At 67.8% G+C, this 57,671-nt stretch carries 48 protein-coding genes, 1 tRNA gene and 1 pseudogene; 31 read left to right on the forward strand and 19 right to left on the reverse strand.

The annotated features are described in order from the left end of the window. Both GLS40_RS16375 and GLS40_RS16380 read left to right on the forward strand, forming a co-directional pair. Positions 1-472, forward strand: a pseudogene (locus GLS40_RS16375) (hypothetical protein); the annotation flags it as partial. A gap of 120 nt (positions 473-592) precedes the next feature. Continuing rightward, positions 593-1,273 (forward strand): isochorismatase family protein, encoded by a 681-nt coding sequence (locus GLS40_RS16380; RefSeq protein ID WP_160383739.1) that lies wholly within the window; start codon positions 593-595, stop codon positions 1,271-1,273. A gap of 7 nt (positions 1,274-1,280) precedes the next feature. Here GLS40_RS16380 and GLS40_RS16385 read toward each other — a convergent pair whose 3' ends face one another. Next, positions 1,281-2,213: a hypothetical protein gene (locus GLS40_RS16385; protein WP_160383740.1), complete on the reverse strand. Its 933-nt coding sequence runs from the start codon at positions 2,211-2,213 to the stop codon at positions 1,281-1,283. 363 nt (positions 2,214-2,576) lie between these two features. On the opposite strand from GLS40_RS16385, the gene GLS40_RS16390 reads away from it, so the two are divergent. Together GLS40_RS16390 and GLS40_RS16395 are read left to right on the forward strand one after the other, a co-directional pair. Next, the gene (locus tag GLS40_RS16390; RefSeq protein WP_235905965.1) at positions 2,577-4,325 is read left to right on the forward strand and encodes an autotransporter assembly complex protein TamA; all 1,749 of its coding nucleotides are present in this window, start codon (positions 2,577-2,579) and stop codon (positions 4,323-4,325) included. Continuing rightward, positions 4,322-8,710 (forward strand): translocation/assembly module TamB domain-containing protein, encoded by a 4,389-nt coding sequence (locus GLS40_RS16395; RefSeq protein WP_160383742.1) that lies wholly within the window; start codon positions 4,322-4,324, stop codon positions 8,708-8,710. Before GLS40_RS16390 ends, GLS40_RS16395 begins: the two co-directional genes overlap by 4 nt. Positions 8,711-8,993: 283 nt before the next feature. On the opposite strand, the gene GLS40_RS16400 is transcribed toward GLS40_RS16395, so the two are convergent. Beyond that, positions 8,994-9,767 carry a DUF2189 domain-containing protein gene (locus GLS40_RS16400; RefSeq protein ID WP_160383743.1) on the reverse strand — a complete coding sequence of 258 codons (774 nt, stop codon included), beginning with the start codon at positions 9,765-9,767 and terminating at the stop codon, positions 8,994-8,996. 98 nt (positions 9,768-9,865) lie between these two features. Then, positions 9,866-11,326: an amidase gene (locus tag GLS40_RS16405; protein WP_328598918.1), complete on the reverse strand. Its 1,461-nt coding sequence runs from the start codon at positions 11,324-11,326 to the stop codon at positions 9,866-9,868. A 127-nt stretch (positions 11,327-11,453) separates the two neighbouring features. Here GLS40_RS16405 and GLS40_RS16410 point away from each other — a divergent pair, with 127 nt between their 5' ends. Continuing rightward, the gene (locus GLS40_RS16410) at positions 11,454-12,260 is read left to right on the forward strand and encodes a lytic murein transglycosylase (RefSeq protein WP_160383745.1); all 807 of its coding nucleotides are present in this window, start codon (positions 11,454-11,456) and stop codon (positions 12,258-12,260) included. Continuing rightward, positions 12,250-13,476 (forward strand): MFS transporter, encoded by a 1,227-nt coding sequence (locus tag GLS40_RS16415; RefSeq protein ID WP_160383746.1) that lies wholly within the window; start codon positions 12,250-12,252, stop codon positions 13,474-13,476. The genes GLS40_RS16410 and GLS40_RS16415 overlap by 11 nt, the downstream gene beginning before the upstream one ends. A gap of 341 nt (positions 13,477-13,817) precedes the next feature. On the opposite strand, the gene prfB is transcribed toward GLS40_RS16415, so the two are convergent. From prfB to GLS40_RS16440, 5 genes are all read right to left on the reverse strand, one after another. After that, positions 13,818-14,945, reverse strand: a complete 1,128-nt coding sequence (prfB, locus tag GLS40_RS16420; protein ID WP_160383747.1) for a peptide chain release factor 2 — start codon at positions 14,943-14,945, stop codon at positions 13,818-13,820. A gap of 122 nt (positions 14,946-15,067) precedes the next feature. After that, positions 15,068-17,623 carry a penicillin-binding protein 1A gene (locus tag GLS40_RS16425; RefSeq protein WP_160383748.1) on the reverse strand — a complete coding sequence of 852 codons (2,556 nt, stop codon included), beginning with the start codon at positions 17,621-17,623 and terminating at the stop codon, positions 15,068-15,070. Between the two features lie 101 nt (positions 17,624-17,724). Continuing rightward, complete coding sequence (locus GLS40_RS16430; protein ID WP_160383749.1) at positions 17,725-18,969, reverse strand: N-acetylmuramoyl-L-alanine amidase; 1,245 nt, start codon at positions 18,967-18,969, stop codon at positions 17,725-17,727. Between the two features lie 85 nt (positions 18,970-19,054). Next, a complete protein-coding gene (locus GLS40_RS16435; RefSeq protein WP_160383750.1) occupies positions 19,055-20,095 on the reverse strand; it encodes a cyclase family protein in 1,041 nt (346 codons plus the stop codon). A gap of 69 nt (positions 20,096-20,164) precedes the next feature. Continuing rightward, on the reverse strand, positions 20,165-20,593 hold the full coding sequence (locus GLS40_RS16440; protein ID WP_160383751.1) for an FKBP-type peptidyl-prolyl cis-trans isomerase: 429 nt from the start codon (positions 20,591-20,593) through the stop codon (positions 20,165-20,167). A gap of 167 nt (positions 20,594-20,760) precedes the next feature. Between GLS40_RS16440 and GLS40_RS16445 the strand changes: the two genes are divergently transcribed. From GLS40_RS16445 to GLS40_RS16505, 13 genes are all read left to right on the forward strand, one after another. After that, on the forward strand, positions 20,761-21,447 hold the full coding sequence (locus tag GLS40_RS16445) for a haloacid dehalogenase type II (protein ID WP_160383752.1): 687 nt from the start codon (positions 20,761-20,763) through the stop codon (positions 21,445-21,447). Next, positions 21,447-22,274 (forward strand): alpha/beta fold hydrolase, encoded by an 828-nt coding sequence (locus GLS40_RS16450; RefSeq protein WP_160383753.1) that lies wholly within the window; start codon positions 21,447-21,449, stop codon positions 22,272-22,274. The genes GLS40_RS16445 and GLS40_RS16450 overlap by 1 nt, the downstream gene beginning before the upstream one ends. Then, positions 22,271-23,266: a threonine ammonia-lyase gene (locus GLS40_RS16455; RefSeq protein WP_160383754.1), complete on the forward strand. Its 996-nt coding sequence runs from the start codon at positions 22,271-22,273 to the stop codon at positions 23,264-23,266. The genes GLS40_RS16450 and GLS40_RS16455 overlap by 4 nt, the downstream gene beginning before the upstream one ends. Before the next feature lie 110 nt (positions 23,267-23,376). Beyond that, on the forward strand, positions 23,377-24,543 hold the full coding sequence (pobA, locus tag GLS40_RS16460) for a 4-hydroxybenzoate 3-monooxygenase (protein ID WP_160383755.1): 1,167 nt from the start codon (positions 23,377-23,379) through the stop codon (positions 24,541-24,543). Then, the gene (gene pcaD / locus GLS40_RS16465) at positions 24,543-25,331 is read left to right on the forward strand and encodes a 3-oxoadipate enol-lactonase (protein ID WP_160383756.1); all 789 of its coding nucleotides are present in this window, start codon (positions 24,543-24,545) and stop codon (positions 25,329-25,331) included. Before pobA ends, pcaD begins: the two co-directional genes overlap by 1 nt. After that, on the forward strand, positions 25,324-25,710 hold the full coding sequence (gene pcaC / locus GLS40_RS16470) for a 4-carboxymuconolactone decarboxylase (protein WP_160383757.1): 387 nt from the start codon (positions 25,324-25,326) through the stop codon (positions 25,708-25,710). Before pcaD ends, pcaC begins: the two co-directional genes overlap by 8 nt. After that, positions 25,707-26,435 (forward strand): protocatechuate 3,4-dioxygenase subunit beta, encoded by a 729-nt coding sequence (pcaH, locus tag GLS40_RS16475; protein WP_160383758.1) that lies wholly within the window; start codon positions 25,707-25,709, stop codon positions 26,433-26,435. Before pcaC ends, pcaH begins: the two co-directional genes overlap by 4 nt. A 1-nt stretch (position 26,436) precedes the next feature. Further along, positions 26,437-27,036, forward strand: a complete 600-nt coding sequence (pcaG, locus tag GLS40_RS16480; RefSeq protein WP_160383759.1) for a protocatechuate 3,4-dioxygenase subunit alpha — start codon at positions 26,437-26,439, stop codon at positions 27,034-27,036. Further along, positions 27,036-27,740 (forward strand): alpha/beta fold hydrolase, encoded by a 705-nt coding sequence (locus GLS40_RS16485; RefSeq protein WP_160383760.1) that lies wholly within the window; start codon positions 27,036-27,038, stop codon positions 27,738-27,740. Before pcaG ends, GLS40_RS16485 begins: the two co-directional genes overlap by 1 nt. Next, positions 27,740-29,062, forward strand: coding sequence for a lyase family protein (locus GLS40_RS16490; protein ID WP_160383761.1), 1,323 nt, complete (start codon positions 27,740-27,742; stop codon positions 29,060-29,062). The genes GLS40_RS16485 and GLS40_RS16490 overlap by 1 nt, the downstream gene beginning before the upstream one ends. Positions 29,063-29,507: 445 nt before the next feature. After that, complete coding sequence (locus GLS40_RS16495) at positions 29,508-30,590, forward strand: zinc-binding dehydrogenase (RefSeq protein ID WP_160383762.1); 1,083 nt, start codon at positions 29,508-29,510, stop codon at positions 30,588-30,590. Further along, a complete protein-coding gene (locus GLS40_RS16500) occupies positions 30,587-31,819 on the forward strand; it encodes a mandelate racemase/muconate lactonizing enzyme family protein (RefSeq protein ID WP_160383763.1) in 1,233 nt (410 codons plus the stop codon). Before GLS40_RS16495 ends, GLS40_RS16500 begins: the two co-directional genes overlap by 4 nt. Positions 31,820-31,923: 104 nt before the next feature. Beyond that, the gene (locus GLS40_RS16505) at positions 31,924-32,208 is read left to right on the forward strand and encodes an ArsR/SmtB family transcription factor (protein ID WP_160383805.1); all 285 of its coding nucleotides are present in this window, start codon (positions 31,924-31,926) and stop codon (positions 32,206-32,208) included. A 124-nt stretch (positions 32,209-32,332) separates the two neighbouring features. Here GLS40_RS16505 and GLS40_RS16510 read toward each other — a convergent pair whose 3' ends face one another. Next, entirely contained in the window at positions 32,333-32,644 is a 312-nt protein-coding gene (locus tag GLS40_RS16510; RefSeq protein WP_160383764.1) for an ETC complex I subunit, read from the reverse strand. A gap of 456 nt (positions 32,645-33,100) precedes the next feature. Between GLS40_RS16510 and uvrB the strand changes: the two genes are divergently transcribed. The 7 genes from uvrB to GLS40_RS16545 all read left to right on the forward strand — a co-directional run bounded on the left by uvrB (position 33,101) and on the right by GLS40_RS16545 (position 42,562). Beyond that, positions 33,101-35,278, forward strand: coding sequence for an excinuclease ABC subunit UvrB (gene uvrB, locus GLS40_RS16515; protein ID WP_160383765.1), 2,178 nt, complete (start codon positions 33,101-33,103; stop codon positions 35,276-35,278). Between the two features lie 123 nt (positions 35,279-35,401). Continuing rightward, positions 35,402-35,475 (forward strand) — tRNA-Arg (locus tag GLS40_RS16520). A 714-nt stretch (positions 35,476-36,189) separates the two neighbouring features. Then, positions 36,190-36,960 carry a CPBP family glutamic-type intramembrane protease gene (locus tag GLS40_RS16525; RefSeq protein ID WP_160383766.1) on the forward strand — a complete coding sequence of 257 codons (771 nt, stop codon included), beginning with the start codon at positions 36,190-36,192 and terminating at the stop codon, positions 36,958-36,960. Positions 36,961-36,985: 25 nt separating this feature from the next. Continuing rightward, positions 36,986-37,585: a lysozyme inhibitor LprI family protein gene (locus GLS40_RS16530; RefSeq protein ID WP_160383767.1), complete on the forward strand. Its 600-nt coding sequence runs from the start codon at positions 36,986-36,988 to the stop codon at positions 37,583-37,585. A 40-nt stretch (positions 37,586-37,625) separates the two neighbouring features. Beyond that, a complete protein-coding gene (locus GLS40_RS16535) occupies positions 37,626-38,492 on the forward strand; it encodes an SH3 domain-containing protein (protein ID WP_160383768.1) in 867 nt (288 codons plus the stop codon). A gap of 127 nt (positions 38,493-38,619) precedes the next feature. Further along, on the forward strand, positions 38,620-40,548 hold the full coding sequence (locus GLS40_RS16540; protein WP_160383769.1) for an alpha/beta hydrolase: 1,929 nt from the start codon (positions 38,620-38,622) through the stop codon (positions 40,546-40,548). A 22-nt stretch (positions 40,549-40,570) separates the two neighbouring features. Further along, a complete protein-coding gene (locus tag GLS40_RS16545) occupies positions 40,571-42,562 on the forward strand; it encodes an alpha/beta hydrolase (RefSeq protein ID WP_160383770.1) in 1,992 nt (663 codons plus the stop codon). A 263-nt stretch (positions 42,563-42,825) separates the two neighbouring features. On the opposite strand, the gene GLS40_RS16550 is transcribed toward GLS40_RS16545, so the two are convergent. Next, on the reverse strand, positions 42,826-43,611 hold the full coding sequence (locus GLS40_RS16550) for a LytTR family DNA-binding domain-containing protein (RefSeq protein ID WP_160383771.1): 786 nt from the start codon (positions 43,609-43,611) through the stop codon (positions 42,826-42,828). Positions 43,612-43,710: 99 nt separating this feature from the next. Here GLS40_RS16550 and GLS40_RS16555 point away from each other — a divergent pair, with 99 nt between their 5' ends. Next, the gene (locus tag GLS40_RS16555) at positions 43,711-43,956 is read left to right on the forward strand and encodes a hypothetical protein (protein ID WP_160383772.1); all 246 of its coding nucleotides are present in this window, start codon (positions 43,711-43,713) and stop codon (positions 43,954-43,956) included. After that, positions 43,953-44,489 (forward strand): DUF6622 family protein, encoded by a 537-nt coding sequence (locus GLS40_RS16560; RefSeq protein ID WP_160383773.1) that lies wholly within the window; start codon positions 43,953-43,955, stop codon positions 44,487-44,489. Before GLS40_RS16555 ends, GLS40_RS16560 begins: the two co-directional genes overlap by 4 nt. A gap of 84 nt (positions 44,490-44,573) precedes the next feature. Here the strand turns inward: GLS40_RS16560 and tcuB are convergent, their stop codons facing one another. Genes tcuB through GLS40_RS16575 form a run of 3 tightly spaced genes read right to left on the reverse strand, consistent with a single transcriptional unit; the run spans position 44,574 to position 47,702 of the window. Beyond that, positions 44,574-45,644: a tricarballylate utilization 4Fe-4S protein TcuB gene (tcuB, locus tag GLS40_RS16565; RefSeq protein ID WP_160383806.1), complete on the reverse strand. Its 1,071-nt coding sequence runs from the start codon at positions 45,642-45,644 to the stop codon at positions 44,574-44,576. Beyond that, positions 45,634-47,022: an FAD-dependent tricarballylate dehydrogenase TcuA gene (gene tcuA, locus GLS40_RS16570; RefSeq protein WP_160383774.1), complete on the reverse strand. Its 1,389-nt coding sequence runs from the start codon at positions 47,020-47,022 to the stop codon at positions 45,634-45,636. Before tcuA ends, tcuB begins: the two co-directional genes overlap by 11 nt. Then, complete coding sequence (locus GLS40_RS16575; RefSeq protein ID WP_160383775.1) at positions 47,019-47,702, reverse strand: GntR family transcriptional regulator; 684 nt, start codon at positions 47,700-47,702, stop codon at positions 47,019-47,021. Before GLS40_RS16575 ends, tcuA begins: the two co-directional genes overlap by 4 nt. A 76-nt stretch (positions 47,703-47,778) precedes the next feature. Here GLS40_RS16575 and GLS40_RS16580 point away from each other — a divergent pair, with 76 nt between their 5' ends. Next, positions 47,779-48,846 (forward strand): AbrB family transcriptional regulator, encoded by a 1,068-nt coding sequence (locus tag GLS40_RS16580; protein WP_160383776.1) that lies wholly within the window; start codon positions 47,779-47,781, stop codon positions 48,844-48,846. Here GLS40_RS16580 and GLS40_RS16585 read toward each other — a convergent pair. The 6 genes from GLS40_RS16585 to GLS40_RS16605 form a co-directional block, all read right to left on the reverse strand. After that, positions 48,806-49,795 carry a D-2-hydroxyacid dehydrogenase family protein gene (locus tag GLS40_RS16585; RefSeq protein WP_160383777.1) on the reverse strand — a complete coding sequence of 330 codons (990 nt, stop codon included), beginning with the start codon at positions 49,793-49,795 and terminating at the stop codon, positions 48,806-48,808. The genes GLS40_RS16580 and GLS40_RS16585 overlap by 41 nt on opposite strands. Before the next feature lie 11 nt (positions 49,796-49,806). After that, positions 49,807-49,968: a hypothetical protein gene (locus GLS40_RS17895; protein ID WP_202076258.1), complete on the reverse strand. Its 162-nt coding sequence runs from the start codon at positions 49,966-49,968 to the stop codon at positions 49,807-49,809. A 10-nt stretch (positions 49,969-49,978) separates the two neighbouring features. Further along, complete coding sequence (locus GLS40_RS16590; RefSeq protein ID WP_160383778.1) at positions 49,979-50,794, reverse strand: universal stress protein; 816 nt, start codon at positions 50,792-50,794, stop codon at positions 49,979-49,981. 1 nt (position 50,795) lies between these two features. Continuing rightward, on the reverse strand, positions 50,796-51,884 hold the full coding sequence (locus GLS40_RS16595) for a 4-oxalomesaconate tautomerase (RefSeq protein ID WP_160383779.1): 1,089 nt from the start codon (positions 51,882-51,884) through the stop codon (positions 50,796-50,798). A gap of 18 nt (positions 51,885-51,902) precedes the next feature. Continuing rightward, positions 51,903-53,933, reverse strand: a complete 2,031-nt coding sequence (locus tag GLS40_RS16600) for a tripartite tricarboxylate transporter permease (RefSeq protein WP_160383780.1) — start codon at positions 53,931-53,933, stop codon at positions 51,903-51,905. Between the two features lie 82 nt (positions 53,934-54,015). Beyond that, entirely contained in the window at positions 54,016-55,092 is a 1,077-nt protein-coding gene (locus GLS40_RS16605; protein ID WP_160383781.1) for a type 2 periplasmic-binding domain-containing protein, read from the reverse strand. 148 nt (positions 55,093-55,240) lie between these two features. Here GLS40_RS16605 and GLS40_RS16610 point away from each other — a divergent pair, with 148 nt between their 5' ends. Together GLS40_RS16610 and GLS40_RS16615 are read left to right on the forward strand one after the other, a co-directional pair. Continuing rightward, positions 55,241-55,912 (forward strand): response regulator transcription factor, encoded by a 672-nt coding sequence (locus GLS40_RS16610; protein WP_160383782.1) that lies wholly within the window; start codon positions 55,241-55,243, stop codon positions 55,910-55,912. Beyond that, positions 55,909-57,270 carry a sensor histidine kinase gene (locus tag GLS40_RS16615; RefSeq protein ID WP_160383783.1) on the forward strand — a complete coding sequence of 454 codons (1,362 nt, stop codon included), beginning with the start codon at positions 55,909-55,911 and terminating at the stop codon, positions 57,268-57,270. Before GLS40_RS16610 ends, GLS40_RS16615 begins: the two co-directional genes overlap by 4 nt. Positions 57,271-57,671 lie beyond the last annotated feature (401 nt).

Genomic DNA, 57,671 nt, shown 5'->3' on the forward strand with positions numbered 1-57,671 from the left:
CGGCGTGCTGTCGGCAGCGCGCCCCGCCGATGCGGGCGAGCGCCCGGACCTGACCGAAACCGCGCCCGATCCGTTCGAGACCGGCACGAAATACGCCGTGGCCAGCTCACGCCGCCCGGCCACCCGGCCCAGTGGCTTTGACAAGGTCGTCGCCGCCGCGATGGCCGCGCCGGTCCGCCCCGCGGCCGTGGTCGCCCCGCGCCAGAGCATTGCGCCGACCGCGCCTTCCAGCGCCTCGGTCACGCGGCAGGCGACGGTGCGCAACGCGATCAACCTGAACCGGATCAACCTGATCGGCGTCTATGGCCAGCCCTCCAGCCGCCGCGCGCTGATCCGCCTGTCCGATGGCCGCTACAAGAAGGTCAAGGTCGGCGACAGTATCGACGGCGGGCGCATCTCCTCCATCGGCGATGGCGAGCTGCAATATGTGAAGGGCGGTCGCAGCGTCCGCCTGACCATGCCCAAGGGCTGAGGGCCCGGCCCGCGCGCCCTTTCTGACGCAAAGCCGCAGCCGCGGGTCGCGAACAGAGCGGCCAGTCCCCCCGGTTTCCGGCGAGAAGGATCCCGCCCCTCACCGCAACCCGGGACCGCCATGCACCTGCCGCTGGACCTGCCGCTCGACCGTACCGCCCTGCTGCTGATCGACCTGCAGGAGGAACACCGCCAGGATCCCCGCTACCTGGTCGACGGCTATGACGCGGTCCTCGCGCGTTCGGCCCGGCTGCTCGCCGCCGCCCGCACCGCGGGGCTGCGGGTGCTGCACGCCGCCTATCTGCGCGATTTCGCCAAGGTCCCGCCCCGCCCGTTCGAACCGGTGGATGCCGATGGCGCGCCCGCCTTCTCGGCCCCCGGCACCGCGCTGACGGATATCTGCCCCGAGGTCGCCCCGCGGCCGGGCGAGGAGCAGATCCTCAAGAACGACCTGTCCTGTTTCACCGACAGCGATTTCGTGGCAATGATGCAGCAGCCGCCGGAATGGATGATCGTCTGCGGCGTCTGGTCCGAGGCCTGCGTCGCCGCCACGATCCGCGATTGCGTCGCGCGCGGCATCCGCGTGCTGATGGTCAAGGACGCCTGCGGCAGCGGCACCCGGACCATGCATCAGGTCGCCATGCTGAACCTGGCCAACCGCCTCTACGGCGGCGCGGTGACCGATACCGCCGGGGCCGAGGCGCTGATCGCGGGCGACACGCAGACCGTCTGGCGCCTGCAGGGCGCCGCCCCCCTGCGCTTTGACGCCGATACGATCGCGGCGGAATTCGCCCGGCTCTGAATGCGGATCACTGCAGCGGCGCGATGCCCAGCCAGCGCATCAGCGCGCCCAGCATCCGCCCCTGTTCCGCCGCCGCGCCGTGCTGCACCTCGACGTTGTAATACGGCGTGCGGCGGGTCAGGGCGACGTGGTTGGACAGGGAACAGTCGTTGCGCCCGGGGGTGACCCATTCGTGGATCACGTTGATGCCGTGACGGTGGAAATAGGCGACCGCCCCCTGCGCGGCGCGGTCCTGGTCATAGGGCACCCGGCCCGGGATCAGGATCGCATTGTCCGGATCCGCCAGCCCCCTCGCCGGGCCCGGGGCCGCGAGGCCCCGCCGCCCCGGCGCATTCACCGCAACTGAGAAATCGCCCGCCCCGCCGGTGGCCGCATGACCGTCATGATTGTTGTGCAGCGACAGCACCGGCGCGTCGGGGCCGAAATGCCGCAGGATCTCGGCGGTGAACTCGGGCGAGGGGCCGTCGCGCATCCGGCGGCAGGGGGCGACCAGCGACGCCGCGCCGCCGAAGTTGTGGTTGGGATCCTGCCCTTCGTTGGTGCGCTGCCCGCCGGTGTCCAGCGCCACCAGCGTGCCGCCATAGACCTGCACCGCCTCCAGCCCTGTGTCAAAGGCGGTGTCCTCGTCGTCATGCAGCACCACCAGCGCCAGCCGGTCCGGCGCCAGCAGATTGCGCACGATGCTGAAGCGCCAGGTACGCCCGCCCTCGTAAATCGCGACAAGCGAGACGCAGAGCGCGCGGTCCCCGTCGATGCGCCCGGCATTGCGGCGCAGGTCCTCGTCGCGCAGCCTGATCGCGCGATAGCAGCGCGGCGTGGCGCGGCGCTGGCCGGCGGGGGCCGCGCCTTCGGGCGCGCGGGGGCTGGGCGGGGGCTGCTGCGCCGGGGCCGCCAGCGGCAGCGCCAGGGCCAGCAGGATCAGGGCGGCCCGCACCCTCACCCGGTCAGCCCCGCATCGCGCCCGGCCGCACAGGCAACAATCCGCCGTTCGCGCGGGCCGCGTGCCGCCTTTGGCGGACACAACTGCGTGATGGATCGGCAGGAGGCAGGCCGATGACCCGGGCGGAACCCGCCAAATATATGTACAAAAGGGGAAAATCCGGCCCGCACGGCGCAGTCAACCCGCTGAAGCGCTGCCGCGACAGGTGGTCGCCGGGCCGGTCACCGGGAAATTGGCTTGGTTGGAAATCTGGTATCCTCCGCGTCACATGTTATCCTAACCTGACATGCATACAGCACGGATGACAGGCAGCCAGACCCTATGAACCTCAGCACCAGGGCCACGCTTCTCGCAAGCCTGCTCATGACCCCTATTCCCGTCACGGCGCTTGCCGCCGAGGTGACCGTCGACGCCCCCGCGGCAGACCTCGAACTGCGCGAGGCGCTGCGGGCCGCGTCGCTCTCGGCCACCTCGGTCGACGAGGGCGTGACCGACGGGCAGGAACTGCTGGCCGCGGCCAAGGCCGATTACCGCCGCATGCTGGCCGCGCTTTACGAGGCGGGGCATTTCGGTGGCCAGGTGTCGATCCGGCTGGACGGGCGCGAGGCCTCGGGGATGTCGATCCTGCGCGAGGTTCCGACCATCAACTCCATCGTCCTGTCGGTGGTTCCCGGGCCCGAATTCACCTTTTCCGAGGCCCGCGTGGCCCCCCTGCCCGCCGGGAGCGAACCGCCCGAGGACTTTGCCCCGGGCAAGCCCGCCAGCACCCCGGTGATGCGCGACGCGGCCCAGGGCGGCGTCGAGGCCTGGCGCGAAGACGGCCATGCCCGGGCCGAGATTGCCGGTCAGCAGATCACCGCCAACCACGCCAGCAACACCATCGCCGCGCGCATCGAACTGGCCCCCGGGCCCAAGCTCAGGTTCGGCCGCACGCTGCTGACGCCGGGATCGCGCGAAAGCGGGGTGCGCCCGGAACGCATCACCGCCATTGCCGGCCTGCCGGAGGGAGAGACCTTTTCCCCCAGCGAGGTCAACAAGGCCGAACGCCGCCTGCGCCGCACCGGCGCCTTCCGCTCGGCGGTGATCGAAGAGGCCAAGGATATCGGCCCCGGCGACACGCTGGACATGATCGTCGATGTCGACGACGCGCGCCGCCACCGCTTTGGCGTGGGGGCCGAGGTCAGCTCGACCGAGGGGGTCGGGCTCAGCGCCTACTGGATGCACCGCAACCTGCTGGGCGGGGCCGAGCGGCTGCGTATCGACGGCGAGGTCAACGGCATCGGCGGCAACAGCGGCGGCATCGACTACAAGCTGGGCGCCTCGCTCATCCGCCCGGCGTTCAAGCATCCCGACATGGACCTGCGCTTTGGCGTGAACATCGAAAGCAAGGACGAGCCGTCCTTTACCTCGGACATTGCCGAGGCCACGGTCGGCCTGCGCCGCTTCGTGACCGAGGACCTGACCGCGAGCTTCGACCTGGGGTTCCGCGCCTCCAAGAGCACCGATGCCTTCGGCACCCGCGATTTCCGCCATGTGACGATGGAATTCGGCGTCGAATGGGACAAGCGCAACAACGAGCTGAACCCCAGCAAGGGCTTTTATATCGAGGCCTCGGCCCTGCCCTTCATCGGTGTGTCCGGGTCCGAAAGCGGCGTGCTGCTCAAGGCCGACCTGCGCGGCTATACCGAACTCGGCAGCGACAAGTTCATCCTGGCCGGGCGGGCGCAGCTCGGCTCCGTTCCCGGGGCGTCGCTGGCGGGCACCCCGCCCGACTACCTGTTCTTTTCGGGCGGCGGCGGCACCGTGCGCGGCCAGGAATACCAGTCCCTGGGCGGCGGCACCGTGAACGGCCGCGAGGTCGGCGGGGAAAGCTTTGTCGGCCTGACGACCGAGCTGCGCACCATGGTCACCAAGACCATCGGCGTGGTCGGCTTTGTCGATTACGGCATGGTCAGCCCCGAACCGACCTTCGAGGGCGGCAACTGGCATGCCGGCGCGGGCTTGGGCGCGCGCTACTTCACCCCCATCGGGCCGATCCGGCTGGACGTCGCCGTTCCGGTGTCCGGCGAAAGCGGATTTGGCCTGTACGTCGGAATTGGACAATCGTTTTGAAACGTCTCGCCCTGTGCCTGATCCTCTCGCTGCTTGCCGCCCTGCCGCTCCGGGCGCAGGACGACGACCAGGGCTTCCTGACCCGGCTGATCCAGGACCAGCTGTCCGACACCGGCCGGGCGGTGAACATCACCGGCTTTCGCGGCGCGCTGTCGTCCAATGCCACGATGGACCGGATGACCATCGCGGATGACGATGGCGTCTGGCTGGAACTGACGGGCGCCGTGCTCGACTGGAACCGCACCGCCCTGCTGCGCGGGCGGCTGGTGATCAACGCGCTGACGGCCGAGAGCATCACCCTCTCGCGCCTGCCGGTGTCCGACGCGCCCCCCTCGCCCGAGGCCTCGGGCTTCAAGATCCCCGAACTGCCGGTGTCGGTGCAGATCGGCGAGATCCGGGCCGACAAGGTGACCCTGGGCCAGCCGATCCTTGGCGAAGAGGTCACCCTGCGCCTGACCGGCAGCGCCGCCCTGGCCGATGGCGGCATGGACGTGGCGCTTGACGTCAACCGCACCGACAAGGCCGGGCAGTTCATCGTCGACCTGTCCTACGATCCGTCTGCCGAAACGCTGGCGGTGAACCTCGACCTGACCGAACCCGAGGGCGGGATCGCGGCGCGGCTGATGAACCTGCCGGGCCGCCCCTCGGTCGCGCTCAAGGTCGCGGGCACCGGCCCGCTGGACGACTACCGCGCCGATATCGACCTCAAGACCGATGGCGAGGACCGGCTGAACGGCAATGTCACGCTTGCGGGCATCGAGTCCGGCGGGCGCAGCTTTGCCGCCGAGCTGAGCGGCGATGTCACCGCGCTGATCGCGCCCGATTACCGCGAATTCTTTGGCCCCGACGTGGGGCTGTCGGCCGCCGGGCAGCGGGGCGATGACGGGGCCATCGTGCTGGACCGGTTCAGCCTGGCCAGCGCCGCGATGCAGTTGCAGGGCAAGGCCGACATCGGCCCGGACGGCATGCCGCGCAGCTTTGCCGTGACCGGTGTCGTCAGCCACGAGGACGGATCGCCCGTCACCCTGCCCTTCGGCAATGACATCGCCGTGGCCCGCACCGACCTTGACGTGACTTATGATGCCGCGCAGGGGAACGATGTGACCGGCGCCTTCACCATCGCCGATTTCTCGATGCCCGGCTATGCGGCGGGATCGGTGCAGCTGATCCTGGATGGCACGATCACCCCGACAAGCCCGGTTGCGGTGGGCAATGACATTACCTTTTCGGCCTATGGGCTCAGCGCCGAGGACCCGGCGGTGGCCCGCGCCATCGGCGAAGAGATCACCGGCGCGGCCCGGATCGACTGGACCCAGGGCCAGCCCCTGATGATCCGCGATCTGCGGCTCGACGGCGCGAGCTATGGCGCCACGCTTGACGCCGACCTCTCGACCCAGGAGGGCACCAGCGTGCTGCGCGCCGAAGGCCGGGCCGAGGCACGCGACCTGGCCGCATTTGCCCCGCTGGCAGGGGTCGAGCTGCGCGGCGCGGCGGATATGGCGATCGACGTGAATGCCGACCTGCTGGGCGGCACGTTCAAGCTGGTCGCCGAGGGCGGGACCGACGGGCTGGCGCTTGGCATCGCCCAGGTCGATCCGCTGCTCTCGCCGCCCGCGACGCTGAAGCTGGACGTCGAACGCGGCACCGGCGGGCTGACGCTGAACACCTTCGATCTGACCAATGCCGAGCTTGCGGCCAATGCCTCGGGCACCCTGGCCAGCGACAGCGGCACCATCAGCTATTCGGCCCGGCTGGCCAATGCCGGCATCTTCACCGGTACCGAAAGCGGCCCGCTGGCCATTGCCGGCGCGCTGGAACAGCGGCCCGACGGTCTACATGTCACCGCCATCGGCGGCGGCGAGGACCTGCGCCTGGGGATCGACCCGGTGGACCGGCTGCTGGCCGGGGGCGCCTCGCTGGATGTGTCGCTGACAGCGGGCGACCGCATCCTGCTGGACAAGGCCAACATCATCACAGACCAGGCCGAGATCCGCGCCGAGGGCGAGCTGACCGAAGGCGCGCGCGGCGTGAACGTCGCCTTGCTGCTGAAGAACTCGGCCCTGTTCACCGGGGGCGAGGCCGGGCCGGTCTCGGTCGACATGCGGGCCGAGGAACAGGGCGATTACTGGCAGGTCACGGCCAAGGGCGGCGGGCGCGATATCGGCATCGGCAACGCCTTGGTCGATCCGCTCTTTGCCGGGGCGACCGAACTGGACATCGCGGTGCTGGTGGGCGAACGCCTGCTGGTGCAAAAGGCCGATATCTCCAACCCGCAGCTGAACGTCTCGGCCAAGGGCGAGGTGACGGACGGCGTGCCGGATATCGAGGTGACGGGCCGGCTGGACAACACCGCCATCTTCACCGGCGGGCGGGCCGGGCCGCTGGACCTGGATGCCCAGGTGACGCAGGAGGGCGGCGATTACGTGGTCAACCTGACCGGCACCGGGCAGGATATCGGCATCGGCAATGACATGGTCGACCCGCTGTTCCGGGGCGTCACCCAGCTGCGCCTGGCCCTGTCGGCGGGGGAACGCATCCTGCTGCGCGAGGCGCGGATCACCAATGACCAGGCCGATCTGGGCGTCAGCGGCGAGCTGACCGAGGGCGCGCGCAAGCTGGACGCCACCGGGCGGCTGAACAACAGCGCCATCTTCACCGGCGGCCGCGCCGGGCCGCTGGAGCTGACCGCCAGCGCAACCCAGCAGGGCAATGGCTATGTCATCGCGCTGGATGGCACCGGCACCAATCTGGGGATCGGCACTCCGGCGGTGGACGATCTGCTGGGCGGGCGCACGGCGATCCTGCTGCGCGCCACCGTCGACGGCCCAAAGATCGCCATCGCGCAATTCGCCATCGACGGGGTGGCGCTGGATGCCTCAGGCTCGGGGCTGATCGCGCCCGAGGCGACCTCGCTGCTGCTGTCGGCCCGGCTGGACGACGTGGCCCGGCTGACCGGCAGCCTGTCCGGCCAGTTGAGCGCCGAGGCCAAGATCAACCAGACCGCCAGTGCCACCGACCTGGATGTCAGCCTTGTCGGCCCGGGCAATGCGACCGTGCAGGCCAAGGGCCAGGTCGGTCTGCCCGGCGGCCGGGTCGCGCTGAAGATCGACGGCCAGGCGCCGCTGGCTCTGGCCAATGCCTTCATCACGCCGCAGTCGGCCAGCGGCATGGCGGCATTCGACCTGTCGATGAACGGCCAGCCCGGGCTGGGCGCCCTGACCGGCAGGCTCGACCTCGTCGGCGGGCGCATCGTCCTGCCCGAGCTGCAGCAGATCGTCGAGGACATCAACGGCTCGATCAACCTGTCCGGCGGGCGGGGCGAGGTGAACGTCAGCGCCGGGCTGGGCGAGGGCACGATCCGCGTCACCGGCCCGGTGCAGCTGTCCGCCCCCTTTGACGCCAACCTGCGCGCCGCCATCGCCAATGTGCGCGTGGAACGTTCGGGCCTGGCCTCGACCGTGCTGAACGGCGAGGCGGTGGCCTCGGGCCCGCTGCTTGGCAACGGCCGGATCACCGCCGATATCGGCCTGTCAAAGACCGAGATCCGGATCCCCTCGGGCTCGCTCGGCGGGCTGGAACCGATCCCCGAGATCACCCATATCGCCGAACCCGCCGCCAGCCGCCTCACCCGCGAACGCGCCGGGCTGATTTCCGACGGAACAGAGGCCAGCGGCCCCTCGCCCGCCAGCAATCTCGGGCTGGACGTGGTGGTGCGCTCGGACGATCCGATCTTCGTCCGGGGCCGCGGGCTGGATGCCGAGCTGCGCGGCTTCATCCGTATCCGGGGCACGGTTGGCGATCCGCAGCCCACCGGAACCTTCGACCTGGTGCGCGGGCGGCTGAACCTGCTGACCAAGCGGCTGGACCTGACCGAGGGGCGGATCAGCCTGGCGGGCTCCTTCGAGCCGACGATCCGGTTGGTGGCCCAGAACCGGGGGGACCAGTACACCGTGCAGGTGGTGATCGAGGGCCCCGCCTCGGAACCCCAGGTCACCTTCGAATCGCAACCCGAACTGCCCGAAGACGAAGTCCTGTCGCAGCTCTTCTTCTCGCGCGACCTTGCGTCGCTGTCGGTTCTGCAAGCGGCCAAGCTGGCCGCCGCCGTGGCCGAGCTGACGGGCCGCAGCAGCGGCGGTGTGCTGGGCAAGCTGCGCGAGAACACGGGACTCGACGATCTGGACATCAGCCAGACCGAGGATGGCGACACCTCGCTGCGCGCGGGCAAGTACCTGTCGGAAAACGTCTATACCGATGTCGAGGTGCAGAGCACTGGCGAAACCAACCTGTCGATCAACCTGGACCTGACCGAACACCTGACCGGCAAGGGAAAGGTGTCGAATTCGGGCGAAACCAGCCTGGGGCTGTTTTACGAAAAGGATTATTAGTCTCTTCATGACAGGAGCCGCAGTCACCATGCGGAACGGTATGCGCCTGAGGGTCGAAATAGGAGATTCTTTGCCGACCCTCCATCCACCAAGGGTTGTGTTCTTGGGAAATTGACCCGATACTTAACGCAGGGTCAGATCGTCCAAAAGTTAATGAGTTTAGGGGTCACGAGCGGATCTTACCCGGGGTTCCTTGGGGTTGCTGCGCATGGCCCGTGCACTCGGCTCATGTGATCACGCAAGCATTTGCTCCCATCAGTGGCGCCGGGGAACCCCTCCCTCGTCAGGCGGGCCGGGCGGCCAGTCCGGCGTAGAGATGCCAGGTGGCGTGACCCAGCCAGGGCAGCACCACGAAAAGGCCCAGGAACGCGGGCAGCATCGCCACCGCCGTCACCGCCGCAACAAAGACACCCCATGCCAGCATCGCCACCGGGCTGCCCGTGACCGTCCCGAAAGAGGCGATCATGGCGGTCACGAAATCGACCTCGCGGTCCAGCAGCAGCGGCAGGGCGATCACCGTGATCATGTAAAGGAGCAAGGCAAAGCCCGCGCCGACCAGCCCGCCGACCGCCAGCATGGCCAGCCCCTCGGGCGAGACGAAGACCTCCATCGAGGTCGAGACATTGGTCATCGCCGACAGCCCCAGGAACAGGGCGAATATCATGTGGCCGAGGAAGAACCAGAACAGGAACAGGATCAGGATCACCGCGCAGAGCGAGGGCAATTGCCGCCTGCCCTGCCGCACGATCACCAGCAGCACCGGGCCCAGATCCAGATGCAGCCCCCGGTGCAACCGGCGCGACACCTCGTATAGCCCGACCGCCGCGAAGGGGCCGATCAGCGGAAAGGAAATCGCGGCGAAGATCAGCCAGTAGACCTGCCCGCTGAGCCAGGTGACAGCCACCATCCCCCATCCGGCCAGCACATAGGGCAGGCTGAAGAGGAAACCGTATCCCGGCGCCGCGATCATGTCGCGCAGGCCAAGGCGCAGCGCCCGCGACAGGTCGGCAAAGCTGGCCCGCGCCAGCGGCGGCACCCCGGGCAGCGGATCGGTCATCGGGGCCTCCTGTCCCTGTCTTCGCGGCAAGAGAGCCGCTCGCCCCCGCGAAATCAAATGCATTCGCCGGGCACCTTTGGGGGCCGGGCGCGCCGCGCTCAGGCCAGCGGCGGGCGCTTGTCCGGCCAGCCCGTGGCCTCGTGCCAGGCCTGACCCAGTTGCAGCACCTCCAGATCGCCGCCGCGCGGGCCGACGATCTGCAACCCGATGGGCAGCCCGCCCGGCCCGAACCCGGCCGGCACGCCAAAGGCCGGGAGGCCCAGCAGGCTGGCCGGGATCACGACCTCCATCCAGCGATGATAGGTGTCCATCGCCTGCCCGCCCAGCTCGGTCGGGTGCGGCCAGTCCACCGGGAAGGGAAAGCATTGCGCCGTCGGCAGCACCAGGGCGTCATAGCGATCGAAGACCCGCACCGCCTGTGCGAACCAGTCTGACCGGATGGCGCTGGCGCGCTGCACCTCCATCGCGCTCATCGCCAGCCCGCGCTCGATCTCCCAGACCGAGGAGGCCTTGAGTTTCGCGCGCTTCAGCGGATCGGCATAGAGAACCTCCTGGCGCGCCGCGACCGAGAAGCTGCGCAGCGTGGTCCAGCTGTCCCACAGCTTGTCGGCCGGAAACGGCGGATCCACCGCCTCGACCTCGCAGCCCATGTCGGCAAAGGCCGACAACGCGGCCTCGCAGGTCTCCAGTACGCCCGGTTCCATCGGGTAGGCGCCGCCCCAGTTGCCCGCCCAGGCGATGCGGCGCCCCTTGACCGGCGCCTCGATCCGCGCGGCAAAGGAGGGCTGCTGCGGCAGGGCCAGCGGCAGGCGCGGGTCGGGCCCCGCCATGATGTCGAGCAGATGCGCCACGTCCTTTGGCGCGCGGCCCATCGGCCCCAGGGTCGACAGCAGGTGCAGGTAGACGTCGCCCCCCGGCTCCTGCGGGACCAGCCCCCAGCTGGGGCGGAAGCCGTAGACATTGTTCCAGCCCGCCGGGTTGCGCAGGCTGCCCATCGCATCGGACCCGTCGCAGACCCATTGCATGCCCAGCGACAGGGCCGCCCCCGCCCCGCCCGAAGACCCGCCCGCGGTGCGGCTGTCGTCATAGGGGTTGCGGGTGGGCCCGAAGACCGGGTTCGTGGTATGCGAGCCCAGGCCGAATTCCGGCACGTTGGTCTTGCCGATGAAGATCGCCCCCGCCGCCCGCATCCGTCCGATGGACAGGTCGTCCGCCGCCGGCATGGTCCCGGCAAAGAGCGGCGATCCCATCGAGGTCGGCAGCCCCCTGGCATTGGCCAGGTCCTTGACCGCGACGGGGATGCCATGCAGCCAGCCCCGGGGGGCCTCGGCGTCGGCGGCGCGGGCCTCTGCCAGCAACGCGTCCCGGTCACGCAGGGCCACGATGGCGTTGAAGCGCGGATTGACCGCCTCGAACCGCTCCAGCGCGGCCTCCATCACCTCGACCGCCGACACCTCGCGCGTGGCGATCCGGTGCGACAGGTCATCCGCGGTCATCCGGGTCAGTTCCATGCGCCTTGCCTTTCTGCTTCGTCCCTGGGCCGAGCGTAATCCCGTCACCGGCAGGGTCCATCCCCATTCAGACCGCCTTTTGCCGATTTCGCTATGCAGCGGGCCGGACCACTGGTCGCAAGGCCCTCTGTGCACTACTCTTTCAGGCAGCCATTTCGATCCGGGGAAATTTCCAATGATCAAGACGCTTCGCCTGTCCGCCCTGTCGCTCTGCCTGTCGGGCGCGCTCGCCGCGCCGGGCCTTGCCGCGCAATGCGGCAACACCTCGGCCGGGTTCAACAGCTGGAAGGCCGCCTTTGCACAAGAGGCCCAGGCCGCCGGGATCGGCGCGCGCGGGCTGCAGGCCCTGGCCGCGACCAGCTATTCACAAGGCACGATCAACGCCGACCGCAAACAGACCGGCGTGCGCTATTCGCTGAAGGATTTCATGCGCATCCGCGGCACGGCGGCCATCGCCAGCGGCGGAAAGCAACGCAAGGCGCGCAACCCTGACTTCTACGCCTCGCTGGAACGGACCTACGGCGTGCCAGCCGGCGTGCTGCTGGCGATCCACGGGATGGAAACCGGGTTCGGGCGGAACTTCGGCAAGTACTCGGTGCTCTCGTCTGTGGCCACGGTGGCCTATGACTGCCGCCGGACGGAGTTCTTCTCGCGCCACCTGATGGCCGCGCTGGAACTGGTGGACCGGGGGTGGCTCGCCGCCAATGCCATCGGCGCCGCCCACGGCGAGATCGGGCATACCCAGTTCCTGGCCGGCAATGTGCTGGGCTATGGGCAGGATGCCAATGGCGACGGGCGTATCGATCTGTTCAACGAGGCCGACGCCATGGCCTCCACCGCCAATTTCCTGGCCGCGAAGGGCTGGAAACGCGGCCAGCCCTATGCCGAAGGCACGGCGAATTTCCGGGTGCTGAACGAATGGAACGCGGCCACGGTCTATCAGCAGGCCATCGCGATCACCGGGGCGCAGATTGACGGATGAACCCGCGCCGGGCGCCCGCTGGCGGGCGCTCGCGCTGATCTGCCTGGGCGTGGTGGGCGTGCTCACCACCTGGTTCTCGGCCACTGCCGTGGGGCCCGATCTGATCGCGGCCTGGGCGCTGTCTCCGGCGCAGTCGGGCTGGCTGACCAATGCGGTGCAGATCGGATTCGTGCTGGGCGCGGTCGGGTCGAGCCTGGTGAACCTGCCCGATATCGTGCGGATGCACCGGCTGATCACCGCCTCGGCCCTGCTGGCCGCCGCGTCCAACGCCTGGCTGCTGACCGGACCCTCGCCCGGGGTGGCGGTGCTGGCCCGGATCGTGACCGGCGTGGCGCTGGCCGGGGTCTATCCCCCGGCGCTCAAGCTGATGGCGACCTGGTTCCTGCGCGGGCGCGGGCTGGCGCTCGGTTGCCTGATCGGGGCGCTGACGCTGGGCTCGTCGATGCCGCATCTCTTCCGCGCCGTGGCGGGCGGGCTGGCCTGGCAGCAGGTGGTGACCGCGGCCTCGGTCGCCGCGCTGCTCTCGGCCGCGATCTTTGCCTTCGCGGTGCGCGAGGGGCCGCACGGCTTCGGCCGGGCCACCTTCGATCCGGGGCAGAGCCTGCGGGTCCTGACCTCCCGCCCGCTGATGCTCGCCAATATCGGCTACTTCGGCCACATGTGGGAGCTCTATGCCATGTGGGCCTGGCTGCTGGCCTTTGCCACGGCGGCCCAGGCCGGCGGGCTTGCGCCCTTTCCGTTCGGGTCGCCCTCGATGCTGGTGTTCATCGTCGTGGCCTCGGGCGTGGCGGGCAGCATCGCGGGCGGGCTGCTGTCGGACCGGATCGGGCGCTGCCTGACGACGGCGGGGATGATGGTCCTGTCGGGGGCGGCGGCGCTGGCGATCGGCTTTGCCTTCGCCGGCCCGCCCTGGCTGCTGGCGGCTGTCGCGCTGATCTGGGGGATCACGGTGATCGGCGACAGTGCCCAGTTTTCGGCGGCGGTCACCGAACTGGCCGAGCCGCGCTTCGTCGGCACCGCGGTCGCCTTGCAGCTTGGCCTGGGTTTTGCCCTCACCGTCCTGGCCGTCTGGCTGATGCCGCATATCGCGGGCCTGCTTGGCGGCTGGCAATGGGCCTTCCTGGTGCTGGTCCCCGGCCCCGCTGTCGGCACCTGGGCCATGCTTGCCCTGCGCCGCCACCCCGAGGCCGCCAGGCTGGCCAACGGCCGCCGCTAGCGGCCCTGTCCAAAAGGAGCGCCTGCGGCGCACACGACGTTTTGCACCGCGCATCCGCGCGGTGCGTTTGTCGCCTCCGGCGGGCATATTTGGAGCAAGAGGAAGCAGGAGAAGGTCCAGCCCCCCGACCCTGTCGAGGGGCCTTCCCCTTGCACGGTCATCGGCGTGCCCGCCTGTACCGTGACTCCGTTGTGCCGGAGTCCGGTTAAGAGTCCGTTACTTCCTCTTGCTGAAAATATGCCCGCCGGAGGCTTCGGTCGCGCAGGCCCCCCCGGAGGGGTGGAATGCGCGGACGAACCCCCGCGCGACGCCGCAGGCGGCGCAACACCCTGGGGGTGTGATCACGCCTCGGCGTTGGCCTCTGCCCGGCTCTTGCCATGGGCGTCCATGGCGAGGGTCGCGGCCATCAGCCCGTCGAGATCGCCGTCCAGCACGCCGCCGGTGTCCGAGGTCTCGAAGCCGGTGCGCAGGTCCTTCACCATCTGGTAGGGCTGCAGCACATAGGACCGGATCTGGTTGCCCCAGCCCGCATCGCCCTTGGCCTCGTGTGCCTCGTTGATCGCCTGGTTCCGCTTGTCGAGTTCCAGCTGGTAGAGCCGGGACTTCAGCGCCTTCATGGCGATGTCGCGGTTCTGGTGCTGCGATTTCTCGGACGATGTCACCACGATCCCGGTCGGGAAGTGGGTGATCCGCACCGCCGAGTCCGTCTTGTTGACGTGCTGGCCGCCCGCGCCGGACGAGCGGTAGGTGTCGATGCGGATGTCGTTCGGCAGAACCTCGACCTCGATATTGTCATCCACCACCGGGTAGACCCAGACCGAGCTGAACGAGGTATGCCGCCGCGCCGCGCTGTCATAGGGGCTGATCCGCACCAGCCGGTGCACGCCGCTTTCCGATTTCAGCCAGCCATAGGCGTTGTGGCCGGAAATCTTGTAGGTCGCTGACTTGATCCCGGCCTCTTCGCCCGGGCTTTCGGACTGCAGTTCGACCTTGTAGCCCTTCTTCTCGGCCCAGCGGACATACATCCGCGCCAGCATCGAGGCCCAGTCGCAGCTTTCCGTGCCGCCGGCGCCGGAATGCACTTCGAGGAAGGTGTCGTTGCTGTCGGCCTCGCCGTCCAGCAGCGCCTCCAGCTCCTTCTCGGCGGCCTTCACCTTGAGCGCCCTGAGCGCATTTTCGGCCTCGGCCACGACATCGTCGTCGCCCTCTTCCTCGCCCATACCGATCAGTTCGACATTGTCGGTCATGTCCTGCGAGATCGACTCGTAGGTCTCCATCGCGTCCATCAGCATCTGGCGTTCGCGCATCAGGGCCTGCGCCTTGGTCGGGTCGTCCCAGAGGTTCGGGTCCTCGATCCGGGCGTTGAACTCTTCCAGCCGATAGGGCGCGGTCTCACGATCCATCCGCTGCGCCAGCAGCTTCAGGGTCTTTTCGATCTCGGCAACGATGTTCTGTGCTTCCGCGCGCATGGCCCGTGTCCGTCCTTCGGTTGAGTGCCGCGTGATACCGTGAAGCCCGCCGACGGGCAAGCCGGTGGCGCCCGGCGGCTGGCAGGCGGGGCGGCGCGAGGCCCCCCGCGCCGCATCCGGTGTCAGTAGAGCCCGCCCGACGACAGTGCACCAAAGCTGGCCTTGGGCCCGACCACGGCCTTCTTGCCGGTGGAGGTGGTGACCTCCTTGGCCTGGCTCTGGCGCACCTCGTCGAACAGCGGCAGGTTCGAGCCCATGGCAAAGCCCCCGTCGAAGGAGATGCCGAACACGGGCTCTTCCCCATCGCGGAAGTATTCCGCCACCACGTTCGGGCCCGAGGCATCGTCGCTCAGACGCGCGCCGGTGAAGCGGTCGATCTTGATGAAATGCCCCCCCGGGGGGATCTTGAACTTGCCGCCACCGTATTTCTTGACCGCTTGGGTCATGAAGCGCTGGAATACCGGCCCGCACATGCCCCCGCCCGAGGCGCCCCGGCCCAGCGGGCGCGGGTCGTCGTAGCCGATGTAGCAGCCCGCCACCACATTCGAGGTGAAGCCGATGAACCACACGTCCTTGGCGTCGTTGGTGGTGCCCGTCTTGCCCGCCGTGGGCACCGGCAGGTTGACCGAGCCGCTGGCCGTGCCGCGCTGCACCACGCCTTCGAGCATCGAGGTCAGCTGGTAGGCGGTGATCGCATCCATTACACGCTGCCGGTCCGACACGATGCGCGGCCCCTTGGCGGGCGGGATCGCCTCGGTGCCGCAATCCTCGCAGACGCGCTGGTCGTGGCGGTAGATGGTCTTGCCGTAGCGGTCCTGCACCCGGTCGACCAGCGTGGGTTCCACCCGCTCGCCGCCATTGGCGAACATGGCGTAGGCGGCAACCATGTTGAACAGCGTGGTTTCCTCGGATCCCAGGGCGTTGGCAAGATACTGGCCCATGTTCTCGTAGACGCCGAAGCGCTCGGCATAGGCGGCGACCACGTCCATGCCGACCTCCTGCGCCAGGCGCACGGTCATCAGGTTCCGCGAGCGTTCGATGCCGGTCCGCAGCGGCGTGGGGCCGTAATACTGGTTCGACGCGTTCTTGGGCCGCCACAGGCCCTGCGGCGTGTTGATCTCGATCGGGGCGTCGATGACGATGGTCGCGGGCGTATAGCCACTGTCCAGCGCCGAGGCATAGACGAAGGGCTTGAAGGAGGAGCCGGGCTGGCGCAGCGCCTGGGTCGCGCGGTTGAACACCGAGTGCTGGTAGCTGAAACCGCCCTGCATCGCGATCACCCGGCCGGTGTTCACATCCATTGCCATGAAGCCGCCTTCGACATCGGGCACCTGGCGCAAGGTCCAGCGGATGAAGCTGCCATCGGCATCGGCGGTCATCTTGCGCACCAGAACCACATCGCCCAGCTCAAGCAGGTCGTCCGCCGTATTGGCGCGGCTGGCCAGCTTGCCGTTGTCCAGCAGTTTGCGGGCCCATTGCACGTCCTTGGGCACGATCCAGTCGCCTTCGGGATCCGCGTCCACGCCCTCGATTCCGATGCGGGCCGCGCCGTTTTCGAACCCGAGGACAACCGCCGGGTGCCAGGGGTTTTCCAGCGTGATGTCGCGCGGGGCCTCGGTCGACGCCAGGGCGGCGCGCCAGGCGTCCTCGGTTCCCAGCTGATCCTCGGGGATGCGGGCGATGCGGCCGTGCCAGATGCCCCGGCCCCGGTCGTAATCCTCTAGCTGGGTGCGCAGGGCCTCGGCGGCCTCGACCTGCATTTCCGGGTCGATGGTGGCGCGCACGGCAAAGCCGCCGGTAAAGAATTCGCCTTCGCCAAAATCCTTGGACAGCTGGCGGCGGATCTCGTCGGTGAAATAGTCGCGCGGCGGCAGGTTGTCCTTGAAGCTTTCGAAATCGCCGTTCTGGACCGAGCGGAGGGGTTCGGCGACCTCCTTCTCATAGGCGGCCTTGGAGATGTAGCCGTTCTCTTCCATCTCGCGCAGCACGAAGTTGCGCCGCGCCAACAGCCGGTCCTTGTTGCGCACCGGGTGGAAATCCGACGGCGCCTTGGGCAGCGAGGCGAGGAAGGCGGCCTCGTGTGGGGCGAGGTCCGACAGCGCCTTGTTGAAATAGGTCTGGGCGGCCGCCGCCACGCCATAGGAGTTCTGGCCCAGGAAAATCTCGTTCAGGTACAGTTCAAGGATTTTTTCCTTGGGAAGCGTCTCTTCCAGCCGGGCGGCGAGGATGATTTCCTTGATCTTCCGCTCGATCCGCCGGTCGCCGGAAAGGAGGAAGTTCTTCATCACCTGCTGGGTGATGGTCGAGGCGCCGCGCACGTTCTTGCCGCGCGATTTCACCGCGTCGACGGCGGCGGCCAGCATGCCGCGCGTGTCATACCCGTGGTGGGTATAGAAATTCTTGTCCTCGGCCGAGATGAAGGCATGTTTCACCAGGTCGGGGATTTCTTCCGCCGGGGCGAACAGGCGGCGTTCGACCGCGAATTCGTCGATGATCCGGCCCTCGCCGGAATAGATCCGGCTGATCGTCTTGGGCTGGTACTGGGCCAGGCTTTCGTGACTGGGCAGATCGCGTCCATAGACCCAGAACACCGCGCCGATCGACAGCGCGATGACCATGGCCCCCAGCGTCACCATCGTGAAGATGGCGCCGAAGATGGAAAGAATGAATCGGATCAAACCCAGAGTCCCCCGTCAGGTGAGGGCATTATATACTAGGCCCCCGGGACAGGGTCAAAACACAAGAACCTGACCCTACGGCGTGTTTCTGCCCGTGCCGCCTATTGTCTGACCAGATGCGAGGCAGCGGTGTCGGCCACGACCCAGGCCTGTATCCCGTCGCGGATCGCCTCGGCCAGCCGGGTGCGGAACGCGGGGTCGGCCAGGTTCTTGCGATCGCGCGGGTTCGACAGGAATCCCAGCTCGATCAGGACCGAGGGGATATCGGGCGCCTTGAGCACCGAAAACCCCGCCGCCCGCACGGGGTGAGAGTTCACCGGCACCTCGGCCTTGCGCATCGCGTCCACCAGGGCATTGGCCACGCGGGTGCTGCGGGGCTGGGTTTCCAGCCGGGCGAGGTCCATCAACACGTCGGCCACCACGTCGTCCTTGCCGGTCAGGTCGACGCCCGACAGCAGGTCGTCGCGGTCGTGCCGCTCGGCCAGCTTGGCCGAGGCCTCGTCGGTCGCGGTCTCGGCCAGCAGGTGCACCACGGCGCCCTTGGCCCCGCCCTCGGGCAGCACATCGGCATGCAGCGACACGAACAGGTCGGCGCCACGTTCGTGCGCGATGGCGACCCGGCGTTCCAGCGACACGAAGCTGTCGTCGTTGCGGGTCAGCACCACGTCGATCCCGGTAGCGCGGATCAGCGCCTCGCGCAGCTCGCGGGCAAAGGTCAGCATCAGGTCCTTTTCGACCAGCCCCTCGCGTTCGGCGCCGGGGTCGATGCCGCCGTGGCCCGGGTCGATCACCACCACCAGCGGCCCGTCGGTGCGCGCCCGGGGCCGGGGCAGCATGTCGCCTTCGGGCAGGGCCCAGAGCGGATCGTCGGGCGGCATGCCCGACACGGCGGCAAAACGTTCGGGCGAGGCCGGGACAAACCGGGCCGACAGCTGCGCCGCACCGCTGCCATCGTCCACCTTCAGCCCCGCGCGGTCCAGCGCCATCGGGCGGGCCAGGTCGATCACCAGCCGCGACCAGCCGGGGCGGAAGGTGCCGTAGCGCAGGTCGGTCACCCCGTCCGAGTTCATCAGCGCCACCTTGTCGACGCCCTGCCAGTCGACCTCGCGGAAATCGAGCACGGCGCGCGGCGGACCGTCGAGGGTGAAGATGCGCCAGGGCACGCCCTGGGTCAGCCCCAGTTCCACCGACAGGGCATCGCCCCTGTCGCGAATCTGGCTGCTGGCCATGTCGACCCGGGCCAGGGCCGAAAACCCCTGCCCCGGCGGTGTCTGCGCCGCCCCCGCCACGGCAATCGCCGCGACCAGGGCCAGCGCCCCGAATGCCCGTGTGATTGTTCCGATCATGCCGCCTGCCTGCCCGGACGCCTTGCCGGCATCCTGTCCCGGCGCAGACTAGCCCAACCGGCGGCGGGTGCGAAGACCCCTCCGCTCACACCGTCGCGACCGGCGTGACCGGGGATCCCACGGCACCCGGCAGGCGCAGCGGCGGGGCGGTCAGCAGGAACCGGGTGCGGCCCTGCTCGCGCAGCCACGCGGCCAGCGGCGTCAGGTGCCACAGCTCTCCCAGCGGCAGGCCCAGCTTGAACAGGCAGTGTTCGTGCAGCGGCAGGGACGAGCAGCAGCCGTCACCCGGGACGGCGGGCAGGGATTCGACCGCGTAATTGTCGGCGATCAGCGCCGCGATGCCGCTGTCGGTGATCCAGTGCCTGAGCTTTGCATCGCGCCCGTTCAGCGAGGCGCAGCTGCCGTGCAGGCGCGCCGGATCGGGCGTGCCGCCCATCGACAGGATCACCTGCGCGAATCCGGTGTGCAGGCAGAGCATGTCGCCCTGTTCCACCTCGGCGCGCTCGGCCTCCATCACCCGCATCAGATCGTCATAGCCGACCAGTGTCTGGGCGTCGCCGAAATGGGCATGCAGGTCGACCATCACCGCCCGGCCCTGCACCGCGCTGGCGGCCATGTTCTCGATCCCCAAGGCCCCGGCGCGCGAGGTGCTTTCGGCCTTCATCGAAGGCTGGACCCCGGCATCCGCGACGTCCTGCGGGCCGACGATATGTTCGCCCCCGCGATACCCGTTGTAAAAGACATGTTCCGCCACGCCATCGCCATCGGCATCGAAGAGCGAGCCGACATGGCTGAGCGCGTCCCACTGGGTGGAATATTGCAGATGCAGAATCGCCAGGTCGTCGCACAGGACGTCGGAGTGATCGCCGCCAAGCTCGACATCGAAATTGATCCCGTCGCTGCGCAGGGTCGGGCGCAGCACCGGCGGCTTGCGGCGCGGGTTCAGATCGGAACCGCCGGGATAATCCAGCGGCAGCGACAGACAGAAGGCCAGGCCCTCGCGCGCCTCGGCCAGGCCCTCAAGCCGTTTGTCCCGCGTGATCAGGTTCAGCCGGCCTAGCTGGTCGTCCTCGCCGAAATCGCCCCAGTTCGATCCCTCGGGGCGGTTCACCCATCGTTTTGCCATGACCTCTCCTCCACTGTCCGGACGCCGGCACTCTGTGCGAGGGCGGCGTCCGGCGCAAGCGGAGCGGGATCAGGCGATCTCGACCAGCTCGATGGCAAAGGTCAGGTCGCGGCCGGCCAGCGGGTGGTTGGCATCAAGGACAACCTCGCTCTCGCTCACCTCGGTCACGACCACGGGCACGGTCTGGCCCTGCGGGGTCTGGACCTGCAGCTGCAGGCCCGGCTTGACCTCGATATTCTCGGGGATCTGGGCGCGGTCGACGCTCTGCACCGCCTCGGGCTGATGCTCGCCATAGGCCTCGCCGCAGGGAATTTCGACGGTCTTGTTCTCACCGACCGCCATGCCCGGCAGCGCCTTGTCCAGCCCGGGGATGATCTGGCCCGAACCGACGGTGAATTCCAGCGGATCGCGCCCTTCGGAACTGTCGAACGTGGTGCCGTCCGAAAGGGTGCCAGTGTAATGAATGCGAACCGTATCGCCCGGTTTCACCTGCGTCATATGTTGTCCTGTCTGTCTTGGATGGGTTTGGCGGGGCCGTCCGAAACGGGTGCCCGAAGCTCTCCCCCAACTTAGTCCGACCCGGCCGGCATTGCAAATTTTGAACCTTTCCCCCGCCTGCTGGGCGTGGCACGCTGCCACGGCAACGTTGGAAAAGAGGACATTCCATGCCCGTGACGACATGCATCTTCGATGCCTACGGAACCCTCTTCGACGTCAGCGCGGCCGCCCGAAACGCGGCGGCGGAACCCGGGGCGGGCAAGCTGGCCGACACCTGGCAGGCCCTGGCGGAATCGTGGCGGATCAAGCAGTTGTCCTATTCCTGGCTGCGTGCCGTCACGGGGCAGCACGCGGATTTCTGGCAGCTGACACAGGATGCGCTCGACTGGTCGCTCGAGGCGCACGGGCTGGATGGCGACGCGGCGCTGCGCGCCCGGCTGCTGGCGCTCTACCATGAACTGCAGGCCTATCCCGAGGTGCCCACGATGCTGGCCGCGCTCAAGGCGCGCGGGCTGGCGACGGCGATCCTGTCCAACGGCTCGCCCGGGATGCTGGAGGGCGCTGTGTCCTCTGCCGGGCTGGGTGCGGTGCTGGATGACTGCCTGTCGGTGGAAAGCGTCGGCATCTTCAAACCCGCCCGCGCGGTCTATGACCTGGTGGGCCAGCGCTTCGGCTGCGCGCCGTGCGAGGTGCTGTTTGTCTCGTCCAACGGCTGGGACGCGGCGGCGGCGGCCAGCTACGGGTTCACCACCGCCTGGGTGAACCGCAAGGGCGAACCGGTCGACCGCCTGCCCGGCCAGCCGCACCATGTGCTGACCGACCTGGCCCGCATCCCCGAACTGGAGGTCTTTTGATGCCGCATTTCGATGCCCCCGACGGGCTGTCGCTCTATTACGAGGTGGCCGGCGAGGGCCTGCCGCTGCTTTGCCTCTCGGGGCTGACCCGCAATGCGCGGGATTTCGATTTCGTCGCGCCGCATCTGCCGGGCGTGCGGATGATCCGGATGGATTATCGCGGGCGCGGGCAGTCCGGCTGGGCCGATCCGGCGACCTACACGGTCCCGACCGAGGCCGGGGACGCGCTGGCGCTGCTTGACCACCTGGGGATCGCAAAGGCCGCGGTGCTGGGCACCTCGCGCGGGGGGGTCATCGCCATGCTGCTGGCCGCCATCGCCAAGGACCGTCTGCTGGGCGTCTGTCTGAACGACATCGGCCCGGCGGTCGCCCCCGACGGGCTGCACGCGATCATGACCTATCTCGGCCGCAACCCGCCGCAGGCGACCTTTGACGAGGCTGCCGCCTTTCGCCAGGAGGCGCTGGCGGCCAGCTTCCCCGGTGTCCCGCTGGACCGCTGGCGGGTCGAGGTGACCCACACCAACGTGGAAACCCCCGAGGGGCTGAAGATCAACTACGACCCGAAGCTGCGCGATGCCGTCGCCGCCGGGTTCGAGGACGCGCTGAATGCCGATGCCTGGCCGCTGTTCGATGCCATCGCCCCCCTGCCCTGCGCGGTGATCCACGGCGAGAATTCCGACCTGCTGTCCCGCGACACGGTCGAGCAGATGGCCCGCCGCAATCCCGACCTGATCGTTGCCCATGTGCCCGGCCGGGCGCATATCCCGTTTCTTGACGAACCCGAATCCCTGGCCGCCCTGACGGCCTGGCTGGAGCGCCTGCAATGAACGTTCACGACACCCCGCCCGCCGCGTCCATCGCCGATGTCGAGGCCGCCGCGGCCCGGCTGGGCACACATATCCGCCGCACCCCGCTGCTGAGCTCGCCCTTCTTGGACGAGATCGCGGGCCGGCGTGTGCTGATCAAGGCGGAATGCCTGCAGCATACCGGCAGCTTCAAGGCGCGCGGCGCATGGTCCGCCATTTCGGCCCTGGATCCCGGCGTGCGCCAGAAGGGCGTGATCGCGTTTTCCTCGGGCAATCACGCGCAGGGCGTGGCCTGGGCGGCGGCGCAACATGGCGTGCCCTCGGTCATCATCATGCCCTCGGACGCGCCCGCGCTGAAGATCGCCAATACCCGTGCCCTGGGGGCCGAGGTGGTGCTCTACGACCGCGCGAACGAGGACCGCGATGCCATCGGCGATGCGATGGCCGCCGAACGCGGGCTGACGCTGGTCAAACCCTTCGATGACGCCCGGGTGATCGCCGGACAGGGCACCACGGGGCTGGAGATCGCCGAACAGGCCGCCGCACTGGGCGTGACCGAGGCCGAAGTGCTGGTCTGCTGCGGTGGCGGCGGGCTGACCTCGGGCATTGCCGTGGCGCTGGCGGACCGCGCGCCCGGCATGCGCGTGCGCCCGGTGGAGCCGATGGGATTTGACGACGTGGCACGCTCGCTCGCCTCGGGCGGGATCGAGCGCAACGCCAGCCTTACCGGGTCGATCTGCGATGCGATCATCACGCCCCAGCCGGGCAACCTGACCTATCCGCTGCTCTCCCGCCTCTGCGGCCCCGGGCTGACTGTGACGGACGACGAGGCGCTGCAGGCGATGGCGCAGGCCTTCCTGCGGCTCAAGGTAGTGGCCGAACCGGGTGGCGCGGTCGCGCTGGCCGCCGCGCTCTACCGGGCCGAGGCGCTGGAAGGCGACACCGTGATCGCCCTGATCTCGGGCGGGAACGTCGACCCGGCCATGTTCGCAAGGGCGCTGGCGATGCTGTAACCGCCACGCCGATCACATATCTGCGACGTGACCCGGCGGCGCACGGATATAGTTGACGTCGACAACTATATCCGTGTAAGGTTCTTCCATAACACCAAGGGAGGACCGTCTTGCGTACTCAGATCGCCATCATCGGCGGCGGGCCGTCTGGTCTGCTCCTGTCCCAGTTGCTGCACCGTGCGGGTATCGACACGGTTGTCATCGAACGCCGCAGCCGCGACTATGTGCTGTCGCGGATCCGCGCCGGGGTGCTGGAATCCGGCAGCCTCGACATGCTGCGCCAGGCCGGTGTGGCCGAGCGCGCCCTGGCCGAGGGCTATCCCCACGACGGCACCTATCTGGCCTGCCGGAACGAGGGGTTCCGCATCGACTTCGTCAAGAAGACCGGCAAGCAGGTGATGATCTACGGCCAGACCGAGATGACCCGCGACCTCTACGCCGCGCGCGACGCCATGGGCGGTGCGGTGATCGAGGAAGCCGAGGGCGTGACCATCCACGATGCCGACAGCGAAGCGCCCTATGTCACCTGGGTCAAGGACGGAACGGAACACCGGCTGGACTGCGATTTCGTCGCGGGCTGCGACGGGTTCCACGGCGTGTCCCGCAAGACCATCCCCGACAGCGTGCTGCGCGAATACGAACGGGTCTATCCCTTTGGCTGGCTGGGAATCCTCTCGGAAACGCCGCCGGTCAGCGAAGAGCTGATCTATGCACAGCACGCCCGGGGCTTTGCGCTCTGCTCGATGCGCAATGCCAACCTGTCGCGCTATTACGTGCAGGTCCCGCTGACCGACACTGTGGAGCAATGGGACGACGCGACCTTCTGGGACGAGCTGAAACGCCGCATTCCCGAGGACGCCGCCGACAGCATCGTCACCGGCCCCAGCATCGAAAAGAGCATCGCGCCGCTGCGTTCCTTCGTCGCCGAACCGATGCGATGGGGCCGCCTGTTCCTGGTCGGCGACGCCGCGCATATCGTGCCCCCGACCGGCGCGAAGGGGTTGAACCTTGCGGTGTCGGACGTGCACTACTTGTACGAAGGGCTGGTGCAGCACTACGCCGGCGACGACGAAGGGATCGACCGCTATTCCGAAAAGGCCCTGGCGCGGGTCTGGAAGGCGGAACGCTTCTCCTGGACGCTGACCCGGATGACGCATCTGTTCCCGAGCCTCTCGGCCTTTGACCAGCGGATGCAGGAGGCCGAGCTGGACTATCTGAAGACCTCGGACGCGGCGCGCTACAGCTTCGCCGAGAACTACGTAGGATTGCCGTTCTGATGCTGGTTGCCGACCTCGGAGACGTGAAGCTGCACTATACCGACGAGGGGGACCCCTCGGGCCCGCCGATCGTCTTTTCCAACTCGCTCGGCACCGATCTGCGGCTGTGGGACAAGATCGTCCCCGCCTTGCCCGCCGGGCTGCGCATCATCCGGTACGACAAGCGCGGGCACGGCCTGTCGAGCTGCCCGCCCGCGCCCTATTCGATGGGCGCACTGGTCAACGATGTCGAACGGCTGATGGACCACCTCGGGGTCAGGGACGCGCTCTTTGTCGGGCTGTCGATTGGCGGGATGATCGCGCAGGGCCTGTCGGTCAAGCGGCCCGACCTGGTGCGGGCGGTCGTGATCTCGAACTCCGGCGCCAAGATCGGCACCAAGGAGATGTGGGACGAACGCATCGCGGCGGTCAAGGCCGGCGGGATCGAGTCGCTGGCCGATGCGGTGATGACCCGCTGGTTCGCCCCGGCCTTTCACCGGACCGACGAATTCACCGCCTGGCGCAACATGCTGACCCGCACCCCCGACGAAGGCTATGCCGGCTGTTCCGCCGCGATCTCGGGCACGGATTTCTACACCCCGACCGCCAGCCTGCGGATCCCCGCGCTTGGCATCGCGGGCAGCGAGGACGGGTCCACCCCGCCCGACCTGGTGCGCGAGACCATCGACCTGATCCCCGGCTCGCGCTTCGCGCTGATCCGCAAGGCGGGCCACCTGCCCTGCGTCGAACAGCCCGAGGAATACGCCAGGATCCTCAACGACTTCATCAAGGGAACGGGCCATGTCTGACACCCCCGACCGCCGCGCCATCGGCGAAAAGACCCGCCGTTCGGTTCTGGGCGACGCCCATGTCGACCGCTCGATGGTCGCGCGCAGCGATTTCGACGGCGCCTTTGTCGATCTGATCACCGAAAGCGCATGGGGCACGGTCTGGCCCTCGGACGCGATCAGCAAGCGCGAACGCTCGATGATCACCCTCGCCCTGCTGGCGGGCCTGGGCAATTTCGAGGAATTCCAGCTGCACCTGCGCGCCACGGTGAACACCGGCGCCACCCAGGACGACATCCGCGAGGTCCTGCACCACGTGGCGATCTATGCCGGGGTGCCGCGCGCCAATCACGCCTTCAAGCTGGCCAAGCAGATCTATGCCGAACTGGAGAGCGAATGACCGACCTCGGCCCCCTCGTCCCGCGCAACCGCGCCGCGCATCCGCCGGCCTATGACCCCGATTACAAGACCAGCGTCACCCGGTCGCCGAACCTGCCGCTGCTGTCGATGGAATCCACCCCCTCCGAGGAACACGGCCCCCGCTTCGGCCACGGGCTGATCGGCGCGCTCGACAACAACCTGATCCTGAACTGGACCAAGGGCGCCGCGCCCGCCGTGGGCGAACGCATCCTGGTGCATGGCCGCGTGCTGGACGAATTCGCCCGCCCGGTGCCCCATACCCTGGTCGAGATCTGGCAGGCCAATGCGGGCGGGCGTTACCGCCATGTCAAGGACAGCTACTTTGCCCCGCTCGATGCCAATTTCGGCGGCTGCGGGCGCACCCTGACGGATGAGGCCGGGTATTACGAATTCCTGACCATCCGCCCCGGCGCCTATCCCTGGCCCAACCGGGCGAACGACTGGCGGCCGATGCATATCCACTTCTCGATCTTCGGGCATTCCTTCGGGCAGCGCCTGATCTCGCAGATGTATTTCGAGGGCGATCCCCTGATCGCCCGCTGCCCGATCGCGGCCACGATCCGCGACCGCAGCCAGCTGGACCGCCTCGTCGCGCCGCTGGACATGGCGAAATCGCGGCCGATGGACTTCCTGGCCTACAAGTTCGACATCGTGCTGCGCGGCCGCCGCCAGACGATGTTCGAGAACAAGCCCGAGGGGATGTGACATGGTGCAACCGCTGGACACCCTGACAGAAACCGCGTCGCAGACCGCCGGGCCCTATGTGCATATCGGCTGCATCCCCTCCTTCGCGGGGCTGGGCGGCATCTACCCCGAGGACCTTGGCCTGTCGCCTGTTTCGGACGGGGCCAAAGGCGAGGCGATCACCATCACCGGGCAGGTCATCGACGGCACCGGCTGGGCGCTGCGCGACGCGATGATCGAAAGCTGGCAGCCGGATGCGGCGGGCCTGTTCCCCGGGCAGGCGGGCGCGGATCCGGCGGTCTCGGGCTTTGCCCGCTTCGCGGCGGATGGCGACAGCGGGTTCTGGACGCTGAAGACCGTGAAACCCGGCGCCGTACCCGCACGGGGCGACGCGATGCAGGCGCCGCATGTCTCGCTCTGGATCACCGCGCGGGGGATCAACATCGGGTTGCAGACGCGGATCTACTTCGAGGACGAGGACAATACCGCCGACCCGCTGCTGAAGCGGATCGAGCAGCGCCCCCGCGTCGACACGCTGATCGCAAAGCGGACCGGACCCGGGGAATACCGTTTCGACATCGTGCTGCAGGGCACGGGCGAAACGGTCTTTCTGGACATCTGATGGCCCGCATCCTGCTGATCCACGGCGCCTGCCACGGGGCCTGGTGCTGGCGCGACGTGATCCCCGCGCTGGAGGCCCTGGGGCACGAGGCCCTGGCGCTCGACATGCCCGGGCGCGCGGGCGACACCCGCGACGCCGCCACGCTGACGCTGGGCGATCACGCGGCGGCGATCCTGAACGCGGCGGGCGACGGGGCGCTGCTGGTGGGCCATTCCGCCGGGGGGTTTTCGATCTCCGCCGCCGCCGAGGCCGCGCCGGACAAGGTGCGGGGACTGGTCTATGTCGCAGCCCTGCTGCCGCAGGACGGCGACACGCTGGTGGGCAAGATGCGCGGGCTGGAACCGACGGACGCGCCCGCGCGCTTTGCCCGCGCGCTGGACGGCAACGGCTATATCTTCGACACCGCGGGCGCGGCGGATCTGCTCTACAATGGCGTGGCACCCGCGGATGCCGACTGGGCGCTGAGCATGGTCTGCCCGGAACCCAACGCCCCCCACCGCGAGGCGATCCGCCTCGGGACAGCCTTTGCCGCTGTGCCCAAGACCTATGTCCGCTGCACCGAAGACCGGATCATCCCCGCCAATGACCAGGCCCGCATGGCGCGGGCGGGTTGCGCGGCGCTGCACGACATCGCAACCGGGCATTCGCCCTTCCTTTCGACACCCGCGCGGCTGGCCGGGCTGATCGCGGCGGCGGCGGCCTGATGGCGGGCTCGGTCTTTGACAGCGGGCTTTACGGCAAGCTCTTCGGCGCGGGCGAGGCCGGGCGGCTGTTCACCGACAGCGCCGAGGTCAGGGCGATGCTGCTGGTCGAGGGCACGCTGGCCAAGGTGCAGGGCCGGATGGGGCTGATCCCCGAGATCTCGGCCGCAGCCATCCACCGCGCAACGCTGGAAATCACGCTCGACCCCAGCGGGCTGGCCACGGCCACCGCGCAGAACGGCGTGCCGGTGCCCGGGCTGGTCGCAGCCTTCCGCAAGGAGATGCAGGCGCCGGAACATGCACAATATCTGCACTGGGGCGCGACCTCGCAGGATATCCACGACACCGGCCTGATGCTGCGCCTGCGGCAGCTTCTGGTGCTGCTGGAGCGCGACCTGCGCGCGCTGCTGTCCGACCTGGCCGCCCTGGCCGAGACCCATGCCGAACTGCCGATGCCGGGCCGGACCTATGGCCAGCACGCCACGGCGGTCAGCTTCGGCTCGGTCGTGGCGCATTGGGGCTGGCCCCTGGTCGAGCTGGTCGCCGAGCTGGAGGCGCTGCGGCGCAGCGCGCTCTGGGTCTCGCTCTCGGGGGCGGCGGGGACCGGGGCGGCCTTCGGGCCGCAGGCCGGGGCGCTGCGCGCGGCGCTGGCCGAAGGGCTTGGCCTTGGCGATCCGGGGCGCAGCTGGCACGCGGATCGCGGGCCGGTGCTGCGCATCGCCGGCTGGCTGGCCCGCGTCGCCACGGCGCTGGCCAAGATGGGCGAGGATCTGGTGCTGCTGACCCAGTCGGGCATCGGCGAGCTGCGCCTTGGCACCTCTGGCGGCTCCTCGACCATGCCGCAGAAACAGAACCCGGTGGCCCCCTCGGTGCTGATCGCGCTGGCGCGTCAGGCGGTTGCGCTGAACGGGGCGCTGCTGTCGGCGGGCGCCCCCCGGCAGGAGCGCGACGGCGGGGCCTGGTTCACCGAATGGCTGAGCCTGCCGCAGCTGTGCCTCTGCGCGGCCTCGGCGGTGGAGACGGCCCGGGGCCTGCGGGTCGAGCCGGTGCCCGGGGCGATGGCGGAGGCGCTGGAGCTCAATGGCGGGGTGATCCACGCCGAGGCGCTGAGTTTCCGCCTGGCCGAGCACATGGGCCGCCCCGAAGCGCAGGCCGCGGTCAAGGAGATCTGCAAACGGGTGGCCAAGGAAGGCCGGCCGCTGGCCGCGCTGGCGGGCGAGACCTGGCCGGAGGTGGAGCTGGGCGGTGTCTTCGACGCGCGCCAACAGCTGGGCGAGGCACCGGGCGAGGCGCGCGGATTCGCGCGGGCGGTCCGGGCGCTCTGATCGCCGGGCGGGGTCGCCCGCTGTCCTTTACGTGGGGCAGGCGACATCGGCGAGGTCCGGCGCATTGGTCTGGCCCTGGCGCGGGGTGCGGGTGCGGACGCCTCCGGCGGGAGTATTTTTGACGAGATGAAGCCGGGGGGTGCCCTGCGGGCCGAAGGTCGGCGGCGGTCGAGTGTCCCGGGGGCGGGGCGTGAAGCCGGCAGCGGGCGCTTCGGGGCGCCGCGCCTTGCGGGAGCCGGAGCCGTGGCGCGCCGCTCTGCATGCCGGGCGGGCCCTTTGCCCTGTCGATCCCGCTGGCCGCGCCCGGGATTGCGGTCGTTCTGCGCGCCCGGCCCCGGGGCGCGGGGATGTGACGCAAGGTCACCGCCCATTGCGGAATTGAATTTCGCACTTGCATCATGTGATCAGGGACGGACAGATGTGCCAGGCAATGGGAGGAACAGCCATGCAGACGATCAAGGCGGCCGTGTGCCACGAATTCGGGGCCCCGCTCGTCATCGAAGAGGTGACGCTTGAGGCGCCGAAGATGGGCGAGGTCGAGGTCGAGATCGAGGCCGTCGCGATTTGCCATTCCGACATCAGCTACCAGCAGGGCGGCTTTGGCGGTCAGCTGCCGGCGGTCTACGGGCACGAGGCGGCGGGCATCGTCACCGCCGTGGGCGAGGCGGTGCATGGCATCAAGATTGGCGACAGCGTCTGCGTCACGCTGATCCACGCCTGCGGCCATTGCACCACCTGCCAGAGCGGCAGACCCACGATCTGCGAGACCCCGGTCGACAATTTCGAAGGCGGCCCGATCAAGCAGGACGGCAAGCCCGTGATGCGCGCGATGGCCGCCGGGGCCTTTGCCGAAAAGGTCGTGGTGGATCAGAGCCAGCTCTGCGTCATCCCCGCCGATATCGGCAAGGACGTGGCCGCGTTGATTTCATGCGGTGTGGTCACCGGCGTGGGCGCGGCGGTCTTTGCCGCCGATATCCAGGTCGGCCAGGACGTGGTGGTGATCGGCGCCGGCGGTGTCGGCCTGAACGCGATCCAGGGCGCCGTCATCGCGGGCGCGCGCCGCGTGGTCGCCGTGGACATGCTGCCCGAGAAGCTGGAGATCGCCCGGGAATTCGGCGCGACGGATGTGGTGCTGGCCGAGGGCAAACCCTGGGCCGAGGTCAAGAAGATCCTCGGCCGTGGCGCCGATGCCGTGCTGGTGACCGTGGGGGTCGCGCAGGTCTATGACCAGGCGCCGCGCTACCTGGGCTGGGGCGGCAAGGTGGTGATGGTCGGCATGCCGCATGGCGACAAGGTCTCGACCTACTCGCCGCTGATCATGGCGAACCAGGGCCAGGCCATCGTCGGTTCCAAGATGGGGGACATGGTGATCAAGCGCGACATCCCGTGGATCGTCGACATGTACAAGCAGGGCCGGCTGAAGCTGGATGAGCTGATCTCGGGCCGCTACAGGCTGGACGAGATAAACGACGCCATCGAAAGCACCAAGTCCGGGACCGCGCGGCGCAACGTCGTCATCCTGAAGTGAAGCTCGACACGCTCGATATCATCGTGACCGCCCCGCCCGCTCCGGGCTGGGGCGGGCGCTACTGGATCCTTGTGAAGGTCACCACCGACACCGGACTCCACGGCTGGGGCGAATGCTACGCCGCCTCGGTCGGGCCCGAGGCGATGACCGGCGTCATCACCGACGTCTTCACCCGGCACATGGCGGGCGAGAACCCCGAGAATGTCGAGCTGATGTTCCGCCGGGCCTATTCCGCCGGCTTCACCCAACGGCCCGACCTGACGGTGATGGGCGCGTTCTCGGGGCTGGAAATGGCCTGCTGGGACATCCTCGGCAAGCATCGCGAACGGCCGGTGCATGCGCTGATCGGCGGGGCGATGCAGGACCGTCTGCGGGCCTATTCCTACCTCTACCCCCTGCCCCATCATCCGGTGGCCGATTTCTGGAACGACCCGGACATGGCCGCCGAAAGCGCCCAGGACCTGCTGGCGCGCGGCTATACGGCGGTGAAATTCGACCCGGCCGGGCCCTATACGATCCGGGGCGGGCATATGCCCGCGATGTCGGACATCACCCGCTCGGTCAATTTCTGCCACGCGATCCGCCAGGCCGTGGGCGACCGGGCCGACCTGCTGTTCGGCACGCATGGGCAGTTCTCGACCGCGGGCGCGATCCGCATGGCCCGGGCGCTGGAACCCTATGCGCCGCTCTGGTTCGAGGAACCCGTGCCGCCGGACGACCTGCCCTCGATGGCCGAGGTGGCGCGGCATACCTCGATCCCCGTGGCGACCGGCGAGCGGCTGACGACCAAGGCGGAATTCGCCGCCGTCCTGCGATCCGGCGCGGCCGGCATCCTGCAACCGGCCCTGGGCCGCGCGGGCGGGATCTGGGAGGCCAAGAAGATTGCCGCGATGGCCGAGGCGTTCAACGTCCAGGTTGCCCCGCATTTCTACTGCGGCCCGGTGGAATGGGCGGCGAACATCCAGTTCGCGGCCGCCATTCCGAACCTGCTGATGGTGGAAACCATCGAAACGCCGTTCCACGCGGCGCTGTCCAGGAACTCCATCACCGTCGACGCGGGCCATGTGGTGGTGCCGCAGACCGCCGGCCTGGGGATCGAGATCGACGAGGATCTCGCCCGCGCCCATCCCTATACCGGCGACCAGCTGCATCTGCAGATGCAGGAAGCGCCCTGCGATTACGCGCGCGAGAACCGGTTCCAGGGCGGGGCGCCGTCTGACGCGCCATGACAACCTCGCCAAGCTGCGCGGAGCGTGATAAACCCTCCAGCAACTGGAACAAGGAACCTGCCGACGTGCCAGACACCACGGTTTCCCCTGCGCCGCCGGGCGAGATGGCCCGGAACGCCGCGGCGGCGGCCAGCTACCTCAAGACGCTGGCGCATGAGGGGCGGCTGATGATCCTGTGCCACCTCGGCGAGGGCGAGAAATCAGTGAGCGAGCTGGAAGCCCTGCTCGATATCCGCCAGGCCGCCGTCAGCCAGATGCTCGCCCGCCTGCGCGAGGAAGGCTTTGTCGCGACCCGGCGCGATGGCAAGACGGTCTATTACCGGCTGGCCGACGCCAATACTTCCGAAGTGATCGAGCTGCTGTACCGGATGTTCTGCCAGCCGAAGTGAGGGGCGCGGCGGCGGGGCGTGCCCCGTTCAAAACCCGCGCAAGTGGCGGGGGCAATCGACCTGGAGACGCGCAAACGAAAACAGGCGGCCGAAGCCGCCTGCGCAAGATACCGTCACGGCGATATCAGTGGGTCCAGACCGCGCGGCGGTTGGTGGCGAAGTTCTCGCCATAGCCGCCGGGGCGGACGTTGGGCTTGCGGCTGTGCGGATCGGTCACCACGGCATCGATGCCGTTGTCGCGGGCATAGTCCAGCGCCGCCTCCTTGGTGTCGAACCGCAGGCGCACCTGGGCCTGGGTGTCGGTCGACGAGGTCCAGCCCATCAGCGGATCGACCTCGCGCGCGCTGTCCGCGACATAGTCCAGGATCCACTGCTTGGTCCGGCCGGTGCCGGATTGCATGGCGGTCTTTGCGGGGCGGTAGATGCGAGCGGGCATGGCGTTCTCCTCTGGCCTGACGGTTATCTGAAAAAACGCGTCCAGCGGCAAGGTGGAAATCGGTGGCAAATGCGCCCTGGTCGCCCTCCGACTCGCGGGGAGCGAGGGGTGGGTAACGCAAGCTGAAAGGCGACCAGAGACTGCTGCTTGCCCGTGAATGCTGCGGCAGCAAAATGCACTTCGCAAGTACATTTTTTTCAGCGAATGAAACGTGCGGATGAAATCCCCATGATTTCATGGACTTGGAATGGTTGACGCAGATGCATATTCACGTCAACCGGGGTCATTGTGCGGGCGCAGAGCTCCCGGCTGACGCCAATTCGCGTCCCCATGCGCCGGCGTGGGGAATCAGCGGCCCCCCGGAACGCGAATCCTGCGGGTGATGCATCGCCTGTCAGTGCCGGGGTTGAAGCGGAACAAAAACAGACCAAACTATAGCCGCGAAAGGAATCACCGATGTCCGAGACCGCCCTGCACGCCCCCGCCGAAGATGTCCGCACGCGCCTGAAGCTGGAAGGCGGGCGGCGGCTGGTGATGAAGACCGAATTCAGCGCCGCGGGCGACCAGCCCACCGCCATCGCCGAGCTGACGCAGGGGATCGAGGCGGGCGAGCGCGACCAGGTCCTGCTGGGCGCGACCGGCACCGGCAAGACCTTCACCATGGCCAAGGTCATCGAGGAGACGCAGCGCCCCGCGATCATCCTTGCCCCGAACAAGACCCTGGCCGCCCAGCTGTATGGCGAGTTCAAGGGCTTCTTTCCCGATAACGCGGTGGAGTATTTCGTCAGCTTCTACGATTACTACCAGCCCGAGGCCTATGTGCCGCGCTCGGACACCTATATCGAGAAGGAATCCCAGATCAACGAACAGATCGACCGGATGCGCCACTCGGCCACCCGGGCGCTGCTGGAGCGTGACGACGTGATCATCGTCGCCTCGGTGTCCTGCATCTACGGCATCGGCTCGGTCGAAACCTATGGTGCGATGATCCAGGACCTCAAGGTCGGGTCGACCTACGATCAGCGGCAGGTCATCGCCGATCTCGTGGCCCAGCAGTACAAACGCAACGACCAGGCGTTCCAGCGCGGGTCCTTCCGGGTGCGGGGCGACAGTCTCGAAATTTTTCCGGCGCACCTGGAAGATCGCGCCTGGCGGCTGTCGTTCTTTGGCGAAGAACTTGAATCTATTGTCGAATTCGACGCCCTGACCGGCCAGAAGACGGACACGTTCCAGCAGGTCCGCGTCTATGCCAACAGCCATTACGTGACGCCCAAGCCGACGATGCAGCAGGCGATCATCAGCATCCGCAAAGAGCTGCGCCAGCGGCTCGACCAGCTGGTCGGCGAGGGCAAGCTGCTGGAGGCGCAGCGGCTGGAACAGCGGACCAATTTCGACATCGAGATGCTGGAGGCGACCGGCGTCTGCAACGGGATCGAGAACTATTCGCGCTACCTGACCGGCCGCGCGCCCGGCGAACCGCCGCCCACCCTGTTCGAATTCATCCCCGACAACGCCATCGTCTTTGCCGACGAAAGCCACGTCTCGGTGCCCCAGATCGGCGGCATGTACCGGGGCGACTACCGGCGCAAGTTCACCCTGGCCGAACACGGGTTCCGCCTGCCCTCCTGCATGGACAACCGCCCGCTGAAATTCGAGGAATGGGACGCGATGCGCCCGCAATCGGTCTATGTCAGCGCCACCCCCGGCAGCTGGGAGATGGAGCAGACCGGCGGCGTCTTCACCGAACAGGTCATCCGCCCCACCGGCCTGCTGGATCCTCAGGTCGAGATCCGGCCGGTGCAGATGCAGGTCGACGACCTGCTGGACGAGGTGCGCAAGGTCGCCGCCGACGGCTATCGCACGCTCTGCACCACCCTGACCAAGCGCATGGCCGAGGATCTGACGGAATACATGCACGAACAGGGCATCCGCGTGCGCTACATGCATTCCGACATCGACACGCTGGAGCGGATCGAAATCCTGCGCGACCTGCGGCTTGGCGCCTTCGACGTGCTGATCGGGATCAACCTGCTGCGCGAGGGGCTCGACATCCCGGAATGCGGGCTGGTGGCCATTCTGGACGCCGACAAGGAGGGCTTCCTGCGCTCTGAAACCTCGCTGATCCAGACCATCGGGCGGGCCGCGCGGAACGCCGACGGGCGGGTGATCATGTATGCCGACCGCATCACCGGGTCGATGGAGCGCGCGCTGGCCGAAACCGACCGCCGCCGCGAAAAGCAGGTGGCCTACAACATCGAACACGGCATCACCCCGGCCACCGTGCGCAAGAACGTCGAGGATATCCTCGCCGGGCTCTATCGCGGCGATGTCGACATGAACCGCGTGACGGCCCAGGTCGAAAAGCCGCTTTACGGCGGCAACCTGCAGGCCCATCTGGACGGGCTGCGCGCCGACATGCGCAAGGCGGCCGAGAACCTGGAGTTCGAGGAAGCCGCCCGCCTGCGGGACGAGGTCAAGCGCCTGGAGGCGGTCGACCTCGCGGTGGCCGACGACCCCCTGGCGCGCCAGCAGGCCGTCGAGAAGGCGGCGGAAGAGGCCGTGGGCAAACGCGGCCGCTCGACAGCCGGTCGGCCGGGCCAGCATGGCGGCAACGTCAAGCGGCGGAAGCGGTAGCAGCGTTGGGGCGGCGACGCGCCCTGGCGGCGGTCGCCGGAAATTCCCGCGCCCTGGGCGCAGACCCGGCATGCTCGATTGCGGCAGCCAGATCATTGGGCTAAACCAACGGCATGCGCGTCTGACCCGCTAGCTCAACTGGATAGAGCAAGTGCCTTCTAAGCACTAGGTTCGGGGTTCAAGTCCTCGGCGGGTCGCGCCGCGCAGGGTTTTTGCCAACTCTGCCGCACAGGTCCCTAGAGGGACTCACCCCGTGGCCCCGTGATGGCCGCCGGACTGCATGGGCGGGAAACGGCCCTTCGCCGTGCGGATCGGGACAGACGGTTGCGCGAAAAACATGCACGCGCGCTCCGGGCCGCCGAAACAGTCCCCGGGCACCGCATGCTTCACGCAGGGCAAGGCTGCTGACCGCGAACATGGGGCCCTCCACAAGGGGACGTCACTCCGCCGCAGCCGCCGCGCGTTCACCGGGGGCGCGCCATCCGCCCCGCGCGTCGAAAGCAGAAGACTCCCGCCGCCTACATGTTATGATTGTGGAGATATTTATCTCACCACTGGCTTTTTCATGCTCACCTATGCCGCAAAGTTCTGGGAAGACAGCCTCGGCGCGCGGACGCGGTTTCTGGCCGGGGCGGGCCCCTCCGTGACGGCGATCGCGCTGGACTGCGGGTTTTCCCGTCTCTGCCGTTTCCATCTCGGCCGTTTCGCGCAAGCCTATCGCGCCGCCCATCATGAACCGCCATCCGTGACGCTGAGACGCGCAAGACCCGAATCCCGGCAGACCGGCCGGCGGACACAGGGTCACGCAAACCGGATAACCCGCGCAGATCGGATAGATCAGCCGTAGCGCGCGCCGTAGACTGCAACAGCACGGCACCCGCGCCGTGCCCGACATGATCGAGGTTGTGCCAATGCCCGCGAACGGAGCCGTTTCACCGCCTCCTGCCTTCTTCCGGTTCGAGCGGACGCAGTGCGACCTGCCCTATTACCGGGGCGGCCCGGGCGGTTTCGGCCCGCTGGGCGCGCTTATCGTGCTCTGTGCCGCGGGCGCGGCCTTTGCCGTTCTGCTGAACACGCAGCAGATGTATCACAGCGGCCTGGCCGGGTTCATCCCGCCGCTGCTGTTCGTGCTCATCCCGCTGGCCGCCGTTGCAGCGGTTGCCGGGCCAAGGGCGCCCCTGGCCATGTTCCGGCGGCTCTCCCTCAAGGATATCGGGATCATCCTGCTGTTCTTCGTGCTGAACGCGATTGTGACCGTGGCCGTGGGGCTGCTGATCACCGGCCTGTTTCACACCGTGTCGAACCCGGCCGGGGACATGGTGGCCTCGGCATCGCGTGCTGACAGGGTCCTGTTCTTCGGCTGGACCGGTGTCCAACTGCTGGGCGAAGAGCTCTTCACCATCCTGATCTTTCTGGGTGTCATGGCGCTGCTGAGCCGGGTCATGCCGCGCAAACCCGCGCTGTGCATCGCGGCGCTGGTGGCGGCGGTGATCTTCGGGATGGTGCACCTGCCGACATATCAGTGGAACGTGGCACAGGCGGTCGGGCTGATGCCGATCCGGATCATTCTGCTGATGCCGTTCATCATCACCCGCAACATCTGGACCTCGACCGGGGTTCACATCCTCAACGACTGGGCGATCTTCGGCTCCACGGCAATCGCCGCGATGGATCCGGGCTGAGACCCACGCAATGAAAGGGATCCCAATGACACTGCGCTCCATGTCACTCCTCGCGTCGGTGGCCCTGTGCCCCGTCGCGGCCCTGGCGCAGGACGGCCCGGCCTTTGACTGCGCCAAGGCCCAGAGTTCGGCCGAGACACTGATCTGCCAGGACCCCGGCCTTGCCGCGCTGGACCGGCGCCTGGCCGACCGGTTCGCCGCCGCCGTCGCGGTGGCCGAGGGGCTGGATACCGGGGCCGAAGAGACGACCAGGACCCTGCGCGCCATGCAGCGCGGCTGGATCTCGGGGCGCGACGAATGCTGGAAAGAGCCGGACCTGCGCGTCTGCGTCGAAACCGAATACCTGCGCCGCGAGGCGGAACTGGTGGCCGAATTCCTGCTGGAGCCTCCGTCGCAGACGCTCCGGCTGACCTGCGGCCCGCGCGCGTTGGGTGTCGAACTGTTCGCGACCGAACTGCCCGGCATCCGGGTGGAAGAGGGCGACAAGGTTGCCATCGGCGCGCAATACGGGCCGGACACGCCCGGCAGCTATTACCTGCGGCAGTGGGGCGGGCTGGAGATGGGCGACGCGCCCCGCATCAGCGATGTCCAGGGAGTTGAGACCACCTGCCAGACGCAGGGTTGAGCGCGGATTTTCTGAACAGGCCCTTTCGGGAGGAACGAATATGCGACCCACGACGATCTTGGCAGCAGCAGTCCGCCGCGCCACCGGGGGCGCCGCCCTCGCCCTGCTCATGGCCCTTGTCGCGGTGCCCGGCACCGCGCGGGCGCAGATGGGGCCGGATTACTGGAAGGTGACGGGGGTCGCCGCGGACGACCATCTGAACATCCGCACCGGGCCGGGCACCGCCAACCCTGTCATCGCGCTGGCGCCCAACGGCGCCGTTTTCCGCAACCTCGGCTGCCGGGGCGAAGGCAGCGGGCGCTGGTGCCATGTCGAAACGCCGGATGGCAGCTCTTCGGGCTGGGTCGCGGGGCGGTTCCTGCAGGAATCCGGCGCGCCCACCGAGGGCAGCGTATCGGGTGAGCCGGATGTGCCCGAACTCCACGCCCGCCAGACCGGCGAGGTCGAGGTGCGTTTCGCAAGCGGCTGCACCGTGCTCTACAACCCGGCGGGGCGTGCCATCGCGGCTGGCAGCTCCTGTTCGGGGACGCAGCGCAACCTGGCGCATGACGCGATCGAGGCCCACCGGCGCGAACAGGGCATCGCGATCGGTCAGGGCGATGCCAGCATCGCGATGCAGTCCGACGTGAACCTCTCGGGCAATGGCACGATCTACGGCGGCGGCGGGCTGACCGGGCGGATCTTCGGCCACAAGGAAGGCGCCTATGCCCTGGCCCTGGCCGGGGGCGGTCTGACCTGCACCGGCCTTGTCCGCCATGCGCCGGGCACGGTGCGCAGCGAAACCCTGCCGGTCCATTGCATCAACGGGGCCAGCGGCAGCGCCGTGCTGGTGCGCAACCGCAGCGGCAAGGGCTACACGCTGTCCGTCACCCTGACCAACGGGACCGGCGGCTACGTGATCTTCTGAACGGCGCGGGACCACCTCGCGCATCCTGACACGTCGGGGCTGCGTCCCGCTCGAACGGCCCGGCATCCTCTCCCTTGCGCTGCCGGGCGATCTTGCCCTGAAAAGCGCCTTGCAAAGGATCAGTCCCATGTCGCCCGACCAGATCATCGCAACCCTCATCGCCCTGATGAGCGCGGCCACCGAGCCTGCCTTTGACGCGCTGAAGGACGGCGGGCACGACGCACGCTATCCGCTGACGATCGAAGCCTGTCCGCGCCCGCTCGGCCCGCTGGAGGTCGAGGGCAAGACCGTGATCTGCGGACGGATCGCCGTGCCGGCGGATCATGACACGGCAGAGGGCGGCACCATCCCTCTGGCCTTCGCGGTGCTGAAGTCACGCTCCACCGCGCCAGCGCCCGACCCGGTGATCTACCTGCATGGCGGCCCCGGCGGCTTTGCCGTCCAGAAGATCCCGATGAATGCCAGCCTCTTCGACTTCCTGCGCGACCGGCGGGACATCGTCCTGTTCGATCAGCGCGGCGCGGGCATCTCGGACCGGACCGTCGCCTGCTATGGCGAGCTGGCCGGGAACTTCGTCCAGTTCGCAAGACCGGACGAGCACAGGATGCTGGATACAGACGGCCCGCTGGGCAAGTGCCTGGCCGAGACCGTTGCCACGGGCATCGACCTGTCGCTCTACAATACCACGCAAAGCGCGCGCGACGTGCGCGCCATCATGGATGCCTTGGGCTATCCCGCCTACAACGCCTTCGGCATTTCCTATGGCACCAAGCTGGGGCAGGAACTGCTGCGCACAGCGCCCGAGGGGCTGCGCAGCCTGGTGATCGACAGCATCAGCCGCGTGGACAGCCCGGCCTATGACACCAATGGCGTGCCGGGCGATCAGGCGCTTGGCTGGGTGGTGGATTACTGCATGGCCGACACGGCCTGCGCCGCCGCCTATCCCGACCTCGAAGAGACGATCCACGCCGCCGGCCGCAGGCTGGCAGAGGAACCGAAGCTGACGCTGTCGGGGCAGGAGATCGACCAGACGATGGTGTCCGACCTGATGGATGCCAGCAACGGACGCGCCATGCCCTTTACGGCCTACCTGCCGCAGGTCTTCACCGAACTGGCGGCGGGGCGGACAGAGACGCTGGCCAGGCTGCTGTCAGGCGCGTTCAACCCGAGCCCGACACCCGAGGCGATCCTGGCGGCCCATGGCGCGGGGCTGGGCGATCTCGACCGGACCATCGCCGAGGTCGCGCTGATGCAGGCCGGACAGATGCGCGGCGCCGAGGCCGCCGCCGCCCGGCTGCTGGCCACGCTCTCCGACGACCTGGCGGCATCCGGCGCGCTGACGTCCGAGGCGCTGCTGGATGCGGCCCTGTCCGGGGTCGCACGGACCCTGGACACCGAGGCGCTGCTGGCCCTTCTGCATGACTACGCCCTGTTCGTCGGGCAGGCACCGGACCGCGCGGCCATCGAAACCCTTGTCGCCACCCACGTGCCGGATGTCGAGAAACCGCGCCTTCTGGGGCTTGTGGCCTCCATGTCCGACGACGACGTCGCGGCCTTTTACCGGCGGGCCCGGATCGACGCGGCCAACCTGACGGCGCAGTCCCGCATGGGGTTCACGCTCAGCATCATCGCCTGCCAGGAGGATTTTCCGTTCAACACCCGCGCGGGCTATGACGCCATCGCCGCCGGCTACCGGTTCCCCTCCATCGACGCGGGCGTGCGCAAATCGACGATGCCGCTCTACGGGTTCTGCGAGCTGTTCGAGAAACACCCCCGTCCCGGCTTCCACGGGGCGGTGACCAGCGACATTCCCGTGCTCGCCATGTCGGGCACCAAGGACACCCAGACCAACCCCGACGCCGCCGAACTGGTCGTGCGCGGCCTGCCGAACGGTCAGGCCGTGCTGTTCCCCGAGGCCGGTCACGCGGTGATCCAGTTCTCGCAATGTGCCAAGGACATCGCCGAAGGGTTCCTCGAAACGCCCGACGCGCCGGTGAACGCCGCCTGTACGGCCGCGCTCAAGCCCAGTTTCTACGTGCCGCCCCAGGCACAGTGATCCGACCCGAAAGGACGACCTCATGACGCCCGAGCAGATATTTGCCCTCATCGCCGCGCTGACAGCCGAGCCTGACCCCGATGCCTTTGCCATGCTCAAGGCGGGCGGCGCGAACCCGGACTACCCGGTGACCCTTGCCCCCTGCACCCGCCCCGTCGCGCCGGACGAGATCGACGGCCAGACGGTGATCTGCGGCACCGTCTCTGTGCCCATCGACCACCGCCAGCCGGACAGCAACCGGATCACCATCGCCTTCAACCTCTACAAGGCGCATTCCCTGACGCCCGAACCCGATCCGGTGATCTATCTGCATGGCGGCCCCGGCAGCGGCACGGTCAGCCATGTGGCCAAGACCATCGGCTATTTCGAACACCTGCGCGGGCGGCGCGACATCATCGCCATCGACGAACGCGGCGTGGATTCCAGCGCGCCGGAAATGGATTGCTACACGACCCTTGGCGCGCAGCTGGCCCCCGTGATCGACCAGAGGATCAGCGGGATCGCCGCGCCGACGCTGGAAGCGGATTTCATCAAGGGGTGCCTTGCGGAACTGGACGCCAAGGGCATCGACTATTCCCTGATCAACACCGAACAGAACGCGATGGATGTGCCCGCCGTGCTGTCGGCGCTCGGCTATGACAGCTACAATCTCTACGGCGTCTCCTACGGCACCAAGCTGACGATGGAGATCCTGCGGCAGGACCCGCCGGGCATCCGCTCGGCCATCATCGACGGCAACGCGCCGCCCTGGCTGCCGCTCTATTCGATGTTCTGGCAATCCCATTCCGCGCCGATCGAGCTGAGCCTGGCGCCCTGCGAACGCGATCCCGTCTGCGCCGAGGCCTACCCCGACATCACCGCGCGTACCTTTGCGCTGATCGACAAGATCGGCGAGACGCCGGTCGAGGGCCCGAACGGGCCGGTCGATGGCGGGATGCTCTACGAAATGATCGACGGCCGGGTGAACATGGCGGGCGATTACCACGCGCTGACCCCCTACATTCCCCTGATGATCACGCAGCTGGAACGGGGCGAGACCACGATCTTCGATCAGATCACCGCCGGCGCGCTTCCCCCGAAACCTGCCACGGCGGATGCCGACACGCTCCGCGCCGCCGCGCTGGCCCGGGGGTTGGGCGAGGCCGAGATGGCGCAGGTGGACGCGATGCTGGCGGCCGCCGAACATATCCGCATCGCCGAGGACACGGTCAACCGGGCCGCGCGCCTGCTGGAAAGCGATCTGGACCGGCAGGCACGCGGCACCGAGCTGGCCGAGATCTTCGACGACCGTCTTGCCGCCGCGATCCGGGCCATGCCCGATGCAGCCGCGCGGCTGGCCGTGGGGCGCGACTACCTCGACCTGCGCTTCGCGGAGCCCTCCGTCGACGGGCTGCTGGCCCTGATCCGGACCCATCTCGAAGGGCCCGCCGCCACGGACCTCACGGCGCTCGCCCGCCAGTTGGACACCGCAGAGCTGGCCCGCGTCTACGAGCTGATCCGGATCGACAACGAGGCCACGGTTAAGGATGTCGAAGGCAGCTTTCAGACCTACCTCTACGCCTGTCAGGAGGATTTTTCCGACGGCTGGAACTCGGTGCAGAAATTCCGCGACCTGATGGCAGCGGACGGCGCCTGGGGGCCAATCATGCAGGGCGCGATAGCGGACTACTACGACCGGGCGTTCATTTCCGTCTGCGCGCTGTTCGACAAGCACCCGCGCGAGAACTGGACCAGCGTCGGCTCCACCGACCGGCCGGTCCTGGCGATGAACGGCGAGCTGGACACCCAGACCGCGGGCATCTGGGGCGCGCTGGCCGTGCAGGGCTACAGCGACGCCACGCTTGTCATGGTCCCGGAGACCGGCCACGGCACGATCCGGTTCAGCCAATGCGCCAGGGACATCACGGCGGCCTTCATCGAAGATCCGCAAGGCGCGCTCGACACCTCCTGCATCGAGGACCTGCGCCTCCCTGTGATGCTGCCGGACGGCACGATGCACCCGCTTCCCTATTGAGGCGACCGGAGGGCCAGGGGCTTGCCTCTGGTGCCGTGGCCGCTGGTGGCTGCCGGGATGGACTCGGCCAAAGGCGGCGGTGCCCAAGGCAGAAGAGATCCGATCGAACCCAATTCGCGTGACCTTGTGATAGCCTGCCTTGCCCGCAAAGCCGATGTCCACGCCGCGACCATGCCGCACGATGGGCGAATGGCCGGTCTGGCGAAGCCGCTCTTCGGCACAGGGGCCACGTATCAGCGGCGGCTTTTGGTCGAAAGCCGATGCTATCCCTGCGCGGTGGGCACCGGGCGCACGGGTTGCATGCGTCGGACCTTGGGCGCGTTTGACCGAGAGACGGGTAGCGTGCGACCGTCTGCAAGATGCGCCACCAGGTTCCCGTTTTCGCGGCTGGTGCCTGTAAAGGCGTGACCGGATATCCAGTGTGACCTGTGGATCTGAAGGCCGGGATAATCGGCCAGTTCCTCGATGGCGTCCGACAGACGCATGTGGATCAGATCTCGTCCCTTGGCCGTGGTGACCTCGACATAGTGATCCTGCGCCGTGAGCGAGATCAGCGCAGTCCCGAGGTGTGGAGGAAGGCGATCAAGAAACGCATTGCGCGCAGGCACCGGCGCGGGCGGAGCGAGGCGCGGTCGGATCCGCGCCATCATTATGCCGGTCACCACTGCAAAGATCGTCCCCACGTTCAACAGCATGGCCCAGATCGGCGCGTTCCCGGCCTCGGGCTGAAACAGGGCGTCGACCTGCATGGCGATGAAGACGATCGGAACGAAGGCCAGTGCAAAGGCCGTCAAGGGACGCAGGACCGGCGGGCGATCTTCGAAGACCTTCAGCCGCCGCGTTATCAGAATCAATCCGAGGATCAGCACCCACCCGGGCCCGATGCTGAGGGCCCAATAGGCTGCTCGGGTGGCCGGGGGCAGCAGCGAGGTCGAAAAGGGACCCAACACCGTGAGGACGGCAACCGTCAGCACATAGCCCGCGGCCTGTTCCGGCAGATGCAGCGTTGGCCGTTCGCGCAGCATGGCATGTCGGTTGGTGTCACTCACGAAGAGAAGCCTGCATTTCACGTAAAGCGCGTTGTATCTCAAGCAATTGCCGCCCCATTTCTTAGCCCAGCTGAACGCAAGCGGAAAGGAAAACACGAAATGAAAACGTCGATTGAAACAGTTCAGAAAAGCATCGACCAACTGGCGCGGCGGGTGATGGGCAGAGACGCGGGGCCCAGGGTGCTGCGCAAATTCCGCCTGTTCCTGGGCGTTGTCGGCATCATCGCGGCGAATGTCTGGCTCGGCGCCGTGATCGGGCATGGCATCGCCGCCATTCTGGGTGTCGGCATATTCTTCGTCGTGGCGCTCGGGGGCGACGATGCCCTGAAGGACGGTGAAAAATGATCAGTGGGATTCTAACCGGCGCACCGGCCTGGGTTTGGCCGCTTCTCGGGTTGCTGGTGATGCTGGGCCTCTTGTCCATGCGCTCGCGTGTCAGCCGTGTCTGGCCGTTCTATCTGATGCCATTGCTCGCCATTCTGGCGGTCAGGGCAGTCGGGGGTCTGCACGTATCGCCCGAGCTTTGGGGCCTGTTCGCAGCAGCCTACGGCATGGGGGCCGTCCTTGGATGGCGGGTTCAACCACACTGGATCAACGGGCGCGACGAAACCCGCGTGGCGTTGAAAGGCGAGGCGCTGACCCTCGTGATGGTCCTGACCGTGTTTGTCGCAAACTTCACTGCTGGCACGATGAAGGCCGTCGCGCCGCAAGTGGCCGAAGGCACGGGGTTTCAGTTCGGGTTCGTGCTGATCGTCGGTCTTGTATCCGGCCTCTTTCTCGGGCGGTCGCTGGCCATCCTGAGAGCGCCGCGTGCCGGGATGTCCCTGCAAGGGCGAGATACGACCCGGCTCAATGACGCCAACCGGCATCATGCCTAAGACGTCACACCTGCCGCTGCCCTGGCCGAAACATCGGCTGGGGCTGCGGGACATCGCGATCATCGCCGTGCGGGTGCCCGTGCCTCACCCGCTGCCGGCCGCCCGACCGGCTTCGGCCGTCAGAGCGGTCAGCCTGTAGAAGCCATGCGCCATCTTGGTGAACGGCGTCAGCAGGAAAAAGGCCAGAACCGCCCCGAGATGGATCGCCAGAAGGCCCGGCATGACCGCCGTCTGACCAAGCGCGTAGAGCGCCAGCCCGCTGAAGCCGGTGAACCCCAGCAACCCGACAAAGGCGATCTCGCCGCCAAAGGCGCCAGTGGCCCCCAGTGCCCGGTCGGAGCGCAGCTTCAGCCGGATCATCTCGACACAGCCGACAACCAGCAGCAGGCCGCCCGAGATGCCCAGCAGTTTCGGCAGCGACACCAGCCCATAGGGCGCGGGGCTGTCGAACAGGTAATGCATCACGGTTGCGACGCTGGTGGAGGCAAAGCAGAGCAGGAACCCGTACATCACCGCCTGATGCACCGCGCGCCGGGCGTGGGTGAACCGGTCCTCGTCCTCGAAATTGCAGCCGTCGCCATGCCCGCCCTTGAGGTTCTTCATGTTGGCGGCCTGGCGGAGCGCCTCGCCCAGATGGGCAAACCGGAACGGACCGGCGCCGATGTGCCGCCAGTAGCGGCGCAGGCTGATGGCGATGCTGACCAGCGGGAACAGGAAGGCGGGCAGGAAGATCGCCACCATCGCGTTGTGCGACAGCACGGCATAGAACCCCTCGCCCGAGGCCGGGGCCAGGGCGCGCGCGGCCCAGAACAGCAGGGCAAAACCGATGACGGTGGCGATGGCAATCAGCACGCCGTTCTGCTGAAAGGCCTTTCCGGCGGCGCGGGGAAAGGCGAGCTCCTCCCAGCTGTCCTGCCGGACATTTGCCAGCGCCTGCGGCAGGTTCAGGTCGAACTCATGCGGGGCGGTGTACTGGCAGGCGTAATAGCAGCCCCGGCAGTTGTGGCAGAGGTTCGCCAGCTGCGTCAGGTTGCCATCGCTGAAGGCGCGTTCGGCATGCAGGGCGGGGAAGACCGAACAATAGCCCTCGCAATACCGGCAGGCATTGCAGATCTCGGCCTGGCGGCGGGCCTCTTGCAGCAGATCAGGTTGCATTTGCATGGGCGGCGGCCTCCTTGCCTGCGATGCGTCCGAAAACGGTTCCGATGGTCATGCCGAACCCGGCAAGGTAGCCCTGCCCCAGGATCGACCCGGCCATTGTTTCGCCCGCCGCCCAGAGGTTCGCGATCGGGCGGTTGCCGATGGCGCATTGCGCGGTCTCGTCCACCTTCAGGCCCAGATAGGTGAAGGTCACGCCGGTGCGCAGCGAATAGCCATAGAACGGCGGCTCGGTGATCGGGCGGGCCCAGTTGGTCTTGGGCGGGGTCAGGCCGGTGGTCGTGACGCCGTCCAGCTCCGTCGGGTGAAAGCCCGAGGTATCGCCGCAGGCCGCGTTGAACGTGTGCACGGTCTGCACCAGCGCGGCGGCGGGCAGGCCCATCTTGTCGGCCAGATCCTCCAGCGTATCCGCCATGATCGGCGGAAAGACCGACGGCATGTACAGGTCCGACGCCTTGGCGTCGATGATCGCGTACCCGACCTGATCGGGCTGCGCGGCCACCAGCCGCCCCCAGATGGCATAGCGCTTGGGCCAGACGTCCTCGCCCTCGTCATAGAACCGCTGGGCGTCCTTGTTCACCACGATGGAAAACGGCACGCAGTCCAGCCGCGTGACGATGCCGCCGTCGAATTTCGGCGCGCGCCCGTCGATGGCGACGGCGTGGCATTGCGTCGGGTCGCCCACCTGTTCGACCCCCTGCCCCAGCAGATCGGCCAGCACGACGCCGCGATTGTGGGGCGTGCCGCGGATCAGGAAATTCTTCGCCGCCGGCCCCCAGGCGCGGGCAAGCCAGTCGGTATCGGCCTGAAACCCGCCCGAGGCGACAACCACGGCTTTGGGCGCGATGCTGTGCGTCTCGCCGTTCCGGGTGTAGTCGATGCGGGTCACGCGCTCGCCGTCCAGTTCCAGATGGGTAACGGCAGCCTCGTATTCCACCTGAACGCCCAGGCTTTCGGCGGTGCGGTAATAGGCATTCACCAGCCCCTTGCCGCCGCCGAGGAAGAAGGCATTCGTGCGCGCCAGCGACAGCGTGCCCGACAGCGACGGCTGAAACCGCACGCCGTGATCCTGCATCCAGGGCAGGCAGTCCTCGGACGTCCGGATGGCCAGGCGCGCCAGCCCCTCGTCGGTCTTGCCGCCGGTGACCTTCATCAGATCGGCGAGGTATTCATCCTCGCTGTAGCTGTCGACCAGGGGGCCAAGCGGGCCGTGATGCATGCAGCGGAAATTGCGCGTGTGGCGGGAATTGCCGCCGCGATAGGGCTTTGGCGCGGTTTCCAGGATCAGGACGCGCGCCCCGGCCTCGGCCGCCGTGATGGCCGCGCAGAGCGCCGCGTTGCCGCCGCCGATGATGGCGATGTCGGGAGAGGTCACAGCAGGTCTCCGTCATAGCTGGGGGTCTTGTGGCTGCTGGCGCGCAGGTCGCGCACGCGCACCCGCTGGGCGGCCTCGATATGCGCGCGCATCGCGGCTTCGGCAAAGGCCCCGTCCCGCGACTTGATCGCGTCGAGAATGCCGAAATGTTCCTCGACAGCCTTTGTGGCGCGGTCCGGTTCGGTCAGCGTGGTCGGGCCAAGGATCATCAATGCCTTTTGCAGCGCGTGGATGGAGCGGGCAAGAAACCGGTTCTTGGCTGCGTCCAGCAGCGCCGCGTGGAACTGGCGGTTCAGGATGAAGGCCTCGGTCGAATTGCCAAGTGTCGCCATCTGCTGGTTCATGTCGATCAATTCCTCGATTTCGATGTCCGATGCAGCGCGCGCGGCCAGCCGCGCGGCGGTCCCTTCCAGCACGGCGCGCATCTCGTAAAGCTCCATCACCTCGGCATAGTCGAGCCTGCGGATCGTGGCGCCTTGACGCGGGACATGGGTGACGACGCCGTCGGCCTCCAACTGGCGGATGGCCTCGCGCACGGGGGTGCGAGAGACGCCAAGCCGGTCCGCCAATTCGGTTTCGCGCAGGCGATCACCGGGATTCAGCCGGCCTTCGCGCAGCTCGGTCAGCAGCTGCAGATAGGCGCCGTTGCCCTGCGGGGCACTGTCATCGTCCAGGATCATCGGGCCTCCGGTTCAGTATTGTATCCACGTGGATACAATCGTACACAGTACTCGTCAAGACAGTCAGGAGGCCGGTTTGCGCAAACATCTTTCCCACCCGCAGGCACAGCGGGCCCTGACCTTCGGGCTGGCCGCGGCGGGCACCGCGCTGTTCTGGTCGCTGGATCTGCCGCTGCCGTTCCTGTTCGGTCCGATGGCCTTCTGCCTTGCGGGGGCGCTGGCGCATCTGCCGCTCAAGGGGTTCGGGCAGGTCTCGGTCGCGGCGCGCACCATCCTGGGGGTCGCCGTGGGGGCCTCGATCACGCCGGCGGTGGTGGCGCAACTGCCGCGCATGGCGCAGTCGGTGGCGCTGGTCCCGGTCTTCATCGCTGCAATCGCGATCGTCGGCGTGCCGTTCTTTCGCAGGCTCTGGGGCTTTGACGGGCCGACGGCCTATTACGCGGCGATGCCCGGCGGGCTGCAAGACATGGTGATCTTTGGCACCGAGGCGGGCGGCGATCCGCGCGCCCTGTCGCTGATCCATGCGACGCGGGTGCTGATCATCGTGACGCTTGCGCCCTTCATCCTGTTGCATTTCTACGGCACCGCGCTGACCAACCCCATCGGCGCGCCGGTGGCCGATCTGCCGTGGTCCGAATTGCTGATCATGATCGCCGCCGCCTGGATCGGCTGGAAGGGCGGCGAACGGCTGGGCCTGTTCGGCGCGTCGATCCTGGGGCCGATGATCGTGACCGCGGCCCTGTCGCTGGCCGGTGTCGTGCATTTCCGCCCGCCCGCCGAGGCGATCCTGCTGGCGCAGTTCTTCATCGGCTGCGGCATCGGCGTGCATTTCATCGGCGTCACCTGGGGAGAGCTGACGCGCGTGGTCGCGGCGGGCGTGGCCTATGTGCTGGTGCTGGCAGTGCTGGCCGCGGCGTTTTCCGGGCTGGTGACGGCACTGGGGCTGGGCGATCCGGTGCCCGCCTTCCTGGCCTTTGCCCCCGGCGGACAGGCGGAAATGACGGTTCTGGCCATCGTCACCGGCGCGGATCTGGGCTTTGTCATCACCCACCACCTGACGCGCATCGTGATCGTGATCGTCGGCGCGCCGGTGGTGGCCGGGCTTATCGCCCGTCGGCGGAGGGCGCGAAGACCGAGGGATTGACCATGTGGATCGGCGCGCCCGCGGCATAGGCGTTGACCTGGGCAAAGATGTCGGCGAACTGCCTGTCGAACTCGTCTTCGGTGACAAATCCGATATGCGGCGTGGCGATCAGGTTCGGATGCGCCAATAGCGGATCGGCGGGGTCCAGCAGCGGCTCGGTGTCAAAGACGTCCACGGCAGCCATGCCGGGGCGGCCCATGTTCAACCCTTCGAGCAGCGCGCCAGGGGCGATCAGACCCGCGCGCGAGGTGTTCACCAGCACGGCATTCGGCCCCATGCCGGCGAGGTCCTCGGCGGTGACGATCCCCCGCGTCTGAGGCGTCAGCCGCAGATGCAGGGACACCACGTCGCTGTCAGCAAAGAATGCCGCGCGGCTGGGGGCAACGGTTTCGCCCTCGGCCAGCGCCCGGGCGCGGCCGGCCTCTGACGCCCACCAGGTGACCTCCATCCCGAAGGCGCGGGCATAATCGGCAACGACGCGCCCGATGCGGCCACGGCCATAAAGGCCCAGCCGACGGCCGCGCAGGCTCCGGCCCACGCCCATCTGCCACTGACCGGCCTTGGCACTGGCCATCTGCTGCGGCAACTGTCGCATGGCGGCCAGGATCAGCGCAAAGGTCAGCTCGGCCGCGGCGTAATTCGCGCCATCGCCCCCCGTGTCGGAACAGAGCAGCACGCCCGCCCCGGTGCAGGCCGCCACATCCACATGCGGCCAGGCCCCGCGCTGCGAGATCAGCCGCAGGTTCGGCAACCGATCCAGCAGGGCGCGGGTGACGCGGGTGCGTTCCCGGAACAACACGACACACTCCGCATCCACAAGCCGCGCGGCCAGCGCCGCGGGGTCGGGTTCATGATCGGTCCAGACGGTGACGTCATGACCTGCCAGCAGCCCGAAACAGGGCAACCCGCGCAGGGTGTCGAACCAGTCGTCGAGGATATGGACCTTCATGCGCGGGCCTTTCAGGAGATGCCCGACAGCGCCTTGATCGCGCGGCTGACCCGGTCATGCAGGCGCAACAGCTCCGCCTTGTCCGGCGCATCTTCGGATATGCGTCGCGACAGATCGTTGCGCGTCTCTTCAAGATCGCGGCGGGCACGGGCGAGTTTTTCGTAATCGCTCAAGACAGGGTCCTCAATGAGACAACAGAACAGGGATCTTGGTGCGCGACAGGATGTCGGTGGTCACGCCGCCAAGGAAATCCTCGCGGAATTTCGAATGTTCGAAGGCGCCGAGCACCAGCAGCGAGGGGGCGTGCTTGTTGCACCAGGTCAGCACCGTATCGGCCACGGGATGTGTCGTCGGCCAGTTCTCGTGGATCGCCTCGACACCGTGACGCGACAGATGCAACATCAGGTCCTCGATCGGCCAGGCGGTGCGCGGCCCGACGGTCAGCACGCTGACGCGGCCCTCGTCCTCGACCAGACGCAGACTGTCGGACAGGGCGCGCGCGGCGGCGCGGCCGCCGTCCCAGGCCAGGGCGATATGGCTGTTCGCCGCGCCGGCATCGTAACCGGCGGGCACCACGATGACCGGGCGGCCCGAGAGCAGCGCAATGCGGTCCGGGTGCAGCGTGACATGTCCGTCGTCATCGTCGGACCGGGTGCCCACGATCAGCGTGTCATAGTGGCGCGCGGCCTCGGACAGCACCGTATCGACGCGGCCCGTGACCTCTGTCAGCTGCAGGGCATTGGCCAGACCCAGGCGCGTGCGCTCTGCCTCGAACCGCTCTTCGATCTCGCGCAGGATGTCGGTGTTGACCGCGTCGAGCAGGGCGCGGGCCTCTTTCGGGATCCAGCGCGACCGCTTGTCGATCACCTCATGGCCGCTGTGGGCCAGCATGGCGGTGACATGGGCGCCGAAGCGTTCGGCCAGCGACGCCGCATAGCGCAGGGCCGCCACCGATCCGTCAGAGCCGTTGAAGGCCACCAGAAGGTTTTTCATCGGCATGTCAGTGTCCCTTCCAGACAGAGGCAGGCACATAGACCCGCCCGTCCGCCAGCTTGCGCGCCGTGCGCAGCAGCCCGGCGGAGTTCAGGGTGAAGTGGTTGTTCATCTCGAAATCCACCAGCACCTCGATGATGCCCGAGGCATGTTCCAGCACCACATTCGCGGGGCTTTGGGTGGGTCGCTCCAGCAGCCCGTCCGCCACGGTGCCCGGCGTCAGCGCGCAGGAGGCAAGACATTGCGACCCCGTGACCGCCATCGACGGATGCGTCGTCCAGGGCATGAAATAGCGCGCCGCGATGGTGCCGCCGTCGCGGGCCGGGGCAAGCAGGCCGAATTTCGGCGTCACGGATTGCGACACGTCGCCCATGCCCATGGCCGCCCCGGCCTGCAGGCGGATGGCCTCCATCCGGGCAAAGAAACCGCGGTTCTCGTCCAGCTCTTGCACGGTCTCGTATCCGGTCAGGCCGAAATCGGCGGCGCGGGCGATGACCATGGGCATCGCCACGTCCATGCAGGTGACCTCGATCCCGTCGAAGCTGTCGCGCAGGTTGCCGGTGGGCAGGAAGGCCCCGGTCGAAGAGCCGACCACGCCCATGAAGTTCAACGCGATGGGGGCCGCCGTCCCCGGCACCCCGGCAATCGCCGCCTCGCCGTCATAGCGCATGGCGCCGCCCGGCGTCTGGACCCGGGCCAGCACCCGCGCGCCGGTGTTGACGGCGCGGATCTTCACCTCGGTCTCGTCGCCCCTGGGCGTGACCAGACCCATTTCCACCGCCGCCGGGCCGACGCCCGACAGGATGTTGCCGCAGGTCGGCTTGAAATCCACCAGCCGGTCCTCGACCGAGACCTGGGCAAAGAAATAGTCCACATCCGCCCAGTCATCGTCCGAGGCCGAGAGCATCGCGACCTTGGTGGTCACGGCCACCCCGCCGCCGATGCCGTCGATATTGATCGCATGGCCCGAACCGAGCGCCGCGAGCAGCACCTCGGCCAGCGTCTCGCGGTCCTCGGGCAGGTCAGCGCGATTGAAATACGGCCCGCGCGAGGTGCCGCCGCGCATGAAGACGAAAGGAATGCCTGTCTGTGTCATGTCATTCACTCCGTTGGATTATTTCAGCGGCCAGGGCAGATCGACAAAGCCCTGCAGCAGCCCCGGCGGGAAATCCCGGTTCAGCGCGCCGGCCATGACGCACATCAGCGCGATGCCCGAAGCGGTCAGGATCAGCGTCTTGGGCCACGAGGCCTGCGCGCGGACCCGAAGGAAGGCCACGAGGAAGCCCAGCAATGCGAGGATGAAGCCCAGGAAATAGGTCGCGACGATCAGCCCCCCGAACCACGCCAGCGTCGGCCATAGGCCATAGGGCGCGTCGGCATCCTCTCCGGCCAGTTCCTTGTCGGCAAAGAGGGCGTCTGTCTCGGGGCGCAGGATCATCTGCACCAGCAGGATCAGCAGCGCCAGCAGTGTGACCCCGCCGATCACCAGCGGTATGATCTTGTCCGTCATGTTGTAGTCGGGGATCATGTTCGCGTTGATCAGCGCGGCCACGACATAGGCCATGATGACCAGAAGGAAGACCACCGGCGCGCGCTTGGAGCCGGATTTCACGTCGCCCTCGGCCATGATGGATTTCGCCTGACGCAGGCCCAGCACGACAGAGATCACGGTGACGATCAGCAGCACGATCACGATGGGCGAGAAGATGTAGTCGATCCCCTCCTCAAAGGATTTGCGGAACCGGAACGACGCGATCTGGAACGCCTGGTTCGAGAATTTCTCGACCGGGTTGGACAGGACGAAACCGATCAGGAAGGCCGGGCGCGACCAGTCGAAACGGCGCAGGAAGATGCCGATCAGGCCGATGGTGAACAGGGCGAGGATGTCCTCGAAGTTCTGGCCCGACTGGAATGCCGCAAAAGAGATCAGCATGAACAGGAACGGCGCGAGGTAGGTGAAGCGGATCGTGGTCAGCCGGGCGATGCCGCCCGAGGCCGCGATGCACATGATGGTGCCCACGACGTTCGCCAGCGCCAGCAGCCAGACGATGGAATAGGTGATGTCGAGATTGTCGCGCAGCATGGAGGGGCCGACCTCGATGTCGCCCGAGCCCAGCAGGGCGATGGCCCCGATGAAGATCGCCATCGAGCCGGAGCCGGGGATGCCGAAAAGCAGGGTGGGAACCAGCCCGCCGCCCTCCTTGGCGTTGTTCGAGCTTTCCGGCCCGATCACGCCGCGGATTTCGCCCTTGCCGAAGTTGGACTTGTCCTTGGTGGTCTGCACCGCGTGGCCATAGGCGATCCAGTCCACGACCGACCCGCCAAGGCCCGGGATCACGCCGACCAAGACGCCGATCAGCGAGCAGCGGACCGAGAGCCACTTGTTGGCAACCCAGTCGCGCACGCCCTCGCCCCAGCCCGCGCCCAGCTTGGCGTCCTTGGCGATGGAGCGGTCCTGGCGCAGCAGCGAGATAATTTCTGGCACGGCAAAGATGCCGAGGCCGACAATCACCAGCTTCAGCCCGTCCGTGAGATAGGGAATGTCATAGGTGGCCATGCGCAGCGACCCGCCCGCATCGGCCTCGCCGATCGTGCCGATCAGCATGCCCAGGCCCGCCGCCGCCAGCCCCTTGAGCGCGACGCGCCCCGCCAGCACGGCCACCATCGACAGGCCGAGGACCGAGATCATCAACATTTCCGGCAGCCCGAAGGCCAGGACCAGCGGGCGCGCCACGATGATGAACAGGGTCAGGAAGGCCGCGCCCACCAGCCCGCCGAACAGCGACGAGGTGAAGGCCGCCGAGAGCGCCCGCGCCGCCTGCCCCTTCTTGGCCAGCGGAAAGCCGTCGAGCACGGTGGCCTGTGACGCCGAGGATCCGGGTATGCCCATCAGCACCGAGGCGAAGGTGTCCGAAGTCGGCACCACCGCGACCATGCCGACCATCAGCGCAAGGCCCAGCACCGGGTCCATGCCGAACATGAAGGGCAGCAGCAGCGAAAGCCCGGCGATGCCGCCCAGGCCCGGGAATACCCCGACGGCCAGTCCCATCACCACGCCGAGGACGAGATATCCCAGGACTTCGGGTTGCAGAATCAGGGCCCATGCCTGGCCAAGCGCAGGGAGGGCGGTGGCGAATACATCCATCGCACCGGCTTTCGATTTTGAGTTGTGGAATAGGTCGGTCAGGCGGCCCCGCGCCGGATCGGCGGGGGCCGCAGGGCGTCGCTTAGTTCAGCGAAACGCCATAGGCTTCCTGCAGCCAGTTGATCACGAAGGCCTTGGCCTCGGGGGACACGGTGGTGCCCTCCTTGGTTGCCCTGGCTGCGCCTGCACCGACAAAGACTTCGTATTTGCCAACGTGCTTGGCTGCGATGGCCGGGAAGTCCGGGCTTTTGCGCACGGCATCGAAGGCGTCGGTATACGCCTGCGCCACGTCATCCGGGGTGCCGTTGGGCAGGAAGGCGATCTTTTGCACCGGGAAGCCGGCCACGAAGAAGGCTTTCCATGCATCCCATGCCTCGCCCGAGGTCTCGCAGCCATCGGTCGCTTCGCAGACTTCCTTGAAGGTCGGCATGTCCGGGAAGGTCGGATCGCGCACGATGTTTCCTTCGTCGTCCAGCGCGCCCCAGGACATCATCGGCACGGCCTTGCCCTGCGCAACCAGATCGGCAGAGGCGCCGAGGTAGCTGGACGAGGTCTGGTAGTCGATGGTGGCCTCGCCACGTTCGAACATCAGGCGGCCGTCACCGCGCCCCTTGATGCCAAAGACCGGCTCGACGTTCATGCCCAGCATTTCCCAGGCCAGCAGCGGCACGAGGTCAAGGCGCGTCGCCCCCTGCGAGCCGTAGATGAAGTCGATGTCCTTGAGGTTGTTGGCCGAGCCGTCGAATTTCGCGCCGTCCTCGGGGTTGAGGTAGGCGACACCGCCCGTGCCCGAGGCCATGACCGGCACCCAGTCGGAATATTCGTAGCGCACGCGCGGGTCGTCCAGCAGGAAGGGGAACTGGGTCGACCCGGAGGTGCCGAAGATCAGCGTGCCGTCATCGTATTCCTGTTCCTGGAACCAGTTGGCGCCCTTGGTGGAGCCCGCACCCGGCATGAATTTCACCACGACGGTGGGATTGCCCGGCAGCTCTTTGGACAGGAGCGGGGCAAAGAAGTTGGCCCATTTGGCCGAACCGCCGGTTTCCGAGAACGGGATGACCCATTCGATCGTCTTGCCGGAAAAGTCGACTTCGGCAAGCGCCGGGGATGCCAGAAATGCGGCCGCGGCAACCGAGGTTGCGAGTTGCTTGATGGTCATTGGTGTCCTCCCGTAGACCTGTCGCACCGGGACAAGGCCCCGGCGTTCCATGTACTTTCGTTTCAAGGGAATGATTCCCTCCTCCAACGCCGGCAACATGCCGTCCCAACCTTGCGCGAAACTTGCGCATCATGACAAATAACTGAGCATGCGCATTGCCGTGATCGAAGACAATCAAGCCCTGGCCCAGGGAATCGCATTTCGCCTGCGGGACAGGGGGCATGCCGTCGACCTGTTGCACGATGGCCGCGAGGCGGACAGTTTCCTGTCGCAAGAGGGCGCGGACCTGGTGGTGCTGGACCTGAACCTGCCCGGTATGGACGGGCTCGACGTGCTGCGCGCCTTGCGGCGGCGGGGCGATGGCACGCCGGTGATCCTGCTGACTGCCCGCTCCGAAACGGCGGAACGCGTCGCGGGGCTGGATGCGGGGGCGGACGACTACCTGACAAAACCCTTCGAAATGGACGAGCTGGAAGCGCGGCTGCGCGCCATGGCCCGGCGCAAGAATCTGGAATTTGCCGCGCGGGACACGCTGGGGCCGCTGGTCTTCGACCGGACCGCGCGCCAGGTGCTGAAGGACGAACAGCCGCTCGACATCCCGCGCAAGGAGATCGCGACGCTGGAATGCCTGTTCGAGCGGCGCGGGCGGATCGTGTCCAAGGCGCAGCTGATCACCCATGTCTACGGCACCGGCTCGGACGCCGAAGACAGCGCCATCGAGCCGCATGTCTCGCGCCTGCGCAAGCGGCTGGAACGGTTCGGGATCAGGATCAAGACCGCCCGCGGCCTGGGCTACATGCTCGAGATCGAAACCCCGTGAGGGCACGATCTCTGCGCCTGCGGCTGTTCCTGCTGATCCTGCCGCCGCTCCTGGTCGTTTCGGTCCTGCTGGGATGGTGGCGGTTCGAGGTGGCGCAGCGCACCTCGGAGGACCTGTTCGACCGCTCCCTCCTTTCCGCAGCCCTGGCGATTTCACGCGATGTGGCGATTTCGGAAGGGGACGCGCTGTCGCCCAGCACTCGGCGGGTCATCTCGGACGCGGGGGGCGGCGAAGTTTTCTATCACGTCACCGGCCCGGGCGGCGTCTACGTGACGGGCTATGCCTATCCGCCGCGCCCCGAAACGCCGGTCGTCCGGGAACTGCCGTTCTACTATTTCGCGACCTATCGCGGCGAGGACATGCGCGTCATGCGCATGATCGAAAACCGCGTCATCGGGAACCTGACCGGCGATACGGTCGTGACGGTCTGGCAGCGCGTCAGCGACCGCCGCGCCTTTGCGCGAGAGCTGGCCCTGCGGGCGGCGGCGCTGATTGCCGGCCTGATGGCGACGCTGGCCCTGGTCGTCTGGTTCGGCGTGCAGATCGGCCTGCGCCCCCTGAACGATCTGGAGGCCGCGATCCGGCGGCGCTCTCCGGACGATCTCGGCCCGATCCGCCGCGCGGTGCCGCATGAGGTGTCCGGCATCGTCTCGACCCTCAACCGCCTTTTGCGCCAGGTGCAAGACAGCTTCGAGGCGCATCAGGCCTTCATCTCGGACGCGGCGCACCAGCTGCGCAATCCGGCGGCGGCGATCCTGACCCTGGCCGAAACGCTTCCGCAGATGCAGGACACGGCAGAACGCGCCAAATGCGAAGAGCAGCTGATAGAAGCCGCCCGCAAATCCGCACGGCTGGCCGAGCAGTTGCTGTCCCTTGAGCGCCTCCGCTACGACGAGAGCACGGCGATGGCGCCGTTCGACCTGAACACGGTTGTCGAGGATGTCTGCCGCGCCTTTGCCGCCAAGGCGCTGTCCCGCGACCTGGGCTTTGCGCTTGCCCCTCACCCGGACCCGCTTGTTGTGCTTGGCAATCCCGTTCTGATTGGCGAGGCCTTGATCAACATCCTCGAAAATGCGCTGAAGCATGGCGGGGCGGAGATGACCGCGTTCAACGTGCGCACATATGCAGACGGCAGGGATGTCTTGATCGAGGTCGCGGATGACGGCGTCGGCATCCCGCCCGACAAGGTCAGCACCGCCTTTCGCCGTTTCTCGCAGTTGCAATATGGCGAGGGGACCGGGCTGGGGCTCGCCATCGTGGAACAGGTGATGGTCAGGCACGCGGGGCGGGTCGATATCGTGCCGACCGAACGGGGGACCAGGTTCCGCCTTCGGTTCCCGCGCCACGCAGAGGGCTGAGGGACAGGCACCGCTTCGCCAGTATGTGCCCAGGCCGGGCGCGACACCTGAACCCCGGATCGGCTGGGCGTTTGGCCAGCCAATCCGCCGGATGGTCCGGCTGGCCCCCTGCCCCTTCCCGCGCGGCGCGGTGGGTGCAGCCAGAGGTGAAACCGGCATTGGCGCCACGGCCCCCGACGTTTTCGATCGCCGGGGTGGCGGTGCAAACCCTCGCGCATGCGCGCGATCCCTGGCGCGTGGCTGTGGCAGGACGCGACCGGGCTAAGCTCTGTCGAACCGCGCCCTATGCCGGGGCGAGCTGTCCGCCGCCGGGTGTCCGGTCTTGGGAAAACGGCGCAAAATCTTGCACCTGGCACGAATATGCTGGAAGGGCTGCCCCCAGTCGCCGCCGCGCCGGGTGC

It is taken from the genome of Pseudooceanicola pacificus (assembly GCF_009789075.1).
Taxonomy (GTDB): Bacteria; Pseudomonadota; Alphaproteobacteria; order Rhodobacterales; family Rhodobacteraceae; genus Pseudooceanicola; species Pseudooceanicola pacificus.

What these genes read in the sequence shown, in the direction of transcription:
- GLS40_RS16380 (WP_160383739.1), top strand. Translation starts at nt 593, where the DNA reads ATGCACCTGCCGCTGGACCTGCCGCTCGACCGTACCGCCCTGCTGCTG.
- GLS40_RS16390 (WP_235905965.1), top strand. Translation starts at nt 2,577, where the DNA reads ATGACCCCTATTCCCGTCACGGCGCTTGCCGCCGAGGTGACCGTCGAC.
- GLS40_RS16400 (WP_160383743.1), bottom strand. Translation starts at nt 9,767, where the DNA reads ATGACCGATCCGCTGCCCGGGGTGCCGCCGCTGGCGCGGGCCAGCTTT.
- GLS40_RS16410 (WP_160383745.1), top strand. Translation starts at nt 11,454, where the DNA reads ATGATCAAGACGCTTCGCCTGTCCGCCCTGTCGCTCTGCCTGTCGGGC.
- prfB (WP_160383747.1), bottom strand. Translation starts at nt 14,945, where the DNA reads ATGCGCGCGGAAGCACAGAACATCGTTGCCGAGATCGAAAAGACCCTG.
- GLS40_RS16430 (WP_160383749.1), bottom strand. Translation starts at nt 18,969, where the DNA reads ATGATCGGAACAATCACACGGGCATTCGGGGCGCTGGCCCTGGTCGCG.
- GLS40_RS16435 (WP_160383750.1), bottom strand. Translation starts at nt 20,095, where the DNA reads ATGGCAAAACGATGGGTGAACCGCCCCGAGGGATCGAACTGGGGCGAT.
- GLS40_RS16440 (WP_160383751.1), bottom strand. Translation starts at nt 20,593, where the DNA reads ATGACGCAGGTGAAACCGGGCGATACGGTTCGCATTCATTACACTGGC.
- GLS40_RS16445 (WP_160383752.1), top strand. Translation starts at nt 20,761, where the DNA reads ATGCCCGTGACGACATGCATCTTCGATGCCTACGGAACCCTCTTCGAC.
- GLS40_RS16450 (WP_160383753.1), top strand. Translation starts at nt 21,447, where the DNA reads ATGCCGCATTTCGATGCCCCCGACGGGCTGTCGCTCTATTACGAGGTG.
- GLS40_RS16455 (WP_160383754.1), top strand. Translation starts at nt 22,271, where the DNA reads ATGAACGTTCACGACACCCCGCCCGCCGCGTCCATCGCCGATGTCGAG.
- pcaD (WP_160383756.1), top strand. Translation starts at nt 24,543, where the DNA reads ATGCTGGTTGCCGACCTCGGAGACGTGAAGCTGCACTATACCGACGAG.
- pcaC (WP_160383757.1), top strand. Translation starts at nt 25,324, where the DNA reads ATGTCTGACACCCCCGACCGCCGCGCCATCGGCGAAAAGACCCGCCGT.
- pcaH (WP_160383758.1), top strand. Translation starts at nt 25,707, where the DNA reads ATGACCGACCTCGGCCCCCTCGTCCCGCGCAACCGCGCCGCGCATCCG.
- pcaG (WP_160383759.1), top strand. Translation starts at nt 26,437, where the DNA reads ATGGTGCAACCGCTGGACACCCTGACAGAAACCGCGTCGCAGACCGCC.
- GLS40_RS16485 (WP_160383760.1), top strand. Translation starts at nt 27,036, where the DNA reads ATGGCCCGCATCCTGCTGATCCACGGCGCCTGCCACGGGGCCTGGTGC.
- GLS40_RS16490 (WP_160383761.1), top strand. Translation starts at nt 27,740, where the DNA reads ATGGCGGGCTCGGTCTTTGACAGCGGGCTTTACGGCAAGCTCTTCGGC.
- GLS40_RS16495 (WP_160383762.1), top strand. Translation starts at nt 29,508, where the DNA reads ATGCAGACGATCAAGGCGGCCGTGTGCCACGAATTCGGGGCCCCGCTC.
- GLS40_RS16505 (WP_160383805.1), top strand. Translation starts at nt 31,924, where the DNA reads ATGGCCCGGAACGCCGCGGCGGCGGCCAGCTACCTCAAGACGCTGGCG.
- GLS40_RS16510 (WP_160383764.1), bottom strand. Translation starts at nt 32,644, where the DNA reads ATGCCCGCTCGCATCTACCGCCCCGCAAAGACCGCCATGCAATCCGGC.
- uvrB (WP_160383765.1), top strand. Translation starts at nt 33,101, where the DNA reads ATGTCCGAGACCGCCCTGCACGCCCCCGCCGAAGATGTCCGCACGCGC.
- GLS40_RS16525 (WP_160383766.1), top strand. Translation starts at nt 36,190, where the DNA reads ATGCCCGCGAACGGAGCCGTTTCACCGCCTCCTGCCTTCTTCCGGTTC.
- GLS40_RS16530 (WP_160383767.1), top strand. Translation starts at nt 36,986, where the DNA reads ATGACACTGCGCTCCATGTCACTCCTCGCGTCGGTGGCCCTGTGCCCC.
- GLS40_RS16535 (WP_160383768.1), top strand. Translation starts at nt 37,626, where the DNA reads ATGCGACCCACGACGATCTTGGCAGCAGCAGTCCGCCGCGCCACCGGG.
- GLS40_RS16540 (WP_160383769.1), top strand. Translation starts at nt 38,620, where the DNA reads ATGTCGCCCGACCAGATCATCGCAACCCTCATCGCCCTGATGAGCGCG.
- GLS40_RS16545 (WP_160383770.1), top strand. Translation starts at nt 40,571, where the DNA reads ATGACGCCCGAGCAGATATTTGCCCTCATCGCCGCGCTGACAGCCGAG.
- GLS40_RS16555 (WP_160383772.1), top strand. Translation starts at nt 43,711, where the DNA reads ATGAAAACGTCGATTGAAACAGTTCAGAAAAGCATCGACCAACTGGCG.
- GLS40_RS16560 (WP_160383773.1), top strand. Translation starts at nt 43,953, where the DNA reads ATGATCAGTGGGATTCTAACCGGCGCACCGGCCTGGGTTTGGCCGCTT.
- tcuB (WP_160383806.1), bottom strand. Translation starts at nt 45,644, where the DNA reads ATGCAACCTGATCTGCTGCAAGAGGCCCGCCGCCAGGCCGAGATCTGC.
- GLS40_RS16575 (WP_160383775.1), bottom strand. Translation starts at nt 47,702, where the DNA reads ATGATCCTGGACGATGACAGTGCCCCGCAGGGCAACGGCGCCTATCTG.
- GLS40_RS16585 (WP_160383777.1), bottom strand. Translation starts at nt 49,795, where the DNA reads ATGAAGGTCCATATCCTCGACGACTGGTTCGACACCCTGCGCGGGTTG.
- GLS40_RS16590 (WP_160383778.1), bottom strand. Translation starts at nt 50,794, where the DNA reads ATGCCGATGAAAAACCTTCTGGTGGCCTTCAACGGCTCTGACGGATCG.
- GLS40_RS16595 (WP_160383779.1), bottom strand. Translation starts at nt 51,884, where the DNA reads ATGACACAGACAGGCATTCCTTTCGTCTTCATGCGCGGCGGCACCTCG.
- GLS40_RS16600 (WP_160383780.1), bottom strand. Translation starts at nt 53,933, where the DNA reads ATGGATGTATTCGCCACCGCCCTCCCTGCGCTTGGCCAGGCATGGGCC.
- GLS40_RS16605 (WP_160383781.1), bottom strand. Translation starts at nt 55,092, where the DNA reads ATGACCATCAAGCAACTCGCAACCTCGGTTGCCGCGGCCGCATTTCTG.
- GLS40_RS16610 (WP_160383782.1), top strand. Translation starts at nt 55,241, where the DNA reads ATGCGCATTGCCGTGATCGAAGACAATCAAGCCCTGGCCCAGGGAATC.